The sequence below is a fragment of the Shewanella sp. M16 genome (genome assembly GCF_018224605.1).
Lineage (GTDB): Bacteria > Pseudomonadota > Gammaproteobacteria > Enterobacterales > Shewanellaceae > Shewanella > Shewanella oncorhynchi.
Genome location: NZ_JAGTUL010000005.1, coordinates 1 through 57,671 on the forward strand (window position 1 = coordinate 1; position 57,671 = coordinate 57,671).

Consider the following 57,671-nt stretch of genomic DNA (forward strand, 5'->3'; position numbering starts at 1 on the left):
TGTTGATGCCAAAATAAGTGAACATTTTTATCGTAATACCTAGATGGGTCGTTAGCTCAGTCGGTAGAGCAGTTGGCTTTTAACCAATTGGTCGAAGGTTCGAATCCTTCACGACCCACCACTTATTTCTTCAGCTGTATCTCTCTCGAATTTCCTCCTGAATGTCCCACGTTAAACTCCAATACTGAGTACAGAATTTAATACCTTCGTTTTACTTCTTCCACTGCAAATATTTTTCTAACATAATTATTGGCATTAGCAAGTTCGACTAATGCTGCATCTTTAAAAAGAAATGTATCTTGAGTTTGGCGATTATATTAAAGCTGACATTATGTGCAGTGATGATGACAATGGTGCGTATAATTCTGGGGGGTCTAGGCAGTTTATGTACCGAGCACTATTTATGGAAAGCTCTAATCCCACTTGGTTGTGATAAAGACTAAAAAGGAGACCTTAGGTCTCCTTTTGCATTAAGCGGATCACATATCTATAGCGCTTAATCTAACAGATTGTTTTCACGAACATATTGCTCGAAATCTGTACAGCCACCTATGTGCTTCTCATCGACAAAAATCTGCGGTACGGTTTCAACTGGCTTACCGACAGTTTTTTCTAAATCTGCTTTAGAGATGCCTTCTGCATGGATATCGACATATCTGAACTTAAAGTCATCACGTTTTTCAACGAGTTGCTCAGATAATTGCACAGCACGAACGCAATAAGGACAGCCTGGACGGCCAAAAATAACAACGAACATAATAGCTCCTTAGGATTACTTTAGTCGTTTTATACCATAGGCCTAAGTGAATTGATAATGTCAGCCGCGTTTATTTTCAGTTTGATAGCGACCTTGATAATCAAAATAGCTTTCGAGCAGATCCCAGCCTTTTTTATGTTTCTTCAGCAGCAAGAGATCGGGCATGCGGAATTTATCCGCGTCGCTGATTAACTCTGTCACCTTAGTGTATTTTTTCGGTTTTAATCCCGGTGTACGGCTATGGGGAAAGATGAATAAGGCATATAGGGCTCGCCACTGGGCCGGCGTTTGTAATTTAAAGCGGCGATTGAATTCATTACCGTCGATATCGAGGTACTGCACTTTCAGATTGCCGTCATCGTTGATGAGGCTCATATGCTGGCAGCGGAACAAATGATGGTGCTGCTGGCTGAGCACTTGGCGTAGGCGTTTATCGGGATCGATGAGGGTCGATTGGCAGTGCTGGCAAATGCGCGCGGCGATATCATTCTCTTCGCCACAATCAGGGCAAGATTTAGATCTAAATCGAAAGTCGCACTGCAGCTTTTTACCTTGCTGTTCGACTATGCCCTGACAGCGGCGACCAAAGTGTTCGATAATGTCGCCATCGTCGTCCGTGAGTCCCCAGAATATATTGGCAAAATCGCATACAGGGCAATGCACCTGCACGGGTACCGATTTACTGTTGGGTTTCGCTTGGCCGACCTCGGGGAAATACAAGTCATAACCATTGGCTGCATAGTCGATGATAAGACAATCTTTTTTGCCTTCAGCGATTCGCAATCCACGGCCGATCATTTGTTGAAACAGACTGACTGAGGCTGTCGGGCGCAAAATTGCAATCAAATCCACATGGGGCGCGTCGAAGCCTGTCGTCAACACAGCCACGTTGACTAAAAACTTAAGCTCTTGGGCTTTAAAGCGTTCAATCGTCGCGTCACGTTCATTGTCGTGCGTTTGTGCCGTGATAATGGCGCTCTGCGCTGCGTGAGCTTGGTTGAGTAGGCCAAAAATCTCATTAGCGTGGCGCACCGTTGCCGCAAAAATGATAATGCCTTTTCTATGTTGGCTCAGTTCAATGAGTTGTTTCACAATCGCAGTGGTCGCGCGGCCGTAATGTCCCAGTAAATCGTTAACCTCGGCTTCGGCATATTCGCCATTCTCGTTTGCTTTAAGTTGGCTGAAATCGTACTGGGCACTGAGGCCATCAAACAGGGTTGGCGCTGTGAGGTAACCTTGCTTAATGAGCGGCCTTATGGGCAGCTCGAACACACAATGTTCGAACACGGCATGTTCGGGAGACCCCACTTTGCCGTGATAGTGTTGCTGATAAATCCAGCCAGTGCCAAGGCGATAGGGCGTGGCGGTGAGACCGAGCAATCTTAATTGGGGATTTTTCGTGCGTAAATGGTTGAGTACTTGCTGATATTGGCTGGTTTTTTCTAGGCTGACTCTGTGGCATTCATCAATAATAACTAACGAGAACGGCTGATCGAACTGCGTTAATCCCCGCGCTGCCGATTGAATACTGGCAACAACGGTTTTTCCGTCGGTGGCTTTTTGATTGAGTCCCGCCGCATAAATACTGGCTTCGGTTGTCAGTAAACCGACTTTCTCTGCATTTTGTGCAACTAATTCTTTCACATGGGTGAGCACTAATACTCTGCCTTTGGCGATGCGTGCCAGTTCGGCGATCACTATGCTTTTGCCGGCGCCTGTGGGCAATACAAGTACGGCGGAAGCTTGGCTTTGCCTAAAATGGGCGATGGCGGCATTAACCGCTTGTTGTTGATAGTCTCTGAGTTTGACTGACACGCTGATAAAAAATCTATGCTGAATAAAAGTGAGGTCGCAAGCTTAACATAACAGGCAAAAAAAATGCCCCTGGTTGGAGGGGCAAGCTAGAGAAAGGAGCAATCACACACACTCTCTCAACAGGGTTCACTTTTAACCTGAGGTTTAAAAAGGGAGGTTCAGGTTACGCTTAGCCTATTGGGCATAGACTAAGCGTTGTGGACGTTATTCGTGACTCGGATATTACTCAGTACGATTTAAGCGTGATTCAATCAAGGTCTCGATCACCGCTGGATCGGCCAAGGTTGATGCATCCCCTAAGTTTGTCACTTCGTTAGCGGCAATCTTACGCAGGAAGCGGCGCATAATCTTGCCTGAACGTGTCTTAGGTAAGCCCGTCGCCCATTGGATGAGATCTGGGGTTGCCAGCGCACCAATTTCTTTACGAACCCATTGACGCAGCTCTTGACGTAGATCTTCGGTTTCTTCAGTGCCGCGGGTTAGCGTGACGTACGCATAAATACCTTGGCCTTTAATATCATGTGGGTAGCCAACTACTGCAGCTTCTGCAACCAGTTCATGTGATACCAGCGCACTTTCAACCTCTGCTGTACCTAATCTGTGGCCGGATACGTTGATCACGTCATCGACGCGGCCAGTGATCCAGTAGTAGCCATCTTCATCGCGGCGTGCGCCGTCACCGGTAAAATACATGCCGCGGAAGGTTTTAAAGTAGGTCAGTACAAATCGTTCGTGGTCGCCATACACAGTACGCATTTGGCCCGGCCAAGAATCGAGTAATACTAAGTTACCTTCGTTCTCACCTTCTAAAATATTCCCCATGTTATCCACTAAGGCGGGTTGAACGCCAAAGAACGGACGGGTAGCTGAGCCAGGTTTAGTATCGGTCGCACCAGGCAGTGGCGTAATCAAAATACCGCCGGTTTCAGTTTGCCACCAAGTATCGACGATAGGGCAATGTTCATGACCTATGACTTCATGGTACCAACGCCATGCTTCTGGGTTGATAGGTTCACCTACCGAGCCCATGATCCTCAAGCTGCTACCATCGAACTTATCGAAGTGTTGTTTACCTTCGGCCATCAGCGCGCGAATTAAGGTTGGCGCTGTATATAGAATGTTCACTTTATGGCGGTCAATCATTTCGCCTAAACGGGCAGGGCTTGGATGATTTGGTACACCTTCATGGATAAGCACAGTCGCACCATTGGCGAGCGGGCCGTAAACCATGTAAGAGTGGCCAGTGATCCAACCCACATCCGCGGTACACCAGTACACTTCACCAGCTTTGTAGTCGAACACATATTCATGGGTCATAGACGCATAAACCATGTAGCCGCCAGTGGTGTGCAATACGCCCTTGGGATTACCGGTTGAACCTGAGGTATAAAGCAAGAATAACGGTGCTTCGGCGTCCATTTCTTCTGGCTGGCAGTGCTCTGATGCGGTTTCCATCAGTGAATGCCACCACACATCACGGCTTTCTACCCAATCTACTTTGCCACCTGTGCGTTTAAGTACGATGACTTTTTCAACCGTAGTGACATCAGGGTGCTTTAAGGCATCATCTATGTTGCGCTTCAATGGAATAGCACGGCCACCGCGCATACCTTCATCGGAGGTAATGATGACTTTGGATTTTCCGTCAATGACGCGAGAGGCGATTGAATCCGGTGAGAAACCACCGAAGACCACAGAGTGCACAGCACCGAGACGGGCACAGGCAAGCATAGCGACTGCGGCTTCTGGCACCATAGGCATGTAAATTGTGACTATATCACCGCGGCGCACGCCTTGGCTGCGCAGTGCGTTGGCAAACTTACACACATCTGCATGTAATTCACCGTAGGTGATTTTGCGTTGTTCGCTGGCGTTATCGCCTTCCCAAATAATCGCCACGCGATCACTGTGCTCGGCTAAGTGACGGTCTAAACAGTTGGCTGAAGCATTCAGGGTGCCATCGTAAAACCAATTGATCGATAAGTTATGGTCATCAAAAGAGGTTTTTTTAATTTTGGTATAGGGTTTAATCCAATCAATACGCTTGCCGTGTTCTCTCCAGAAACCTTCAGGATTGACAATCGACTCTTGGTACATTGTTTTATATTTATCGTTGTTTACAAGTGCATTGGCAGCGATATTGCCGGAGACTTTGTAGAGAGACTGCGAGCTCATAGGGCTTCCCTTTTGAAAAATTGCGTGGACTGAGTATGGTATGCAAGGGGGCGGCAACTCCATTAGACCTTGGTCTAGTGTTAAATTTTCCTTTATATTTAGTCTGTTGCATTAAAAATCCGGCTAGATTTTAGACAGTTTTTATCGCACAATAATCAGAAAAAAGAGCAAAGTATGAATTTAACCTTAGTCGTTGCTGTTATTGCCGTCTGTTATGTCTCGCTTTTATTCCTATTGGCTTGGGGGGCGGAGCGTTGGTTTACTCAGATCACTAAAAAGCTTCAGGTCGTTATCTATGGTCTGAGCTTAGCGGTTTATTGCTCCTCGTGGAGTTTTTTAGGCACAGTTGGGCAATCGGCTAAGGATTTTTGGTCTTTCTTACCGATTTTTATCGGCCCTATTCTGATTTTTACTTTAGGTTTTGGCATGTTACGCAAGATGGTATTAGTGTCTAAGGCGCAAAATATCACTTCCGTGGCCGACTTTATTGCCGCCCGTTATGGTAAGTCTCAAACCTTAGCGGCTTTAGTCACCTTAATTGCCTTGTTTGGCATCATGCCCTATATCGCCCTGCAGCTTAAGGCGATGGTGTTCAGTCTTAATTTGTTTCAACCCGCTGACGATCCCCTCGATGGCGTGACAATTCCGTTACTGATCACTTCGCTGTTAGCCATATTTGCCATTTTATTTGGTACTCGTAAACTCGATGCGACTGAGCATAATCCCGGCATGATGCTCGCGATTGCCTTTGAGTCTCTGGTGAAACTTGCCGCATTTTTGTTGGTCGGCATCGTCATCAGTTTCGGAGTGTTCGATGGTTTTGGGGATATTTGGCAGCAGGCCAATGCGCAGTCACTAATTAATTATCCCAATCCACGTATTGAAGCTTTAATGCCTGAGTTACTCGTCGGAATGGCGGCCTTTTTATGTATGCCAAGGCAGTTCCATGTAATGGTGGTGGAATGCGCCGATGAGTCCGTGTTGTCAAAAGGGCGTTGGCTGTTTCCCATTTATTTAGCACTTTTTGGTTTATTCGTTGGACCGCTCGCCTTGGCGGGGAAGATCATCCTCGGCGATTCAGTGTCGGCCGATACCTATGTGATTAATTTACCGCTGGCGTTAGATCAACCTTTGCTGGCGGTGATTGCATTACTTGGCACACTTTCGGCGGCAACTGGCATGGTGATAGTGGCGGTGGTGACTATCAGTGTGATGGTAAGTAACGAATGGCTGGTGCCAGTGATGCTGCGCACAGGCCATATCCGCGAGAAAAACTTCAGTCAGTTCTCGCACCTGTTACTTAATGCCCGCCGCTTGGCGATCGTGATTATTCTTGGCTTAGGCTATGGCAGCTATTTGGCATTATCAGACAGTGATTCCTTGTCCCATTTAGGCATGTTGTCTTTTGGGGCGTTTGCCCAACTCGCGCCAGCTTTAGTCGGTGGACTCTATTGGAAACACGGCAATCGTGCTGGGGTATTTTTAGGACTCGGCGTGGGCTTTTCGCTGTGGTTCTACATCATGTTGCAGGGCATGACAGATGTGCAAAGCTCATCGGCGTTCTTGTCTAGTGTCGCGAGCGAGAAAGGCCTGCTAGATGCGATAACGCCCAATGTGCGTGATGCGCTGACGGCTCTTTTTGCTAATATCGCCTGTTATATATTGGGTTCTATTTGGTTTAGAGCAGGTGTGGCTGAGCGTATTCAGGCCAGTGCTTTTGTGAGCCCTGGCAAATTGAAAAACAGCGCCAATAAGAAAAATGGTCCGATTTCACAGCAAGATTTACTGATACTGGCGAGTCGCTTCGTTAGCCCAACGCGCGCCTATGAGAGTTTTAGCCGTTTCTCGATTGATGCGGTAAAAAGTGATAGTTGGCATAAAGCGGCGCCGCCGGAGTTGATTTCCCACACTGAACGTTTATTGGCGGGGGTGCTTGGCGCCTCAAGCGCAGCGCTGGTGATGGATTCCGTGCTGCAAGGGCGCGATTTAGCGCTGGATGAAGTCTTTAGTCTGGTCGATGAAGCTTCATCGAAGATTATGCTCAGTCAAGACATGTTGCGCGGCGCGATTGAGCACGCCTATGAAGGCATGAGTGTTATCGATAACGATCTCAATCTTGTGGCATGGAATTACAAATATGTGGAGCTGTATCAATATCCCGATGGATTTTTGCAGCAGGGCATGCCCATCAGTGAAGTGATCCGCTTTAATGCGGCGCGGGGTTATTGTGGTGAAGGGGAAATAGAACAGCAGGTTGAGCAGCGGGTGCAGCATATGCGTAATGGCACGCCGCACACTTCTGAGCGCCATCGCAGAGACGGTAAAGTGATTAAAATTCAAGGTAATCCCATGCCAGACGGTGGTTTTGTGATGACCTTTACCGATATTACTCAGTATCGCGAGCAGGAGCGCGCACTGCTCGAGGCCAATGAAACCTTAGAAAGCCGCGTTAATGAGCGAACCTATGAATTAGCCATGTTGAACAGTGAGTTACTCGAGGCTAAAGCGCAGGAAGAAATCGCCAACGCCTCTAAGAGTCGCTTCTTGGCTGCTGTTGGCCATGATTTAATGCAACCGCTTAATGCCGCGCGGCTGTTTACTGCGTCGTTATCTCAGTATCCCAATCTAGATCGTGAGGCCAGAACCACCTTATCCCATGTGAATAGCTCGCTAAAAATTGCCGGCGAGTTGCTCACCGACCTATTGGATATTTCTAAACTCGACTCAGGTATGGTGGATGTCAATCGCCGTGACTTTGCGATTTCAGAACTGATCAATGGCTTATCCGTTGAATTTGAAGCGATGGCGGCGGATAACCAAATTCGTTTTAAGATGATCCCATGCAGCGCAACCGTTAATTCCGATCCTTCGCTGTTAAGGCGTGTCCTGCAAAACTTTTTAACGAATGCCTACCGTTATGCTCGCGGTGGCAGAGTGTTATTTGGTTGTCGTCATCGAGGTCATTACCTTGAAATCCAAGTGTTAGACACGGGTTGTGGTATTGATGAAAAAGAAACCCAAGAAATTTTCAAAGAATTTAAGCGGTTGAATAATCCTAAGAGCAACAATGTTAGCGGCTTGGGCTTAGGTCTGGCGATTGCTGATCGCATTAGTAAAGTGTTAGAACACGGTATTCAGGTTTCGTCCCATTTAGGGCGCGGCTCGGTCTTCTCCATTTGTGTGCCGCTTGGAGAAACTGTGCGTCAGCCACAAGTGAAGGCGTTACCGTCGCTGCTGCAGCCGTTATCGGGTATCAAAGTGTTGTGTATCGACAACGAAGAGGCCATTTTAGCTGGATTAGAAAGCTTATTAAGCCGCTGGCAGTGTGAGGTTATCTGTGCAAAAGATTTATCTGATGCACGCATTAAACTAGGACTGAAAGGCGTCGCGCCTGATATTGTGCTCGCGGATTACCATTTAGATGATGGCCAAAATGGCGTCGATGCGATGGACGGTATTCGTGCCCTGTATGGCAAAGATTTACCCGGTATTTTGATCACCGCTAATACCCGCAAAGAGTTGGTGGAAGATGTGCAACGCCGCGGCTATCACTATATGGCGAAAATGATAAAACCTGCCGCGCTACGTGCCTTGATTTCTAGCTTGGTAAAATAAGCTTGGTATACGTGCTAGGTAACATGAGTTTAGTGACGTCGGTACGTTTATCGAAATGCCAAGATAATCGCGCAATTTTTTATGCGGCTTATCTTGGCTAAACGGTTTGACACAGGTTTGTGGGTGTAACTAAATACATGACTAGAGTTTGAATACGGCCAGTTTATTGTTTAAATTCAGTGATAATTCGGCCAAACTTTCACTTTCTTGAGCCAAATAAGTCGCCGATTCAGAGACTTCGAGCGCTGAGTTATTAATCCCGCACACGTTTCTGTTCATGTCTTCTGCGACCACACTTTGTTCTTCTGCGGCGGTGGCGATATGGGTTGCCATGTCACTCACATGTTTTATATGAGCAACGATAAGCGATAAATCCTTACCCGCTTTTGCTGATTGACTTACACTGTTTTCTGCCAGTGCACGGCTTGCATCCATTGCCTTAGCGGCGCTCACGGCCCGTTGTTGCAATAATGAAATCGTGTTTTGAATTTCTTCGGTCGATTGCCTAGTGCGACTGGCAAGTTGCCTCACTTCATCGGCGACTACAGCGAACCCTCGCCCTTGCTCGCCAGCGCGGGCGGCTTCAATTGCCGCATTCAGTGCCAGCAAGTTGGTTTGGTCTGAAATCGCGCTGATAACAGAGGTGACCTCGCTGATCTGCATGACTTCCTCTTTAAGCATATTTACTTGATCCGTCGCTTGCTCCACTTCTTTGGCAAGTGCATGAATACCATCTACGCTGGCGTGAACATCTTGGTCGCCAAGGCCAGCTTCCCAAGTGGCTTCTTTGGTATCTTTGGCTGTGCTCTCCGCATTATTCGCGACATCGGCGATAGTGGCGCTCATTTCATTCATGGCGGTGGCAAGTTGGGCGAGTTGATCCCGCTGATTATTTACCGCTTGATTGGTTTCCTCTGCAGTTGAGGCGATACGAGCCGAGGCCTGTGCAACATTGTCAGCGCTATGACTCGCTTGAAGTAAAGTGCTACGAATGGAGTCTATGCTTTGGTTTATATTGTGGGCTAAGATGCCAAGTTCATCTTTACCATAGATTTTTAGCTGAGTCGTTAAATCACCTTTTGTGATGGCGAGCATAGCCAGATTCACATCATCCAATGGCTGCGTAATAGAGCGGCTAATGGCATATCCTAGCCAAGCCATAAGCACAATAATGACAAATGTAATGCCTCCCATGGTGAGGTATTCATTCCAAATGGTGGCTTCGATATCTTGGAGTAACATACCTGAGCCTAAGATCCAGCCCCAAGGTTTAAATCCCATGACAAGTGAGATTTTTTGCGCTGATTTGCCATTCGCCGTCGTCCAGCGGTATTCGACTAATCCTTGTTTGCCATCACGGCCGAGTTCGACCATTTCGAACCAATAATTCTCTTCGCCTCGATTACCCATTTGTTGGCCAACCAGTTCTTTTTTGATGGGATGAACGATAACGTGCCTCGATTCATCAATCACAAACAAGTAGTTATCACCATCAAAACGCATGTCGTTCAACATGTCTTTAGCGGCTTGCTGTGCTTGCTCTAGGGGGAGCGATTGCGACAACGCTTGGATACGGCTGCTGGCGAGGGACAATACGGCATTAAGTCGTGCTTCACGCTCTGCCATCAGGTTGTGCTTGAGGGCTGTGACGGAAATAGTGAGTAAAATTAAGGCTCCTGCGAGGGCGATAATGAGCTGTAGTGCGAGTTTTCGATTAACGGGGATGTTAGCGAGTTTGAACATATGATCTCCTTTTCTTTGTGTAGCGATTTAAGCCATTCCCTCTGCTCAAGTTGTTGTCAGCTTTTGGCGAAAGATATGTTGTGTAAAGTGAGTGATATAAGCATCGTTGGCTTTGATAAAATTTCCAGTTGGTGGATTAAATAAATGCACTAAATTACAGAGTTTTAATGGAAATTGTGAGCAATATTGCAATTGCAACCTTAGCGCGTTTATCTATCGAGAGGATGCGAGATTCGAACAAGGGAAGGGCTGCTGAGTCTGAGATAAGCCAAGCAGTTCGAACCCCTAGCGCACAGTGCGCAGGGGTTCGTTTATTCGACGTTAAAGGCTTATTGAGTTGAAAGAGCGTTAAACTAAAAGATGGTCAAGTGTTAAAGCATTAACCGTGGCTGATAAGCTGCGGCTCAAGATTTTTTGATACCGCGCTAATACCTGCTGCGACTTGCTTCATCGCACTGGTGAGTTTGCTTAATTGTGCTGAGCTAATGATATAGGGCGGCATGATATAGATAAGGTTGGCGAAGGGACGCACCCAGACGCCTAAATCAACAAATTGTTGCTGTAGCTCTGCGGTATTGACGGGTTCGTGCATCTCTAACACGCCGACAGCGCCGAGCACTCGCACGTCTTTTACGCTCGGTAAGTCAATCGCATCGTTAAGTTCTAAACGCATTTGCTGTTCGATAGCAGCCACTTGCGCTTGCCATTCATTACGGTTAATTATGTCTAAGCTTGCACACGCCGCGGCGCAGGCTAGCGGGTTACCCATAAAAGTAGGGCCATGCATAAACACGCCTGCGGGAGATTGGCTTATGCCTTGGGCAACTTTATCGGTACATAGCGTTGCCGCTAGGCTGATATAACCGCCCGTCAGCGCTTTGCCTAAACATAAGATATCAGGGGTAATATGGGCGTGTTCATAGGCAAAAAGCTTACCTGTTCGACCAAAGCCAGTGGCTATTTCATCTAAGATCAGCAGGACATCAAATTCATCACATAGGGCACGAAGACCCGTTAAATAATCTGCGCTGTAGAAACGCATACCGCCAGCGCCTTGCATTATCGGCTCTATAATCACTGCGGCAATATCATGGTGATTAATGCTTAATATGTCGCGCATTGCGGTTAAATCATCGGCTTGTAAGGCTTCGCCAAAGGCGGTTTGTGGCGCGGGCACAAATGATTGCTTGGTTACTGCATCGCCAAACATAGTGTGCATGCCGCCTTCGGGATCGCATACGCTCATCGCGGCAAAGGTATCGCCGTGGTAGCCCCTCTTAACGGTAAGAATGCGTTGTTTTAGCGGTCGCTCTTCTCCATGTATACTTTGCCCTTGCCAACTCTGACCTTGCCAATATTGCAGCGCCATTTTAATTGCCACTTCGACTGAGATAGATCCAGAGTCGCACAAAAAGACCTTTGTTAGCGGTTTGCAGGTCATAGCGATAAGTTTTTTACACAGTTCAATGGCGGGTTCATGGGTGATACCGCCAAACATCACATGGCTCAGTTGATGCAACTGTTTTTCCATCGCGGTTAATATCTTGGGATGTGCATAGCCGTGCACACAGGCCCACCACGAGCTAGTACCATCGACCAACTTGCGGCCATCGACGAGTTCAAGCTCGCAGCCCTTTGCACTATGTACACCAAAAACAGGAAGAGATCGGGTCATTGAGGTGTAAGGATGCCAAATATGGGCGCTATCAAAGTCAAAATCGAGTAAATTGCGCATAAAAGCTCACTTTTTTGGTGATAAAGTAGCCATTAGTAAACTGGGTTCACTGGTTGGCGTTGACAGTTTAAGGGCTGAGGTTATCCTAGCCAAGATAAAAAACAGAATAAAAAGGGTGTTCAATGTCGCAGTTGCAAGTTCGTCATGATTGGAAGCGGGAAGAAATCGAAGCCTTATTTGCGCTGCCGATGAATGACTTATTATTTAAAGCACACAGTATTCACCGTGAGGTATACGATCCTAATGAAGTGCAAATTAGCCGTTTATTATCGATTAAAACCGGTGCTTGCCCTGAGGATTGTAAATATTGCCCGCAGAGTGCTCGCTATGACACAGGTCTAGAGAAAGAGCGTTTGCTGGCAATGGAAACTGTGCTGACCGAGGCACGCAGTGCTAAGGCCGCGGGGGCTTCTCGTTTCTGCATGGGCGCTGCTTGGCGTAATCCAAAAGAAAAAGACATGCCGTACCTTAAACAAATGGTGCAAGAAGTTAAAGCCTTAGGTATGGAAACCTGTATGACGCTTGGTATGCTGTCTGAAGATCAAGCGAACGATTTAGCCAGTGCTGGCTTAGATTATTACAACCATAATTTAGATACTTCGCCTGAATATTACGGCGATGTGATCACGACACGTACCTATCAAAATCGTTTAGATACACTGACACATGTGCGTGCTTCAGGTATGAAAGTGTGCTCGGGCGGGATTGTCGGCATGGGTGAAAAGGCGACGGATCGCGCAGGCTTACTACAACAGCTGGCTAATTTACCGCAGCATCCTGATTCAGTACCAATCAATATGTTAGTCAAAGTGGCCGGCACGCCGTTTGAGAAGCTTGACGACCTCGACCCACTCGAATTTGTGCGTACTATCGCCGTGGCGCGTATCTTAATGCCGCTTTCCCGCGTGCGGTTATCGGCAGGCCGCGAAAATATGAGTGATGAGCTGCAGGCCATGTGTTTCTTTGCTGGCGCTAACTCGATTTTCTATGGTTGTAAATTGCTGACCACACCAAACCCAGAAGAAAGCGATGATATGGGGCTATTTCGACGTTTAGGCTTACGTCCCGAGCAGGGCGCAGCGGCAAAACTGGAAGAAGAAAGTGCTGTATTAGCAAAAGCGGCGGCCTATCAAGATAAGTCATCGGCACAATTCTATGACGCGGCTGCTTTGTAATACTACTGAGCGCATGTTGTCCGACAAACAGGTCGAATAGCCTGTAAACCTTGTTGCCGCAGCCTATTTTGATTGCGGCCGATAGCTTTATTGGCCGCACTCCATTTTTTAAGCAAGCATTTTTAAAACAATCATTCTTGAGGCTAAATCGATGAGTTCTCTGCTCGAGATGAAAATTGCCGCCCGTCAGCAAACCTTACGTGAGCAAGGTTTATTACGGCAACGTAAAATGCTGAGTGTTGATCACAGCTTTGATGTTAACGCACCCACTTCGAGCCCGCGCTTTGTGTTCGAAGGTCGATCCTATGTTAATTTTAGCAGTAATGATTATTTAGGCTTATCCCGCGTTCCTGAGTTGGTTGAAGCGCTGCACCTTGGGGCGCAGACCTACGGTGTGGGTAGCGGCGCATCGCCCTTAGTGACAGGGTACAGTGATGCACATGTCACACTTGAACGTGAACTCTGCGCCTTAACGGGGCATGAAGCGGGATTATTATTCTGCTCGGGCTTTAGTGCCAATACGGCGTTAATGAAAACCTTGTTTGATCAGCAAGATACTGTGATTGCCGATAAACTTGTGCATGCCTCAATTATCGATGGTTTGCAGGACAGCGGTGCGCAGTTAAAACGTTTTTTACATAATTCGCTTGAGAGCGCTGAGCGGCTTCTGACTCGAAATCACGCATCGGCGTTAATCACAGAAAGCGTGTTTAGCATGGACGGGGATTGTGCGCCGATCGTGCAGTTATCGGCGCTTTGTCGTCAACAAAATACTTGGTTGATTGTTGATGATGCCCATGGTTTTGCGGTGCTCGATGGTTATCAAAATAGTGATGCAAGAGATAAAGCAGCCAAGCTTATCGATGTGCAAGTGGTGACCTTTGGTAAGGCATTAGGTTGCCAAGGCGCAGCGGTTTTGGGGAGTCAGGCGCTGATCGACTTTTTGGTCAGTAATGCCCGCGAATATATTTATTCGACCGCCTTATCGCCCGCCAATGCCGCATTAGCGTTAGCCGCGACTCGGTACTGCACTGCACATCCTGAGTTACAGCAAAAGCTGCTTGAGAATATTTCGCTATTCAAACAGTTATGCTTCGATGCTGCCGTGCCCCTTTTAGGTTCGGATACCGCAATTCAGCCGTTGATCATTGGCGATGCGCAGCAAACCCTGCAAGTCGCCGAAGCGTTAAGAGTCGCGGGCATTTGGGTTGGGGCGATTCGACCGCCGACGGTGCCTGTAGGGTCGGCGCGGTTACGCATTACCTTAACGGCGACCCATACCGCTGAAGATATCGCAGCTTGTGTTGAGCAATTAGCCCAAGTGCTCAGTCGTGTTGGTATTCCGCTTGTCAGTGAACGAGAATCTGCCGATGAGTACAGATAAATGTACCCTATAGATCGCGTTATTTTATTGAATGTTAAGTTTTTATGGTTGAGTGTTAGTTAAAATGCCAAGCCTGATAAAGTCTAGTGATCCAAGCTGTAGCGAGCCTGCTCATGAGTCAAACAAGTTTATAGCTTGCGATCTTAAGCTGAGTGAGCTTAATGCGGGCGTTTCTTATGGGGGCGTTCTCGCGGGGACTGTGTCTAATGTGCACGGGACTCAAATTGCTGAACGTTTTTCTGCAGCGGCCCATAGTTACCAAGATCATAATCAATTACAACGCCTGAGCGCTGCCAGTTTACTTAGTGAGTTTTCGGCAGCAGGTTATCTGTTAGACATAGGGGCTGGCCCTGGCACGGATTTTTCTGCGTATCACAGTGTCTCTCAACCAGCGGATCTCTCTACGCAAAATTCATCCACAACTGTATTTGCCGTGGATATTGCCCTTGGCATGCTACAAAAGCTAAAACAGTCTTATCCCGATTATCTCGGCGTATGTGCCGATGCGCAGTGTTTACCTTTTACCAATGGCTGCATGGATGTTATTTACTCTAATCTAGCCCTGCAATGGTGTGCTGATTTTCCCGCTGCGGTAGCCGAAATAGCGCGGGTACTTAAGCCTAACGGCGAGTGTCATTTGAGCCTAGTAGCGCAGGGGAGTTTGAATCAATTAGCTGAATTAGGGTTAAGAGTGAATGACTTTTTGACGATGCAAGCACTCAAGGCTGCATTTAAACTCGATACATGGGAATTACTTGAAGTGCAACTCGTCCCTATGACAGTGTATTTTGACACTCTTAAGGCACTACTCTATTCAATTAAAGGTGTGGGGGCTTCTGTACATGTCGCCAGTTCAACAACTCGGGTTTCAGGTTCAACAGTGAGTGCTTCAGAATTCACTCCACGGCTGCGTGGTCGTCAAGATTGGCAGGCCATGCAGGCCAAAGCCGAATCGCTACGTTTACCCCAAGGTTTGCCTTTAACTTACCAGATAGTTCAAATACGTGCTCGGCGTAGGTTTTAAAGTTCACATATTATGCCTTTAGTCATGGCATTATCAATTAGCACTAATATCTAGAAAACGTTGGATTTTTAACATTACGTATAGAGATCGTTAGCTATATGGACATTTAGCTTATGGAGAGTGTGCTTAACAAAGCACAACTCATAGCAACAGATAAGGATCTAATATGTATTTTGTAACAGGTACAGATACCGATAGCGGTAAGACTTTGGTTTCGGCGGCATTATTAACCGCTGTGAATCGTTTAGGGCTCATAGCCAATGCTGACTCTGCTGTGAGTATTCTTGCAGCCAACACTATGTTGACTTTAGGTGTTAAACCCATCGCCTCGGGCTGCGCGCAAACCTCTGAAGGATTGCGCAATGCCGATGCGTTACAGCTGATGACGTCATCATCATTAAAACTGGCTTATCCACTCATCAATCCTTTTTCCTTCGAACCTGCGATTGCACCGCACATTGCCGCCGCCCAAGTGGGCGTGAGTTTAGCGCCTGAAGCTATTATTGAAAGTTTAGATTTAGTGGCATTTGCTCAAGCGGATTTTTGCTTGATTGAGGGCGCGGGAGGCTGGCGTTTACCCTTAGGTGATGGCAGGTATCTTTCGGAAGTCGTACAGAGATTAGAACTGCCAGTGATCCTCGTGGTTGGCATGAAACTTGGCTGCTTAAATCATGCATTGCTGACTCAAGAGGCGATATTGGCCGATGGGCTTAAGATTGCAGGCTGGGTTGCTAATCGTGTCGACCCGAATATGAGTATGTTTGAGGAGAATCTGACGAGCCTTAAAGAGATGATGACGGCACCTTTCCTCGGTTGTGTGCCATTTCTCGAGGATCCAAGTGCTGAAAACGCTGCTGACTATGTCGATATTGCGCCACTTTATCAAGGTGAGGAGAGCAATACTTAGCGACTGCATAATTGTTTAAGACTTTCCCCTAAGCGGAACAGTTATTTTTCTTTTGATAAAAAATGAGCCTCAAATTATGTTGAGGCTCATTTCTATCAAGGCTGCTGACTAATGTTCGCAAAATCTCGCAAAATAGTGCCTGCACATTAAAGCTAAGCGCCGCTATTGATTTGCTGCTTCAATGCGGTTGAGGCTTTAAAGCTGGGCTGATTGTAACCGTCGATTTCTATGGCTTCGCCCGTTTGTGGATTACGCCCTGTTTTAGCGACATGGTATCTGAGTTCAAAGGTGCCAAATTGTGGCAGGAAAATTTTCTCGCCTTCGCTCAAGGCGGCGTGGATCTGTTGCAGTATCTGCTCAACCACAGGTTTAGTACTCGCTTGCGATGCATTGAGCTCGGCGGCAATACGTTGGATAAGTTGTGCTTTGTTCATAGAAACCTCTGAAGTCAGCTTAGGTTCAATCGAAGGGGAGTTATAACAAGCTCGTCTTAAGATTGAAAGCCATAGCAAGCTCAGCGCGGTTGATTGGTGTTTTATTGACAGGCTTGTGAGGCTTTTGGTTATTTTGTGTTGCTAAAGTAAGTACAAGTTTGTCGGATTGAGTGGTGGGCTGATTTTACTGGGCGAAGTGACTGACTTAATTTAAAGGCTTATTGAAAGGTTTAGTTAAAAACCTTAGTTAAAAGGCTTAAGCGCAAGGCGTATTGCGCTTAGGCTATGGATTGAACACTATTCAACCGTTGGGTGATGAGAAATCCCTTTTAATGCTTGCCTATGAAAAGAGTGTTTCTTCCAGAGTGCGACCTTTCAGCAGCATCTTGTATTGCCATTGATGCTGATTGAAGAGGGCGAATAGGCGAATCTCAATATCACTGTTGTACGCTTTTTCTGTATTTGTGTCTAGCTGGATAATAAACACATTGCTTTGTTTTGAGCTAATGTTCACCACTCCCGCCAGTTTTGCCACTTCCGCTTGCAGTGCATCGCTCTCACAATTTTGCATGGTTAACGTCAGGTAATCGCTGTCGGTCGACGCATGCATTGACACAGCTTGGCTCAGTTGGCCTTTATCTAAATACAACACTTGATCGCACAGCTTTTCGAGCTCATCGAGATTATGCGAGCTGATCATAAAAGTTGTGGTGGGTGATAAGGCTTTGACCAGTTCACGGACTTTTTTCGCATTGGCAGGGTCGAGTCCCGCCGTCGGTTCATCTAATAATACTAATTCTGGCGAGCCAATCAGCGCCTGCGCAATCGATACACGTTTACTCATACCGTGGCTAAGGCTAGGCGGTTTTTGCTCGGCAACATCAATTAGATCGACCAAGGCTAACACACGCAGTGCCTCTTGCTTTGCTTGCTCCATGTTCATGCCCTGCAGGCGAGCGAAAAATATTAACTGGCTGACAATCGTCAAGTTGGGATCGAGTACTGCATCCTGGGGTAAAGCGGCAATCTTGCCTAAGAGTTTAGGGCTATTGGGGGCTTCACCGAGTAGGGTTATGGTTCCAGAGCTGGGTGATAAATAGCCGCATAACAGGCTAAAAAGCGTGGTTTTACCCGCGCCATTGGGACCGACAAGGGCAATGGGGGCACCTGCTTCAAGACTGAAGCTCACATTATTCAGTGCCTTTTTGCTGCCATAAAGCTTTGACAGCCCTTGGCATTGGATCAGACTCATAGCGAGCTCCTTTGCATATAAATTCTGCCGAGCAAGAGGGCCACAGCGGTTTGTAACAGTGGAATTGGGGCATAGACTAAGCTATTGAGTCCATTGGTATTGAGCATGTCCGACAGTTGAGCACCGGGTAATACCCACTGGAGTTGTGCGAGTAGGCTAGATTGATTCGCTAACACCACGATAGTGATGGAAATCACTGTCCATAAAATGGTGGCAAACACCATAGCTTGGCGTGCCGTGCGCGCATACAGGGACAATAAAGTCATCACAGCCGTGTAGGGCAAGATCACTATGATGAGGTTAAGACCCACCAAGGCGCCAGATGTTAACGCAGATAAAAACAGTTGGCTGTCGCGGCTGAGCGCGAGGGCGATAGTGGCGATAATCGTCAATAGGATCAGCAAGCCTTGGATCAGGATTTGGCCGAGAAAACGCCCGAACAATAAGCTGTCACGGCTAGTGCGTATGGTTAAAAAACGCAGCGTGCCACGGGTTTTATCGGAGGAGAACTGATCGGCGGCGATCAAAATACTGAACATTGGGAACAAATACAGCGCAAAGCACCAAAACACCGCCATTTCTGCCACGGGCCACTCAAAGAGCACATTGAGGGTATTGGCCCCAAATAAGCTGTCGATGACATCTTTCACATTTGGCTGTAATAACATCGCCGATGCGCTTTGAATGGGATAAAGCAGGAGTACGCCCCAAACTAAACCAAAGGCGACCAAGGCGATGATCCCGCGGGTATTAAATAAAAATTTGCGCAGTTCAAACATGGCGATAATAAACATGTTGTTGAAACTGCTGGGTGGATTATTGGTCATGTGCTGTCTCTATTCTTTTTTGCGCTAGGTTCAGGGGCTATGGTGCTTGGCGCGACTATGTTGGTGCGGTTCAGTTTCTCACCCTTGGGTAGACTGTGGATTGGTCCATAAGTGCCATGTTGCTCACATAGCACTTATTATCCATCGGTATTTATCAGTCATTATCTATCGCTAATTAGCTCAATGAGGCGATTAATTCATCGAGCTTTTGTGTCAGTTCGGCGACTTGTTGTTCAAGCTCTGTCACTCTGTTCACTAATTCAAGCGGTTCTGCGTCTACAGACACAGCGACATGGGCTAAGGTATGACTTGTACTTCGGGATTGACTAGCACTTTCGTGCGATGATGCCGCAGAGAATAATTCCACATAACGGGATTCGCGGCGGCCGGCTTCTCTGGGCAATTGTTTTAAGAAAGGCTTTTCACGGCTCATTAATTGGCGGATGCAATCTTCCACGTCGATCACGTCTTTAAATTCGTGTAGGCGATTGCTGCGGGTCCGTAGCTCTCCCGGTGTTTGTGGGCCACGTAATAGCAACAAACAGACGATGGCGAGTGCGGCGGGGGACAGTTGAAGTTCGCTGAATTCGGTATTGCAGAATCTGTGCTTGTATTTAACGACGCGGCTGCCAAATCCCGACTGTTCGCTGATCAAACGTTTCCGATTTAGGGAATCGACGGCGATTTGCACTTGGGTTTCACTGAGTTCGAGTACGGGCTCGCGGCTGGTTTTTTGATTGCAGGCTAAGGTCAAAGAGTTTAGCGAGAGTGGATATTGCTCAGGGGTGGTGATTTCTTTCTCAAGCAGACATCCGATGACTCTGGCTTCGTGTAACGTGAGTTCCATATAAGCTCCAAAGAAAAAAGCATGGCTTTGTTTATAACAGAGCCATGCTTAATATCCTAGGAGTTGTCAGTCAAACTCTGCCTTAGTGGCGGTAAACTGTACAATTTTAAGGCTAAGTCCTGAATAGAGTTGATTATTCTGCGGTTTCAGTTAAACGCAAACCATCATTATCTATGCTCAGTTGACCATTCTTAAACAAGCCACCAATGGCTTTTTTGAAGGCTTTTTTACTCATACCAAGCTGATCGTAAATGATTTCAGCATCGGTTTTATCGGTCAGGGCTAAGAAGCCGCCAGCCTGTTTGAGTTTAATCAGAATGATGTGGGCGTGCTTATCTAACTCTTGTTTACTGCCTTGTTGCAGCACAAGATCAATTTTGCCGTCGCGGCGCACTTGTTTGATGAAACCTTTGAGTCTTTGGCCGAAACGCAGTTTTTGGAACACTTCATTTTCATAAATCACGCCCCAATGGGCATGATTAATAATGGCTTTGTAGCCTAAATCTGTGGTGCCGCCGATATATAAATCGACCTGCTCACCAACTGTGTACTCAGGCTCTGTCTTATCGAGGAACTTATCGATTTTTGATGAGGCCATGATGCGTTCATCGGCGCGGTTGGCGTGTACATAGACCAGATATGAGCGGCCTTCTTCGATAGGCTTATGTTGCTCACCGAAGGGCAGTAATAAATCTTTATCTAAGCCCCAGTCTAAAAAAGCGCCATAAGGGCCGGTTGCGACGGCTTTTAAGTAGGCGAATTCGCCTACCTGTGCCAATGGACGGCGCGTGGTAGCAATCACGATATCTTCAGAATCTAGATACAGAAACACGTCAAGCAGATCACCGACTTGGCAGTCTTTTGGGGTGACTTTGTTTGGTAGAAGTACTTGCCCTAATTCGTGGGCGTTTAAATACACGCCAAAGCTGACTTGTTTTACAACCTCAAGTTTGCAGGTTTTACCTATCTGTACCATGGATCTCTCTGTGCATAATGGAATGTGATTCGGTTGCGATTATACACTTCGGTGCTGAAACTGCAGCATTATTGTCTTTGAGCTTTATCTTAGCGTGTGTGAGTCGTCACTCTGCGCAGGCTTGACCACGCATAGTGTCTCAGAGGAACCACTGATTTGTGGCGGGTTTGGCGCTGTGATATTGGTTGTTTGGCTTCGCTTAATGTTGGCAAATGTGCATCACTTGAGTGACACACAAAAATCAGGGATATTTACAGGGGTAAATGTCAATAAAAGTGACAAAGGTGATATAAAAAATATTGAACAGACTTGTACGACGTTTATGGGTTAACTAACTAATATTACTATATTTAAAACCAATTGGTGGCGGGTGGTTGTTAAGCAAGTGTTTATTATATTTTAATGCAAAAGATTAAATGAGATTCTTGCTTGCATTCTGTGACATTGCGCGGTTTAATTGCGCCGTTCAACGATTCCGCTCGTTGCAGACATTACAAATATTACGTGAGTAATAAAGGTTTTATGGTTCACCAGTCATTAACCGTGTAATTGACAACATATCGATTTACATGGGGTTAAGAGGGTTTTTATTAGCTAATGCACAAGCATCCATTTTTTGCACTTTGCCTAAAAGTGTCACAATGCCAACGCTCGATTGTCGTACCATACGATGATACTGGCCTTAAGCATCTCACGTTGATCCGCATCAATTCTGGCCGCGAAGAAGCCAATAGTCCCCTGTTAAAATAATCTTGCCTAGCGATAAGCTGGTTTGGCGTTTTCGCTAGTTCAGTGTTATCGGTTTTCGTTTTCTACTTGTGTTATCGGTTTCTGAAGGTCTTAACCTCTTTCGAACGTCTTTAAGCTACTTATTAGCTTGATGTTTTAAGGATGCGACTCCGGATCTTATTTGGCTTTTTGGCGGTATTTGCGCCCTATAGCCTGAGGATAAATGCAAGCGAGGCAAGTAAAGATAGCTTTACTGAGGTAAGGGAATAAGCTTTCCCTTCAATATGATACGATGTATTGCGCTAAGATGAGTTGTCTCTTGTGCTATTAATGAAAATCGCAGCAATGTCACTTACACTAGCGTGACGTTGCGGCATTAAGGAGAAGGTAAAATTTACCTTCGTGTATGTCAGGTAAGGTGTCCCTTTGCCTGGGTTTGTCGAACGGGCGGTTGTGCTATTAAGCCATAACCGTTTAACCCATTTTTTAATAGACGGGCTAAATAATAATGAATGATTGGTCTATTGATGATGCTCGTGCTGGGTACAATGTTACTCACTGGAGCCAAGGTTTTTATGGGATTAGCGATCAAGGTGAGGTGACAGTGTCACCGGACCCCAAAAATCCTGATTACAAGATTGGCTTAAATGAGCTAGCCAAAGACATGGTTAAGGCGGGAGTCGCTTTACCTGTACTAGTTCGTTTTCCGCAGATCCTGCACCACAGAGTGAACAGTTTGTGCCAAGCATTCGACCAAGCGATACAGAAGTACGAGTATCAGGCGGATTATTTGCTGGTTTACCCGATTAAAGTAAACCAACAGCAAACTGTGGTGGAAGAGATCCTGGCGAGTCAGGCATCAAAAGAAGTACCACAACTGGGTTTAGAAGCGGGCAGTAAGCCTGAGCTGATGGCTGTGTTAGCCATGGCGCAAAAAGCCAGTTCAGTCATTGTATGTAATGGTTATAAAGATAATGAATATATCCGTTTAGCACTGATTGGTGAAAAGTTAGGCCACAAGGTTTACATCGTTTTAGAAAAACTGTCTGAACTGAAAATGGTGTTAGCTGAATCTAAACGTCTGGGTGTGACACCGCGTTTAGGTCTACGTGCACGTTTAGCGTTCCAAGGCAAAGGCAAGTGGCAGGCGAGCGGAGGTGAGAAATCTAAGTTCGGTTTATCTGCTGCGCAAATTTTGCTGGTTGTAGAGCAACTTAAGCAACACGATATGCTGGATTCGCTGCAATTGCTGCATTTCCACTTAGGTTCGCAAATCGCTAATATCCGTGATATTCGCCAAGGTGTGAGTGAAGCGGGTCGTTTCTACTGTGAATTACGTGAATTAGGCGCAAGCGTTAACTGCTTCGACGTCGGTGGTGGTTTAGCGGTGGATTACGATGGCACTCGTAGCCAAAGTAATAACTCGATGAACTATGGCCTGACTGAATACGCTAACAACATAGTTAACGTATTGACTGACATCTGTAATGAATACGAGCAACCTATGCCACGTATTATTTCAGAATCGGGTCGTTACTTAACGGCGCACCATGCTGTGCTTATCACCGATGTTATCGGTACTGAAGCTTATCAGCCTGAAGATATTCAACCGCCAGCGGAAGATTCACCACAGTTATTGCATAACATGTGGCATTCATGGTCTGAGATCAGCGGCCGCGCCGATCAACGTGCTTTGATTGAGATTTACCACGATAGCCAAAGTGACTTACAAGAAGCGCATTCGCTATTTGCTTTAGGTCAATTGACCTTAGCGGAGCGTGCGTGGGCTGAGCAAGCTAACCTGCGCGTGTGTCATGAAGTGCAAGGGCTATTGAGTGCGAAAAACCGTTATCACAGACCTATCATTGATGAACTCAATGAAAAGTTAGCCGATAAGTTCTTTGTTAACTTCTCATTATTCCAGTCATTACCGGATGCTTGGGGTATTGACCAAGTGTTTCCAGTATTGCCGTTATCGGGCTTAGATAAAGCCCCTGAGCGCCGTGCTGTCATGCTCGATATCACCTGTGACTCTGACGGTATTGTCGATCAATACGTTGATGGTCAAGGGATTGAAACCACGCTGCCAGTGCCAGCATGGAGTGCGGATAGCCCGTACCTGATTGGTTTCTTCCTTGTGGGTGCATACCAAGAAATCTTGGGTGATATGCATAACCTGTTTGGTGATACAAACTCAGCAGTGGTTCGCATCGAAGATAACGGTGTGACTAACATTGAATCTGTATTGGCGGGTGACACGGTTGCTGACGTATTGCGTTACGTTAACTTAGATGCGGTGGCCTTTATGCGCACTTATGAAGAGTTAGTGAATCTGCATATCGCCGAAGGTGAACGCGCACAAATTTTAGAAGAATTGCAACTAGGGCTGAAAGGCTATACCTATTTAGAAGATTTTTCTTAATTTATAGCGTGTTAAAATAAATCAGCCTCGGGTAACCTCGGCTGATTTTTGTTTTTATAAGGGCAGATGTTTTACTTTTATTGCCATTTTAGTCGTGTAAAATCGCGTTGTTCTAGGATCAAGTAAAGGATGAGTGACGATCATGAGGTCAAAGGGTTGATGTTTTTTGAAGGTTCAGAAAAAAAACTCGAGATTATCGTGACGGCGTCTGCGCCGAATTTACGAGAACTCGATGTGAGTTTTTGGTCTGCCTTAGTCAACTGTGCCCACGCCGAGATACTGTCGCAGTTAAGTAATGCGGACTGTGATGCTTATCTGTTGAGTGAATCCAGCTTGTTTGTATGGCACGATAGATTTGTCATGCTCACCTGTGGTAACAGTACCTTAGTGGACGCCGCCTGTTACTTTATCGGCGCGCTTGGCGTGCCTGCCATGGCATTGGTGAGTTATCAGCGTAAAAACGAATACCAAGCTCATCTGCAAACCACGAGTTTTGCCGAAGATATTGGCAAACTGCGCCAACGTATCGCCGGTAAAGCCTTTCGAGTAGGCCATCTCGACAGCCATCATCACTATTTTTTCTGCTCTGACAGTGATTATCGAGCACCAAATGATGATCAAACCAGTGAGCTGTTAATGTACCACATTCGTGGCGAATTTGCCGACTATCTTAATGGCGGCTCGCAGAGTAAAGATGAGATTTGCGCCGCACTCGAGCTTAACGATTTACTCCCTGAATTTGAGATTGACGCCCATTTATTTGATCCGTCAGGCTTTTCGATGAACGGTATTTGGGGCAAATATTATGTTACTTTGCATATTACGCCTCAAAGCGAGAATGCGTGCGCTAGCTCCTATGTGAGCTTTGAAACGAATCTGGATTTAGCGCAGTATCCGCAAGATCTATTAGCGCGTCTATTAACCTTGTTTGCTCCTGTCAGTTGGGACACAATCCGCTTTAATACCGACGACTCAACGCAGGGATTTCCTGCCCATTTATGCTTAGGGCGGTGTTCATTAACGACCGAGCAAGGTTATAACATTGGTTTTAGCCACTATCAGCAGCTTCAGGCTGAAGTGCTGATCCCTGAACTCATGTGAATTTTTGGCGTTTGCTTAAGGAAACCCTATGACAGATCTCAGTGATATCCGCCGCGAGTATGCCAAAGGCGGCTTAAGACGTGCCGACTTACCGCAAAACCCGATGGACTTGTTTGAATTGTGGATGACGCAGGCGAGGGATGCAGAGCTTAGCGATCCCACCGCCATGTGTGTGGCGACTGTGGATGAGCACGGCCAACCTTTTCAACGAATAGTATTACTTAAGCGTTTTGATGACACAGGTTTCGTATTTTTTACTAACCTTGGCAGCCGCAAAGCACAGCAAATTGCTGCTAATAATAAAGTCAGTTTGCATTTCCCTTGGCATCCTCTAGAGCGTCAAGTATCTGTGCTTGGTGAAGCGCAGGCACTGTCCACCGCTGAAGTGCTTAAATACTTTATGACCCGTCCTAAGGACAGCCAAATTGCGGCTTGGGTATCGCAGCAGTCGAGTAAACTCAGCGCTAGACAAGTACTTGAAGGCAAATTCTTCGAAATGAAAGCTAAGTTCGCCAAGGGCGATGTGCCTTTACCCAGTTTTTGGGGCGGTTACTTAGTGAGACCTTCGAGTATTGAATTTTGGCAGGGTGGCGAACACAGGCTACATGATCGTTTTATTTATTCTCGCCATGATGCAGAGTGGGAAATCGATCGTTTAGCGCCTTAGTACGGTGCATAGTTCGATAGCTCGGCATAAAACTGAGCTCGTGAACCTAACAACAGAGTTAAAAGACATTGAGTGATTATAAAATTTGGGTTGATGCGGATGCATGCCCTAATCCTATCAAAGAAATCCTGTTCCGGGCGGCGGAGCGCAAAGCCCTGCCGCTGGTGCTGGTGGCTAATCAAATGATCCGCGTACCGCCATCTCCCTATATCAGCCAAATTCGAGTCGGTGCGGGATTTGATGTGGCAGATCAATATATTGTCGATCATGTTGAATCGACGCATTTAGTGATCACTGCGGATATCCCCTTAGCGGCTTTAATCATTGAAAAGGGCGCCTTGGCGCTCAATCCCCGTGGCGAGCTTTATACCGTCGATAACATAAAACAAAAGCTGACGATGCGCGATTTTATGGAGGATTTGCGCGGTTCTGGCGTGCACACCGGCGGGCCTGATTCGTTTTCTCAAGCTGATAAACAGGCTTTTGCCAATAGCTTAGATAAATGGTTAGTGCGCGTATGAATCATAGTTTACTGGTCGCTAATGGATAAACAGAGTATCTTTAGCTTAAGTTAGGTGATGTTGATCACGTTTAACTGGGCAGGATTTTAGCCTGTTGCGGATGTCGATTTTCTTTACGGCATGGCTTTTAAACTCACTCTTTAAGGACGGATACGATGAAAAAATGGATGGGAATTGTCGCCTTATCTGCTATGGCCAGTTTTAGCTGTGCCGCGCAATGGCAAGTGATGGAACAAGATTCGCGAGTCAGTTTTATTTCGGTAAAGAAAGGTGATATAGGTGAAGTCCATCACTTTAAACAACTCAAAGGTACGCTAAAAGATAACGGTCAATTTGAATTAACAATTCCACTAATCGGTGTGGCAACGGGTATTGATGTCCGCGATGAGCGGATGCAAAATTTGTTGTTTGAAGTGTCTTTGTATCCAGAGCTTAAACTGTCATCACAAGTAGACCCTAAGATACTAAAAAATCTTGGCGTCGGTGAGAGTAAAGTTTTTGATATTGATGGAAAAATTGCGTTACACGGCAAATCGCAAACTAAGGCTTTTTCGGTGATTATCACTAAAGTTTCTGATAACAAACTTTTAGTGAACAGTTTTCAACCGGTAATTGTTAATGCCAATGAGTTTGATCTTGTGGCTGGGATTGATAAATTACGTGAAATTGCGGGTTTATCGAGCATTAGTCAAGCTGTTCCTGTGTCATTTGTACTAACCTTAACTCAGTAACTTCAATAAGATTGGTATAGATCAATACGTCTGTTATCGAAGATAGGCTAGAGTTAAATAAGTGGCGTATGCTAGATCTTGATAAGAAGCCGAGCTTTTGGCTTCTTTGATATTTTCTGATGTGCTATTAATAGCATCACAATAGATATTAAGTTAATGAGTTTAAAGGGTAAAAAATGGTCACAGATAAAGATGGTTACATGCATTTGGTCCAGTATTTAACTGAACATCTTGGCTTATTTGAAACACCAGGTTCAGAGGTAGTTTCAGACGATACTGTGATGGAATTATTTGAAGAGCAATTGTCGGCACAGATCATTATGGTGTGTGGCCAAAATCCATCGTTGTCTTTTACGCAACGTAATGTGATTATCCGTGAAGTGGATGCAATTGTGTATGATTTAGAAGAGATTTTAGCTTCAGTTGCCAACCATAAAGCGACTCCCGCACAGACTTTATTTATTACTGAGTTTTCTAGTTTGATTAAGAATTTGTTCGATCAAGAAATCGCTAAACTTCAAGTGAGTGCTTAGTCAGAATAGCAATTAGATTATCTATTAATGCGTGATTTCAGGTAAGTCAGGACTAATACTAATTTTTAGCAGCGTAAATCATCATCGTTTGAGTACCATGTGTTTCCTCACTCTTATTGTTAAGCTCGAGCTGCAGCAGCTTTGAGTGTGAGGTAAATATCTGCTCTTTGCTTCACCTCATGTTATTTCGTATGGCCACCATTTTTCATCGAGTTCTGCGACTAAGTTTTGTTGCTGTGTTATGCGAGTCATCGCTGTGGATTAGCTCCTTTTAGTGTTATTTGCATTGCTGATGTGTATGTATTAAATGGTGTTAGCTTAAAATAAAAAGCCCATCTTTCCCGCATTTATGTCATTGTCTGTGTATCTTTAGTGTATGAGCTTTAACTATTTTTCCCTTCATGTATTGATAAGGAGTGTTCAATGCTAACGATTTCTTCGGGTCATGCTGATGATATATTGGCTGTGGTCGCATCTGGCCGTGTTAACCATGGGGATGTTGAAGGCTATTTGGTTCCCGCCATAGAAGCCAAGCTGCAAGACCACGCCAGTATTCGCCTTTGGTACGAGTTTTCCCCTGAATTTGAAGGTATATCCGTTGGGGCCCTGTGGGATGATGCGGTATTAGGTTTATTTCATTTAAGTGATTTTTCAAGGGTCGTGATGATTGCCAATGCCACTCAAACAAATGCTATGGTTAATGCGCTAGCCTGCATGCTGCCATGTCCGGTAAAGGTATTTACCGCCGATGAACATAGCCAAGCCAAGGCATGGTTAGATCAATAACGCACCTTCATTTATTGCGGTTCTAAACCTGTACTCAGTGGCCAACGACATTGAATGTGTGTGCCTTGGTTCAAGTGGCTACTGATGCTAAGGCTGCCATTGAGATCATTTTTAAGCCACAGATTTATACAGGTCAGCGTTCCAATGCAGAGTTCTTGTGTTAGTTCTTGTCGTAACTGTGCGAGTTGCGGTTCTGTCATACCTATCCCATTATCGATAATACTGATGTGTAACTCTTCGCTCGACTTGTCGATATTAATGGTTATTTCACGCTGTTCATTGTGAGCTTTAAATGCATGATTCAACGTGTTGGTGATTAGACGATAAAACAGCTGCAAATATTGCCAAGAAGGGCCATCAATGATGACATTTTCTTCGCAATTTAACGCTATTTCCACATTTGTTTTAGCTAGTTGTACCTTTAGTAACCCTAAGAGATGGCGCATAAATTGTGCGAGATGCAGTGGCCGAATGTCATTTTGATGATTCGTTAATAACTGGGCAATATGTCGCAGTTTATTTGCCTGAGTCACCATGATTTCGGTGATCTGATTTTGGTCGTTAGCATTATCTATTGGCTGAAGTTGGCACACTTTGGCGAGTAGCTGATCTTGCTCATGCATAATTTGCGTCATCATTTCAGCTAGAAAATTTTGCATTAGCTGTTGGCTTTGTTCACGACTGAGATTGAGTTGGTGATGCTTCTCAAGTAATTGGGTTGATTTGTCTTGGAGCAGATGGAGTTCATGGTTATGTTGATTACTGAGGCGAACTTGTTCTTGTAGGTGATTAAGCGCCTCGACTTGCCCTAAAAGTAACTTTTCTTGTTCTTGCTCTTTAATTTTTTGTAAGGTGATATCAAAGGCAATAGCACCGACTGCAATAACGGTATCGTCATCATCTTTGATCTTAAATTTAGTCACGATATAAATAAGATTGCCTAGGGGCGATGGAATAGCTTCTTCGAAGTTTATGGCTTCATGATTATGCAGAACGCGTCGATCATTTTGTTGATACTCGTGGGCAAATTGGCTGGGAAATATCTCAAAATCAGAAGTGCCAATAATGCGTCTGCGTTCTATACCTAAGATTTCACAATATTTGTCATTGACGAGAATATATTTACCGTGAAGATCTTTGATATAGATGAGATTTTGAGAAAATTTAAGTAAAGCCCTCAATTGTTCTTTATGGCGCTTTAACTCCAGTTGAAACAGGTTTTGGCTCTGCAATTGCTGTTCTAGTGCCAGGTTACTCGCATCTAAGCTCGCCATTGCCACTTCAAGTTGTCGAGTACGCGACAGGAATGTTTTTGCCAATAAACCAATTTCGTCATGGCTGTTATTGGCTTTGAGTTCGATAGAGGCGGAATCATTACGTTTTAAGGCTTGGACGATTTCAATAATGGGGGTAATAAATAGTCGGTGCTGGAGTAAGAATAATAGAATTAAGCCTAATAGTTGAATACAGACTAAATAAACGCCGACCTTTTCGATTAAATGTTTAGCGGTATCCTGCAGCGGTGAAATTGGGGTGACGACAAGTACCTTCCAATAGGTATTTGGCATGAGAAATACCGAAACGAGAGATGCCGTTTTAAGGATTGGATCATGGGTCAAAGTTACCGACGTCAGTAATTTCGGGGCAGTAAAATGATTTAAGGCATTGTTATTTACGATGGCCGCTAACATGTCACGCTCATTTTGATGACTTAGTCTCGTTAGATGCTGCATCTGTTCTTGGGTAAAAACGCGCTCGGCAATCGCCGCTTCTATAAAGGCTTTATCTGCACTCTGCAATGCGACTTCGACGGGGCTGAAATCTGGCTGTTGGCTGGCGAGATGATTGAAGGTGACGAAAGAATGATTGGTATTGGTTTGATGCTTAAGATCGTTATTGGCATCTGGATAGGCGAGTACTTGGTTTTGATGATCTAAGGCTATGACATAGCCTCTGACATTAATCATAGTATTGCGTAATAGCACATTGAGCTTTTCTAAACTGATATCCACAGTGGCGGCACCAATAAACTGATGGTCCATCCACATAGCGCCTGAGGCTGTGATCATTGACTCATGGGTTGTCGGATCGAAATAAGATTTTGACCAGAAAATTTTACCAGCAGGAAAATAGCGCGTCGGGCGATACCATTCTTCGGTGTGGTAGCTTGGGAATGTGTCTTTGTTATAGGAATCAATGGCGACTAATTCATCGTTTACATTGTGTGCCCAAAACAGGCTATCTCGAAATTTTTGCTGATTAAACGCGCCGGGTTCCGGCCAGACGCCACCGCCAGAGATGATGCGTTGTTGACTATCAAGTTTCAGCAACGTGGGAATGGTTTTCACCAGTTGCTCATGATCATAGCGGTAAAGTTTGGCAATACTGGAAATAGAGTCGACTACGGTTTCAACCTGTGAAGTCATTTCTTGCAGTTTGGCGATAATCAACTGGCCATAGTTTTGGTTTAACACGGCTTGCTGATCAAGAACTTGTTGGCGTTGAATGCTTAGCATCACCCAAGCTGTACTACAAATCAAAATAGCGGCAATGACGAGCTGAATAAGGCTAAATTTGAATGGCAAACTGTTTTGCCATTGGGTTAATGGCGTGTGTGGCTCAGATGTCGAACTTTTTCCCATAATCCCCAGTTTCCAAATCACCACTTTTCATTGAGCCAGTGTAGCGCTTTCTCACTGTTTTGCTATTGGCATATGTTTAAGTTGCGAGGATTGAATGGGATAAGTGGAATATAATCGTCAATAAAAAGGCAGGTTCTATGCCTGCCTTATCTCAAACTTGTTATTTATAAAGAGATGGTTTATTTGAACCACTTAGGACAGGCACAATAAAGAGTAACCAAGCGACTAAGAAGCCACTGAAAGCCACTACCATCCATTCGGGCATCGTTACACCCATAAAGACCCAAGGTACATCAGTACACATGCCAGTAGGCATCATAACGGCAGGGAACCATTCGTGTAATGGCATCCAAGCTGGAAATTCAGGTAAGAATGAACAGGTTGAAAAAGGGGATGGGTTGGCTTGCATATCTACGAGCGATAAGGCCAGTTTTAATCCCCAAGTTGCACTGATGGCCCAGAGCACGGCAGCTAAGATCCTGACTATTCGATATTTTGGGGCTGTCATGCCAATGAGGCCTGCTGCCAATAAACCAAAAATAGCGAGTCTTTGGTAAATACACATGACACAGGGTTCCAGTTTCATAACATATTGAAAATACAGGGCGGCTGCTTCTAACCCAAGGGCTGTGCCTGCGAGAATAAACCAAGATGAACGGGAATGGGCAAAGCGAGTCATTACAGTCAAAGTGAGCTCCATATCAACAAAAAACGCCCTCAGACATGGGGCGTTTTTTGGACTCTACTTATTAAATAAAGTTCAGTCAATAAAGAAGATTAATGTCCAGTCATCGGCTCTAAAACTTCACTAGCGCTGTGATGGATGATTATCTGGGAATCATAGAAATATTGGGTGGCTTGTTCTAAGAAACCCGTTTGAATCGCCATGACACCTACGATAGACAGCACGATAGTGTAAGGCAATGCCATCCATACCATTCTGCCATAGGATAAGCGGATAAGTGGTGCTAGGGCTGAGGTTAGTAGGAACAAGAACGCCGCTTGACCATTGGGCGTGGCAACCGAAGGTAAGTTAGTTCCAGTATTAATCGCAACGGCCAGCAAGTCGAATTGATCACGGCTGATTTGACCGTTAATCAATGCCGCTTTCACTTCGTTAATGTACACAGTGCCGACGAACACGTTATCACTCACCATAGACAGCAATCCGTTGGCGATATAGAAAATCACCAACTGAGTATTGCCTTGATAACTCAGTGCCCATTGGATCACTGGTGCGAATAAGTGCTGGTCGATAATCACGCCAACAACCGCAAAGAAGACAGCTAATAACGCGGTAAAAGGCAGTGCTTCTTCGAAAGCTTTACCGAGGGCATGCTCATCGGTAACGCCGTTAAAGGCTGTGGTTAAAATAATCACAGAAAGACCAATTAGGCCCACAGAAGCCAAGTGTAATGCAAGTCCTGCGATCAACCAGACACCCACTAAGGCTTGGACGATTAACTTCATGTTGTCTTTATTGGTACGGCGCGCATCTTCATGGGCGGCATATTCACATAAGATCCGATGAACAGCTGTTGGCAACTTAGCGCCATAACCAAAAATGCCAAATTTTTCAACTAAGTAACAAGTTAAGATACCCGAGATTAATACAGGAACAGTAACGGGTGACATACGCACGGCGAATTCACCAAATTGCCAATTTGCTTGCGCGGCGATAATAAGGTTTTGTGGTTCACCCACCATAGTACACACGCCGCCCAGCGCAGTACCCACACCCGCATGCATTAACAGATTACGTAGGAAACCACGGAATGCACTGAGTTCTTCTTCGTTTAACTGATCTTCACCATCATCATTTTTACCTTCAGAGGTATGATCGTGATCGGCGCCGAAATCTTTTCCAGAAGCGACCTTGTGGTAAATAGAATAGAAACCCACAGCGACCGCGATAATGACGGCAATAACCGTTAACGCATCTAAGAAGGCTGATAAAAAGGCTGAAGCCAAACAAAACATTAATGACACTAAAATTTTAGAGCGCACTTTAGTAATGATTTTCGTGAAGCCAAATAGCAGCAATTGCTTCATGAAATATATACCAGCGACCATAAATACCAAGAGTAATAATACTTCGAGGTTGGCTTCTATTTCATGTAAGACTTGGCTTGCCGATGTCATTCCGATCGCGACGGCTTCAATTGCCAATAATCCGCCAGGCTGTAATGGATAGCATTTTAATGCCATTGCTAAGGTAAAAATAAATTCAAGCACCAATACCCAACCAGCCACAAAGGGGTCGACATAGAAAAAGAGTATTGGATTGATAATTAAAAATGACAGTATTGCGGTTTTGTACCACTTAGGAGAATTTCCTAAGAAGTTCCCAATAAACGCCTGACTCATTGTCGCCGGCATGGCAGCCTCTCTTCTAATTATGTTAAAAATTGCACGTGATTATTATCAATACCTGCGTTAGTTAAATGAGTCTAGCCTAAAGAGAAAGCTAATGTAATGAGTTACTGATACCGACATTTCAAAAAGCGGAGCTAAGCGGCAAAATTGGCCCATCCTGTATTGACCTTGGTCGTTTTTTTGAACGATTCTGTGACATTTACACGGCGATAACACAGTGATTTTAAGTGAATGGTTTCCATTTTTTACCGCTCTGGTATGATCAGTGACCATTACGACGCACAACAACTGGATAAGTGGGCTGATGATTATCAATGCCAAAGGACCTGCAAGTTTTGCAGAGAAGTATATTGTGAGATCAATTTGGGAAAACAAATTTCCTCCAGGGTCCATTTTACCGGCTGAACGTGAGCTTTCAGAATTGATTGGTGTGACTCGCACCACTCTGCGTGAGGTGTTACAGCGCTTGGCGCGTGACGGTTGGCTGAAAATTCAGCATGGCAAACCAACACGGGTTAACAACTTTTGGGAAACCTCAGGCTTAAACATCCTTGAGACTATTGCTGATTTGAATCCCGAGGGTTTTCCGGTATTGGTTGACCAACTCTTGTCAGCTAGAACGAACGTCAGTGCTATCTATTTTCGCGGTGCTTTGCGTTATAACCCGGATACCGCTGTGGAGGTACTTGCAAAGATTCACCAGCTTGAAGATACGGCTGAATCCTATGCTGAATTTGACTACTTACTGCATCACACCTTAGCGTTTTCGTCTGGAAATCCACTTTACGTTTTGATATTAAACGGATTTAAAGGTTTGTATAGTCGAGTTGGTCGTTATTACTTTACCAGCTCAGATGCGCGTTTATTAGCATTGAACTTTTACAAAGAATTAGAACTGTTGGCTCAGGCGAAAAATTACCTCGATGTCTCTGCGCTAATGCGTACCTATGGCATGAATAGCGGTAAGATGTGGTTACAATTACGCGAAGATATGCCGGCTTCTATTGCTCAAGATCATTAAACTCTGTGAGTGATATCGCGTTAAGATAGCGCTAAATAAACAAAAAGGCCGTTTCAATTGGAAACGGCCTTTTTATTGTGCTTATTATTCTGGTTTATTGGCTTCAGGGCAGGATGCTAAGACGCTAATACTCGCATCTGCATTTTTTTGCTCTAAGGTGACAGTGAAACCCCATAATCGATGTAAATGCTTTAATACTTCTTTATGGCTGTTGGCTAAGGGAATATCGTTATTTGGCACATAATGTAAGGTTAAGGATCGATCACCGTTGATTTCTACATTATGTACTTGGATATTCGGCTCAATATTAGACAGGTTATATTGTTGTGATAGTAACTGGCGAATATCTTGATAGCCCCGTTCATCGTGGATTGCAGATACCGAAAGATAATTGCGTTTCTCATCATCATGGATACCGAACAATTTAAATTGGCGGATAACTTTAGGTGAGAGATATTGGCTTATAAAACTTTCATCTTTAAAGTTTTGCATCGCAAAATGCAATGTTTCTATCCAATTACTGCCGGCAATGTCGGGAAACCAAGCTTTATCTTCATCGGTTGGATTTTCACAAATACGCCGAATATCGGTGAACATGGCAAAACCTAAGGCGTATGGGTTGATGCCGCTGTAATAACGACTGTTGTAATCGGGTTGGGCCACAACGCCTGTATGGCTTTGCAAAAACTCGATCATGAAGCGGTCAGTAACCACGCCATCGTCGTACAAGTGATTCAAGATAGTGTAATGCCAGAAGGTTGCCCAGCCTTCATTCATGACTTGAGTTTGTTTTTGCGGATAAAAATATTGCGCCATTTTACGCACAATACGGATTATTTCCCTTTGCCATGGTTCAAGCAAAGGAGCGTTTTTTTCGATAAAATATAAAATATTTTCCTGCGGTTCGGCGGGGAAACGACGTTTTTTAGATTGAGACTGCTCATGTTGATGGGTCGGAATGGTGCGCCATAAATCATTTACTTGGCTTTGAAGGTAAGCCTCGCGATCCTTTTGTCTTGCTTGTTCTTCCCTGAATGAGATTTCAGAGGGACGTTTATAACGATCGACACCATAGTTCATTAGCGCATGACAGGAGTCTATGACGCTTTCGACTTGTTCTACACCGTATTTTTGCTCGCAGTCACTGATGTAGTTTTTAGCAAAGACAAGGTAGTCAATAATCGAGCTCGCATCTGTCCATGTCTTAAATAAGTAATTGTTTTTAAAAAAGCTGTTATGTCCGAAACAGGCGTGAGCTATCACCAGCGCCTGCATTGTGATGGTGTTTTCTTCCATTAAGTAAGCGATACAGGGGTTAGAGTTAATTACAATTTCATAGGCGAGCCCCATTTGGCCACGTTTGTAACCTTGCTCGGTTTCGATAAAACGTTTGCCGAAAGACCAATGGGTGTAACCTATGGGCATGCCTATGCCAGCATAAGCATCCATCATCTGTTCAGCAGTGATGACTTCAATTTGATTTGGGTAAGTGCTGAGTTTATAGAGCGCTGCCACCCGCTCAATTTCCTTGAGGTAGTCTTGCAGTAGCTCGAAGCTCCAGTCGGGACCATCGCTCAGTGGTGTCCAAGATGTTGATTTAGTTATCCCCATAGTGCCCCCTTAAACCGCTTGTTTCTTGAATAGCTCCCTAAAGACAGGGTAAATATCTTCGGCTTGACGTATATGCTGCACGGCGATGTTGTCGTAATGCTGTTGCAGGGATTCATATTCGCGCCACAGGGTTTGATGGGCGCGATTGGTGATTTCGATATAGCTGTAGTAGCGCACGAGTGGCAATATTTTTTGTTCTAACAATTGCCTACAGGTAGGTGAATCGTCAGCCCAGTTATCACCGTCGGATGCTTGGGCTGCGTAAATATTCCACTCATCGGCGGGGTAGCGGGCTTGTTGAATTTCATGCATTAATTTCAATGCACTGGACACTATGGTGCCGCCCGTTTCTTGGGAGTAAAAGAACTCGTGTTCATCGACTTCTTTGGCTTGGGTATGGTGACGAATGTAAACCACTTCTAAATTTTTATAGGTACGAGTGAGGAACAAATACAGCAAGATATAGAAGCGTTTTGCCATATCTTTAGTTGCCTGATCCATAGAACCAGACACATCCATTAAACAGAACATCACAGCTTGGCTAGAGGGGATTTCTCGTTTCGCATAATTATTAAAGCGCAGATCGAAGGTATCGATAAACGGCACTCTAGCAATCTTTTGTTTTAATTCCTCAATTTGAGCTTTTAAATCCAAAATCAACTCAGCCTTAGTACCTGGAATATTTTCCAGTTCAGCAAGTTCTTGTTCTAACTCTTTTAATAGTTTCTTTTTACTGGCCGACATAGCAATGCGACGTGCAAGGGATGAACGTAATGAACGGACAATATTGATGTTAGCGGGGACGCCATCATTGGTGAACCCAGCACGGTAGATTTGGTATTCCACCAGTTTATTGAGGCGATTTTTTTGTAGATTGGGGAGTTCTAAGTCCTCAAACAATAACTCTAGATACTCATCTTTAGAGATTTCGAACACAAAGTCATCGTCGCCTTCACCCGAGTTTGAGGCCTCACCTTTGCCCGAACCGCCGCCTGAACCACCAGGTGGTCGGTCAATTTTATCGCCACGGGTAAATTGGTCATTACCGGGATGCACTCTATCCCTGACACCGCCTTTGCCTTGGTGAAACATAGGTTCACTGATATCCCGTGTTGGGATACTGATTTTTTCGCCTTTATCTACATCCGTTACGCTGCGACGAGTCACTGCATCGCTGACGGCTTTTTTAATTTGTTGCTTATATCTATTGATAAAGCGTTGGCGGTTGACTGTGCTTTTTCCTTTCGCATTCAACCGTCTATCGATAAAGTTCGCCATACGCACCTCCCAAAACCCAGCGAAGGCTTTGGCAACACCAAAGCCCTGTACTTAGTTAGCGCAAGTTTAAGAAGATTTACGAACTCGTAAATACCACTCAGACAAGAGTCGGACTTGTTTTTTGGTATAGCCTTTCTCCATCATGCGATTGACGAAATCATCGTGTTTGCGTTGATCGTCGTTCGACGTTTTGGCGTTAAAGGAAATAACAGGTAGTAAATCTTCTGTGTTGGAGAACATTTTCTTCTCGATCACAGTGCGAAGTTTCTCGTAGCTGGTCCAGAGCGGATTGTTACCCTCATGGTTCGCTCGGGCGCGCAGCACAAAGTTGACGATTTCATTACGGAAATCTTTAGGATTGCTGATCCCCGCGGGCTTCTCAATCTTTTCAAGTTCAGCATTGAGGGCGGCGCGGTCGAATAGCTGACCTGTTTCTGGGTCGCGGTATTCTTGATCTTGGATCCAAAAATCGGCGTAAGTGACATAGCGGTCGAAGATATTTTGGCCGTATTCAGAGTAAGACTCTAAGTAAGCGGTTTGAATTTCTTTACCGATAAACTCCACATATTTAGGGATCAAATAACCTTTTAGGAATTCAAGATAACGTTCGGCGGTATCACCGGGGAACTGTTCTTGTTCAATTTGTCGTTCGAGGACATAGAATAAATGTACTGGGTTGGCGGCGATCTCTGAATGGTCGAAGTTAAATACCCGCGACAAAATCTTAAAGGCGAAACGGGTGGATAGTCCATTCATGCCTTCATCGACACCTGCGTAATCACGGTATTCTTGGTAAGACTTAGCCTTAGGATCGGTATCTTTCAGGCTTTCACCGTCATATACCCGCATCTTAGAGTAGATGGAGGAGTTTTCAGGCGGCTTGATGCGTGACAACACACTAAATTGCGCTAAGGTTTCTAAGGTGCCGGGAGCGCAGGGCGCTTTCGATAACTCAGAGTTGATTAGCAGTTTTTGATAGATTTGCAGTTCTTCTGAGACCCGTAAACAGTAGGGCACTTTGACTATGTAAACACGGTCGAGGAAGGCTTCGTTGTTTTTGTTGTTTTTGAAGGTTGACCACTCGGATTCGTTTGAGTGAGCCAGAATAATCCCGCTATAGGGCAGGGCCGATAAACCTTCTGTGCCGTTATAGTTACCTTCTTGCGTTGCAGTCAGTAGTGGATGCAGCACTTTAATGGGTGCCTTAAACATCTCGACGAATTCCATCACTCCTTGGTTTGCACGGCACAATGCGCCTGAATAGGCGTAAGCATCGGGATCATCTTGGGAGAAATGTTCGAGTTGCCGAATATCGACTTTACCGACAAGGGACGAAATATCTTGGTTGTTTTCATCACCGGGTTCAGTTTTCGCTATTGCCACTTGGTCCAGAATGGATGGAAAGACTTTTACCACGCGAAATTTGGAGATATCGCCACCAAACTCATGCAGACGTTTTACCGCCCAAGGCGACATGATAGTTTTCAGATAACGGTTGGGAATGTTGAATTCATCTTTTAACAGCTGTCCATCTTCTTCCACATCAAACAGGCAGAAGGGGTGATCGTTGACTGGGCTGCGGACTCCATTCGCGCTCAGAATGTAAATGGGCACTTTTTGCATTAGGGCTTTGAGTTTTTCGGCGAGTGATGACTTACCGCCGCCCACTGGGCCCAGTAGGTATAGAATTTGTTTGGATTCTTCTAATCCTTGAGCCGAGTGCTTTAGGTAAGCCACAATTTGCTCTATGGCGTCTTCCATGCCGAAGAAATCTTTAAATGCGGGATAGCGTGAAATAAGTCGATTCGAAAAAATACGGCTAAGTGTTGGATTTTTTGCGGTATCAATGACTTCTGCTTCACCAATTGCAAGCAGTAGTCGCTCTGATGCTGACATGTAAGCGCTGCGATCTCCCTTGCAGATGTCCAGAAACTCCTGCAAAGAATATTCTTCATCGAGTTTTTGTTCGTAGCGCTTTTGGTAATGCTCGAAAATGCCCATATAAACCCCCTGAAACGCCAGTGATGTCATGGAACGGATAACTGGCTAGCCAGCCTCCTACTCTAATCTTAGACACAAACTCACTATCTGTGTCAAAAAAATATCAAATAAAAACAATAACAAATAGTTGCAAACGCAATTATTGCACTTGTAGTTAGCGGAGGATAAATCGGTAGGATAAGGGATGGGCGGCAAACGAGGGGCATAAAAAAAGAGCCACTAGGGCTCTTTTTACTGGGATTAACCCACTGCTCATTCGGCAGTAAACAACGTTAGGTTAAATGAATTAACCTGCGAAGTTTTGGTTAACGAAGTCCCAGTTAACTAATTGCCAGAAGTGGGCAAGATAGTCAGGACGCACGTTACGGTAATCGATGTAGTAAGCGTGTTCCCACACGTCAACTGTCATGATTGGTGTTACTGTGCTGTCAGTCAGTGGCGTCGCTGCATTGCTAGTGTTAACGATAGCAAGAGTGCCATCGGCTTTTTTCACTAACCATGTCCAAGCGCTACCGAAGTTGTTTACTGCTGAATCAGTAAATTGCGCTTTGAATGCGTCGAATGAACCGAAAGCGGCATTGATTGCATCAGCAACTGGGCCTGTTGGTTCGCCGCCAGCATTAGGGGCTAAGCAGTTCCAGTAGAAAGTGTGGTTCCACACTTGAGCTGCGTTGTTAAACACGCCACCCGTAGAAGTTTTGATGATATCTTCTAAAGATTTGCCAGCGAAATCAGTTCCTTCGATTAAGCCGTTTAGCTTCACAACATAAGTGTTGTGGTGCTTGCCGTAGTGGTATTCTATGGTTTCTTGAGAAATGTGTGGTTCTAGTGCGTTCTTTGCATATGGTAATGCGGGTAATTCGAAAGCCATTAGTATCTCTCCATGGTCTTAGGTTATCGTTTCTTAAACGTGCTCACTTGGGACTATTGTACCGATAAAATTTGTGATGTGAATCATTGTTTAGCTAATTGACTAGATAGACGCCATCGAAAAATCAAATGTCGACATAACCTTACAAACTGTGGGATTTTGTTCTGCGTCTAGCTGACGTACAATAGTCGCATTGAGTCAACGTCATCCTACTTAGGAATCAAAATGGAAACAGTAGAGAAAATTAAGCAGCAGATCACGGAAAACCCTATCATTGTTTATATGAAAGGCTCTCCTAAGTTACCAAGCTGTGGCTTCTCGTCACAGGTAGCTCAGATCATGATTAACTGCGGCGAGCAGTTTGCATTCGTGGATATTCTTCAGCATCCAGACATTCGCGCAGAATTACCTAAGTTTGCTAACTGGCCGACTTTCCCACAATTGTGGATTGAAGGCGAGTTGATCGGTGGGTGTGATATCGTAGTGGACATGTTCCAAAAAGGCGAATTACAACCTTTGATCAAAGCGGCTGCCGCTAAGATCAAGACTGAAGAGTAAGAGTTAATTCTTACTTCATAAAAAAGCCGCCGTGATTGATATCACGGCGGCTTTTTTATGGTGGTTTCTTAAGAAACGATCAATTTTATAAAGTTGTTATTTTTCAACGACCTACTTCGAAATTGATCGTGTCTTCAAGCCGTGATTAATGAGGTGTCACATCAGACTCGTGGTGTTTATTGTGTGGCTTAGTCGCGGGTAATAGTAAGTTCATGGTAATAGCGACAATACCGCACAAGCTAATACCAGTCAGACTGAATGAACCTATGCCAAATGCCATGCCGCCGATACCAAAGACTAAGGTAACACCGACAATACTTAAATTACGTGGCTCTGATAAATCCACATGATTACGAATAAGGGTGTTGAGGCCAACTGCGGCAATGGAACCAAATAGCAAACACATGATACCGCCCATCACTGGGACGGGGATAGTTTGCATCAGCGCACCGAGTTTGCCAACGAAGGCTAAAGTGATGGCGGTAATGGCAGTCCAAGTCATGATCTTAGGATCAAAATTTCGGGTTAAGGTTACTGCACCTGTCACTTCTGAGTAAGTCGTGTTCGGTGGACCACCAAAGGCTGCGGCTGCAATTGTGGCAATCCCGTCACCCGTTAGCGTGCGATGCAGGCCGGGTTTTTTCATAAAATCTTTACCCGTGACGTTGGATATCGCCAGAATATCACCTATATGTTCTACCGCTGGGGCGATTGCCACTGGGATCATAAATGCGATGGCATACCAGTTTAATTCTGGCGCGACAAATTTAGGAATAGCAATCCAGCTTGCAGCGGTCACGACGGCAAAATCAACAATACCAAAGGCTAGGCTTAAACTGTAACCTACTATAATACCTGCTAAAATCGGCATCACTTTGAGTAGGCCCTTTGCGAAAATCGCCACCGCGATAGTGGTGCCAAGTGATGCGAGCGAAATAAATAACGCCGTATTTGTAGCGACTAAAGTCAAGCTACCATCACCACTCTTGCCTAATGCCATATTCACCGCAACGGGGGCTAAGCCAAGGCCGATAATAATGATCACAGGTCCCACTACGACTGGGGGCAATAATCTGTGAATAAAGTCAGTACCGCGCACTTTAACCAAGGCGCCGAGCATGACGTAGACCACGCCCGCGGCCATAATGCCGCCCATTGTGGATGGAATTCCCCAAGTCTGCACGCCATAAAGTATGGGGGCAATAAAGGCGAAGGAAGATGCGAGGAAGATAGGCACTTGGCGTTTAGTAATCAATTGGAAGAGTAGGGTACCGATACCTGCGGTAAACAATGCCACACTGGTGTCGAGCCCTGTGAGTAGCGGCATTAGCACTAGGGCACCGAAGGCCACAAATAGCATTTGCGCGCCCTGTAGGGGGATAGCGAGTCGTCTCATTTATTATTCTCGTTAATTTAGGGTAAACCGCCAAATGATAACAGTTTGTTGGATTTTGAGCAGAAGAAAATCGCCTGTTTTGCCGACGTTGATCACTGTTTGGGTTTTCTGTGCTATGGCAGGCACGGAAATGGGGCTAAATTTTGGCAAGACTCGCTTAAGGCGCTAACTATGGTACAATTTGCCTCATCTGACGCTACTTCAACTACTCAAAGATGCTGAAATTCCTATTGAAGCCGAGCTTAATTGCATTTCTATATTGTCTGTTCACGATTAATAGCGTCAATGCTGTTGAGGTGAGTAAATTAGATGAGGCCAATGTGCCTGTGTCTTCGCGCGCAGTTGCTGAACGCGACAAAGCCTTAAAAAGTGCACTTGAGCAAGTCATTATCAAGAACACTGGGACGGCGCGATCCCTCGATAACAGCCTAATCCAATCTCAGCTCAGTAATCCTGATACCTTGCTGAGCCAGTATGGTTATATCGAGCAAAATGGCCAATTGCTGTTGACCGCGAGTTTTGAGCACCGCCGCATAGTGGCGTTACTGCGTCAGGCACAATTGCCCGTTTGGGGAACTCAACGCCCGCTGACGTTATTTTGGGTCGCTATGCCTGGTGATGGCGACACTATGATATTGGGTGACTCATCTGCGTTAGCCGAACGTAAGATTTTTAGCGATTTTTCCTATGCCCGCGGTATACCTGTACTCTTGCCTATCTTAGATCTTGATGAGTTGATGGGTATTAATCCTAACGATATTAAAGGGATGTTTGCCGACATCGTGGCGAGTGTATCTGGCCGTTATCAAGCTGACTTTTTGGCGCTAGTGGCAATTGATGCCGCTGGGAATCAGGTTCGTTATCGTTTAAATCTTTATACTAAGGCTACCATTGACTCTTTGACGCCACCGTTATTCAGTTATAACGGTACTGCTGAAAATTCGGCCCAAGCGATTACCGCTATGATGGCGGCGTTAGGTGAATATTATTTTACTAAGTATGCGATTGCCGATACTGGTACTCAGCTTGGTGCGAGTGTTACCTTCGTTAATATCCAAAAAATGGCGCAATTAGTTGAAGTTGAAAAATATTTGAAGCAACTCAGCGCGATTAAAAATGCCACGTTAACGCATATTCAAGGTAATACTGTGACTTTCTCGTTAGATTTATTTGGCTCAGAGACGGATTTACAACGCTTATTAAGCTTAGAGCCGCGTATTTCTGTGGTCGCACCTGTGAGTGCAGGTGAATTTAGCCCTGTCTCTAATCAAACTGGCAAACCTGTGTATGAATGGCGTTTACATTAAGATGTTATCGGCCGTGCTTAGTTAAGCACGGCATTGTTTTTATTTAATATTGAGAAGACCGAGTGCCCTTAAACTCACCTTTGCAACTCTCGCTACCTGTGCATTTGCCAGATGACGAAACCTTTAATAGTTATTACCCCGCCGCGGGTAATGATGAACTTATTCAAAAATTGAGAGCGAATGCCGAAGGGCAGGGTGAAGCCGCCATCTATTTGTGGGGCCCTGTTAAATCGGGTCGAACCCATTTAATGCACGCTGCTTGCGCCCACGCTAATGAAGTGGAACGTCGCAGCTTTTATATTCCTTTAGGCATACATGCGAGTATTTCGACCGCATTGCTTGAAGGCCTAGAACAGTTGGATTTGGTTTGTATCGATGATGTCGATGCTATCGCCGGCCACCCCGTTTGGGAAGAGGCGATTTTTGATCTCTACAATCGCGTTGCAGAACATAAGAATTGTGCCTTAGTGGTCAGCGGCAGTTCGTCTCCTGCGGATGCTGGGTTCCTCTTGCCAGATCTTGTTTCACGTATGCAATGGGGGTTGAATTACCAACTGCAACCCATGGCAGATGATGAAAAACTTGCTGCACTGCAACGCCGCGCCGCTATGCGTGGCCTGCAATTACCGGAAGATGTCGGGCGTTTTTTACTGAACCGTATGGCGCGGGATTTGCGTACCTTGTTTGATGTATTGGATAAGTTAGATAAAGCCTCATTAGTGCATCAGCGTAAGCTCACGATTCCGTTTGCCAAAGAGATGCTACACCTTTAGATACAGCATGGTTTGTGTTCGTTCTGAAGATACAAAACCTACTGGCATTAAAGCCAAAAAGAGTAAAGCCCGTCATGTTGAATAGATACGGGCTTTTGTTTATCTAAAATTTAAAACGCTATTGTTGTGGATGTTGGTGACGGTCACCACTTAAGCGAAGTTCGGCTTCAAAACGAGACTCGGCATTAATTGCAGCTGCATTGCTTTGGCCTTTTATCTGCGTATTCGCAGGCGATATTGCCAATGTTTGACGCCAGCTTTGACCTTGCACCATATTAATTGGTTCGGGTAGGCTTTCGACCAGACTGATCCCATTAAGCTCCGGCAGCATTTCATCAATCACCAACGCAGCGCGATTTTCTAGACTGTCTTTTGCAATTCGTCCCCTTTGTCCCCAGTCAATAATCAGCGAATCCGCAGTTAAAATCGCAGGTTTATTGGTGACGGCGACATCACGCAATATTTGATAGCGATAACTCATCATGGCTTCCTCAAATAACATGGCCGTGTCTTCACGGGTACTGGAATAGGCATAGAAGTCGCTGGCGATATCGGTAGAAAAGAAAGTACTGACATCCGATGCTTGATAGGTCTTTTGCACATTACTCGCCGCTGCGCCGAGGAAACTAACATTGGCAAGTCCCATCATTTCAGTACTCGTTAATGGGTAGGTTTTGCTGACTTGATCTGAAATTAGACTCTTGTTGGCATTGCGGCGGCTGTAGTCATCTAACAGTCTTGGCCCTGTGAGTGTGGCATGCACGCTGCGTGGAAAAAAGTCATTGGCATGGGCGAGCTCGTGATACAACAAGGAGGCCAGATCGGGATTGATTTGCGCTAATGTGCGGTTTGCTCTGACCGTGATAGGCACGCCAAGGGAGGCATATTGGTTATCTTTTACATAACGCCAAGGCATCACAAAGTTAAGATCATTTCCAAAATTACTGCGGTAATCCGGCGCTTCATTAATAGTGTCGCGTTGGCTTGGCGTAAGCCATAAATCATTGGGATCGAGATAAATCGCCCCTGTGACTACCCAATAGAAAGAAGGGCGTACATCATAGCTAATCACCACGGCTGTAACGGATTGTAACAGGCGGGCAAAATCGCTATTAGGGTCCATCTGGGCTAAGAAAGCGGCAAAGTTATCACCCATCCAATCGTGGGAAACCAGTACTCGATTTAGAATCGTCTCGTGATTGAGATCGCTTGAGGTTTGACCTATCAAAGGTAAGGTATTGATAGTGCAGCTATCATTAAGCTGATTGGAGTAAACACAGTTTGCTAGCACATTGGCGTAAGGTGAAGCCGGACGATAGGCATGGGTGCGCGCAACAGGGGTACCGAAGTATGGTGAGCTGATCGCTGGCGCCGAGGTTGTTAGCACAAAGACATCATCGCTAAGCTGATTGCCATTGACGTTGGCATTCACTTTGAGGCGAGTGATTGTATCCTGGGTGACCGTTGGCGCGGTAAACAAGGGTCTAAACGGATCGCTCACATCGACCATTAAATCTGGGCCAGATGCTACACACCAAGAGATATTTGCTGCGCTTAATTCCGATTGTTGTCCGAGTCTTAAGCTCACATTATTGCCTTCAACCACTTGGTGATCTTGACGGACGTTTAGCATACCCGTCGATGCGGGATCGACATTAATACCAATTTCTCCGGTGACGTCTAGATTACTGCCCGTCACATGCAAGCTAAAACGGTAGCCGCCTGCGGTGGGAGTATCAAGGGCTAATACAGGGCTGTTTTGACTGACGAGTGCTATGTTAGGGCCATCGATTTGCTGCCAACGGAAGGTTAAGTCTTGGCTGTCACGATTTAGGATATTGGCAATAATTGTACTGGATTGACCCGCAACATAATTTGGCTCGGTTTGAAAGCGAATTGAGGATGACGTGGTGGTAATGAGTGGCGAAATACTATCTGTGCAGCGTGCTAGTGAAGTGGAGGGGGGTGTGACTACACTATCATCTGGTTGACTATCACCACCGCCCCCGCATGCAATGAGTAGGCCCGAGCAGGCCATAAATCCGAAAAATTTCAGTGGTTTCGACATTCCCATTACACCATTCTCCCTTGTTAACTCTGCTGTGCTATTTAGACTTTTGTGGCGCCATGGGACGCTTATACTGTGAGAAACTGACTATAACACGGGCACTTAGTTGCAAAAAGTCAGTGTAAGTATAATAAGTGTTAATTTTGTCGTGATGGGAATTGACGTCGGAACAGAGGTTGAAATGGGTATTCAGACTGAGATCATAAGGGATATTTGAGCCAAGGTTTGGCCTTGCAATATAAAAAGTGCCGCTATACCTAGCAAGGTGAGACGGCACTGAAAATACATTGAACGGACTATTCTTTAGATTTTTTCTTCAGGCCTAATCCCAGTTCACGACCACGTATGCGGGCATAAAATGGGAAAGCGATTAGCAGTACGCCAATCAATAATACTTCGATTAAGGCAAAAGCGAAGGCGTCATTGGTGACATAAAGCAGGGTGAGCCCATGTAACATATATAAGCACAGAATAAAACTTGCCCAAGCGTAAGTGTATGGATTACCTTGGAAAACACCCTTTGCGGGTAGTAATAACGGCACTATCCATAAGAGACTAAATAGCAGGGTGTATTCACCGCTAATCCCTTGGCCAACAAACCAACCGCCTAATAGCAGCACTAGCGCAAAGTAGCCTAAACGGCTAAGGATAAATAAGGTGTTGGACGTCATAAGTCTACCTAAGGGTTGAATATAAAAGCCATTTTGGTTTAAAAAATCATGGGTTAAAGAATAGTGAGCACATTCTCAGGAGGACGGCCGATGGCTGCGCTTTGATTGGCGAGCACAATTGGCCGTTCGATGAGTTTAGGCGTGTTGACCATAGCCTCAATCAACTGCAATTCTGTTAATGATGAGTCTGCAAGTCCCAAGGCTTGATATTCTGCTTCCTTGGTGCGCATTAATTCGCGAGCACTGATGCCTAATTTAGCCAGAATGTCGCCGATGTCTTTAGCCGTAGGGGGATTTTTTAAGTATTCCACTAGGGTAATGTCGCAGCCTTGTTGCTCGAGTAAAGCTAAGGTTTCACGGCTTTTTGAACAACGTGGGTTATGGTAAATCGTCGCTTGGGTCATAGTACTAGAGGCTCAATACGGGCTGAAATAACAATGGCGCGGATAATAACAGAAAAAACCGCGCCCCGTCAGTGTGTTCGGGGCGCATAAATGGGTTATTGTCTTTAATCTATTTGTAAACCAACTTATTACTTAAGCGCATCCATTTCTTTATCAGCCATTTTAAACTGGCGAATACGTGCTTCAATACGTGCAAGCTGTAATGGATTATTTTCGGATGCACGGTAGGCGAAGTTAAGTTGATCGATTGCGCCCTTATAATTAGCACCTAAGGCCATCAGCTCAGCGGTGGAGAAATATTCCAATGCTTGATTGCCGGTTTTTTTATACACCATAGTCAACAATTGATAGGGCAGTTCATTTTGTTTATCGAGGAAAATCATATCTTCCAGCAAAGGAATTGCTTTGGGGGCTTGATCGGCTTCGATATATATATTGGCTAAGTTGGCATTGATCACTTGAGACGTTGGTTTCATTTTACGCTGGGCTTCGAGCATAGTAATCGCTTTTGCATAGTCCTTACGTTCGATCAGTAAATCAGATTTAGTGTCTATATAAAACAGGTTGTTATCATCGATTTTTAACAGCTCATCGACGATTTTTTCTGATTCATTAAACTTCTTCAATCTATATAAAGCCAGCGCTTTGCCATAAAGTGCCGCCTCTTTGAAGCTATAGGTCTGTTTGTTGAGTTGCCGATCAAACATGCTTAATACTGCTTCGTCGCTATAGCTGGAAAAACGGACTTGAATACGGGCTTTTGCTAGCTGAAAATTAAGATTATCAGGGATATAACGTTTAGGGTATTGCTCGGCACGGTTACGGGCTTCAGTGATCCGCGATTCAGGTAATGGGTGAGTTAATAACATTTGTGGTGGTGTTGTGGTAAAGCGATAACGACTGGCTAATTTACCAAAGAAATCCGCCGCAGCATTAGGATTAAAGCCTGCATCCACTAGAATTTGCATTCCGATGCGATCGGCTTCCTTTTCATGCAAACGGGTGTAGTTGATTTTCGATTGTGTTGCCATAGCTTGGGTTGTCGCAAGTGCCGCCATACCAGCTTGTGGTACTGCAATAGTTAACAAAATGGCGCCGAGTAAACCGGCAATTGTTGCAGGATTACTTTTTTGCTGTGCTTCAAGCGAACGCGCAAGGTGACGTTGAGTAACGTGAGTCACTTCGTGGCCTAATACTGAAGCGAGTTCGCTTTCATTGTCGGCATTGAGAAATAAGCCTGTGTGCACGGCAACATGGCCGCCAAAGAAGGCGAAGGCGTTGATTTCATCATTTTGTAATAGAAAAAAATAAAACGGCGTTTTTACACCTGTGGCATGGGCGACCAGTTTATTGCCAAGCTCCGTAAGATATTGACTCAACACGGGGTCATTTAGCATAGGTGCCGATGAGCGAATGATGCGCATATAAGCATCACCGTAAACCATTTCTTTTTCAAGGCTGAAGGTGTTAACTGCGGCCGTACCTAAATCCGGTAAGTCATTGTTGGCAAAGCTTTTGGCGGCGAAGGTTAGCAGCATCAAGGAGAGTGCGCCTGCAACAAAAGGTTTGAATCGAGTCAAAAAAGTCAAGTTACGCAAGCGGATCCTTTTATTTCTAATTATCTCAACTAAAGGCAGATACTGCACTTAGCTTGTAGTTTGAGGTGCAACTTAGGATAATGGCCCAAGTTCGTCTATAGCAAGTTCATTATGATTTTTATTGATTTAACGCTCTTTCGTTGTCCAGTACCCTTAGTGAAAGTGAAGCTTGCATTGAAGCCAATGCGAGAGGGTGAGCAGTTGCATATATTACTCTCAGACTCTGGTTCGCGGCGAGATGTTCCCCAATATTTAAAAAAACAAGGGCATGTCGTGCAAGAGTTGCGTAATGATGCAGGTCTGTTAGCCTTGATGGTCACCAAAGTTGATCTATCTCAGGGATAAATTGAGGATTTTTATGTTTAAATCCTCTTAGACTAGCATCAAGCGCCTCATTCTGAGCCAGAGTGCCGCTCAGGCTAGGTTGTTTACTCTTGTCAGTTTATTTTTTGATTTAGCTGGCGCGTAGAAGCGAAAGTCTAACTGAGTAAAGTCTCGAATAACATCATGATAAATAAACTTTCCTGAGCGTTTGGGAAGCCTTGCCAACCATCACTATTGGAATGATCCATGTTTACTGTTTTTTCTCGTTGGTATCAAGAGCGCTTTAGTGATCCACAAGCTGTGACCTTAATGGCTATTCTTGTCGGGCTTGCGCTAGTGATTTATTTTGCGGCAGGTTTACTTGCTCCGCTGTTGGTCGCTCTTGTGTTGGCATTTCTATTGGAATGGCCTGTGGCGCAAATGCTTAAATTGGGTATTAATCGCACCGCTGGTGCGTCCTTGGTTATTGTGTTGTTTTTGGGAATCGTGGTTTTACTGACATTTGGCTTAATTCCGAGTGTGTGGCGTCAAGGTGTTAGCTTAATTGCCGACTTGCCTAGCATGATAGATAAAGGCCTGCTGACAATACAAACGCTGATCAATCAATATCCACGATTTATCAATCCAGAGCAGTTAGATCTGATGGTTGGTGAGCTTAAAAAACTGCTCGATACTCAACATGTGTTGGATATTGCTAAGCAATTAATCGGTTATTCAGCTTCTTTACTCGTCTTGATGGTGTACGCGATTTTAGTGCCCTTACTGGTGTTTTTCTTTTTAAAAGATAAAGACCAACTGATTAGCGGCAGTAAGCGATTTTTTCCCGTAAATCGCCAGTTAGCCCGTAAAGTTTGGTTTGAAATGCACCAACAGATTTTTAATTACATTCGTGGCAAAGTGATCGAAATCGTGGTTGTTGGTGTCGCAACTTATATTTTGTTTGCCTTGATGGGACTGCGATATTCGGCGTTGCTTGGTGTGTTAACGGGGTTATCGGTATTGATCCCTTATGTCGGTGCAACCCTAGTTACATTACCTATCGCCCTAGTGGCATTTTTTCAGTGGGGTTTTAGTTCTGAATTTGGCTATTTAATGTTGGGTTACGGTATTATTCAGGCGCTCGACGGTAATTTACTCGTGCCTATTTTGTTCTCCGATGCGGTGGATTTACATCCGGTGATCATCATAGCGGCCGTTTTAGTCTTTGGCGGTTTATGGGGTGTATGGGGAGTATTCTTTGCCATTCCATTGGCTTCGTTGGTCAAAGCCGTGATTAACGCTTGGCCTAAAACAGAGCTTGAGGCTGACAATAAACTTGATGCGAGTTGATGCCTACCTGTCTAACCGCCATTTGTATCATTGGTTATAGTGGGCGAGTTAACCGTTATCGCCAATTCCTCTTGGCATTTGAATTAAGTGCCAGAGGCATTTGGGTTGAATGTTGTGTCTTCACAATTTAAAGAATCCTAGTCTAGTACTCTGTACCCATTCACTTATTGTCATTCCTTTTTATTATCACTTTGTCTTAAGTATCATCATGAATCGAGCTTTTAGTTTTAGATGAAGGGTATTTATTCTGTCGCTTGCCAGTTTAGGGATTTACATTATGTAGCCTCTAGGTTAGGTAGATGTAAAACTCTTATATAAGCATGTGGTTACATGATGCAGCGCACATTTTACCCTTGAGTATGTTGATAAAGTTGTGTCGCTTAGTTTGGGTTTGCTTATTCGTTCATCCTTAGCTAAGTTATATCGAGTCGTGCTATTTATTTTGGTTGAGAGATGGAAGTCACCCTGACAAGAATTTCCACTGACAATCGCCATTGGAGGATACTATTGTGAGCAAAAAACTATTAAGTGCGCTTTTCGGGGCAAGTCTTGCAGCGTTAGCGCTGTCGCCAACCGCATTTGCTGCAGATCAAAAATTGTCTGATTTCCATGCTGAGTCAGGTGGATGCGAAAGCTGTCATAAAGATGGTACACCTTCTGCGGATGGTGCCTTTGAATTTGCACAGTGCCAAAGTTGTCATGGTACCTATGCTGAAATGGACGCTGTGCATAAGCCACATGACGGTAATTTAGTCTGTGCAGATTGTCATGCGGTACATGATATGAATGTCGGTCAAAAACCTACCTGTGAAAGCTGCCATGATGATGGCCGTACCCCTGCAACTGTTCTGAAAAAATAATCTCAAAAATACGTTTAGAAAAGTTGGTATATACCTTCATGTCTAAATAAATAACGCCAGCGAATAGCTGGCGTTATTTTTATCCGTTTACTAACCGATTACTCGTCTTTTGGCTGACCTTGGATGATCTTCTTGCCGGAGAACATGGCTGAAATAATCCCTGGTTGACGTTTTACTTCAGTATAAATCACCGCGAATACATGTAATAACATCAGCAGTAACAACACATAAACCGCATAGACGTGCACTTGACCTGCCAATCCTTTCATTGGTTTAAGTGCATCCGCTTTTTCTGCATTCACACCCGTTGCATCATAGGGTTTTAAGCTTGTTGGTTCGACATTGGTATCAGCAAGATAACTTTGTACAGCACTACCTAGCGGCGGATAATAAATATCTGTACCTGCACGCAAAAGTCCAGTGATCATTATGGTCACTAATAGCAACATGATGGCCAGCACGGCAAATTTACCTTTAGGGTTATGACCTAAATACTGCGGATTTTTCCCCGCGGCTAATTCAGTCTTATAAGCTATTAATTCGCTTTTGCTATTAGCATTGGGAAACATGTGGCTGAAACGCGCATATTTGTTACCGATAAAACCCCACACAAGGCGGACGATGAGGTTTATTGCGAACGCATATCCTATGCACACGTGTAAAGTTTTCAAGCCAATTTTACCTGTTAACTCAGATATGCCTAGCTCAGTGCGATACATCATGATGCCACCGACTAAGATGAGTGCGAGCACAAGAATGACATTAATCCAATGAAATAATCGCGTCGGTTTGTCCCACACAGGATAGGATTTTATTTCAAAAGCGGTGGGGTTACTGCTGGACATGGAATTTCCTTATTTTTTGTGTTGGTATGATCTTACGCTTTTATCCTAAAATTTCAGTAACTTTTTTCAGTTTCAATTAAGACTTCTGATTGATAGTGTAGTCAACGAAAGTGTTAGAAGTTTTTGATTTGCGTACGGTAAATATTTTTTACGTAAGTCTTTTTAATCTGTTTTATCTAATGCTAATATCGTGACCACGGTAGACTTGGAAGTCTATTGAACGGATGTTGAAGTCGTATTTGGAGGATCTTAGATCCTTAAAGTGAATAATCGTTAACCAGACAGGGAGTGAGCAGGATGTTCAAAATATTACATTGGATTGTAGTGTCACGATCGCAAGTATTGATGGAATTGCTCGCAGGACGTTGGCCGCAGGAGTTTCTCGTTAAGTTGACCCAAGTCAGCCCTGATGAGATGTGTGAGAAAATCAAAGATAATAATGCCTCCATGGTCGTGATCGATTTAGCGACTGTTGATCTTCAAAAAGCCCACCAATTTCAGCGTTTACTTGCCCGTGAGCAACCGAGTGTGCGAGTTGTCTATTTGCAGTTCCCTAAACAAGTGGATGCACGTTTCTTAATGCAAGCTGCCACAACTGCAGGGGTGTTTTATCTCGATGCAGGTTTAACTGAGATAAGCCTAGGACTCTCGAATATTTTACGAGGTCATAGGGTCATCCCAATTCAGCTCATTAATGGGGTAAATGATGATTTTGGATTGTTCGAAGACACTGAACCGTTAACTATCCGTGAGCGTGAAGTATTACAAGCATTGTTGACGGGAAGTACTAATTTAGATATCGCCAATCAGTTGTTTGTCAGTGAAAGCACGATAAAAACCCATTTGTACCGAGTATTCCGTAAAATTGGAGTGTCTAGCCGTGGTCAAGCGATTGCGTGGGCACAAACCTATTTGCACGATGTGGTGGTTTAAGTCGATATCAGTATTGATATACAAACGTATATACGTTTAAGTTAAGTCTTATCTCAGATAAAAGGGGCTAAAGCCCCTTTTATTATTTCTCAAAAGTGTTCTTAAGCAGAAAGTCTATTAACGTCCAAGCCAAGCCGCTATTTTGCTTTTGTCACGAATGGATAGGGCGACAGTATCCTTAGGCGCGGCAGTTATCATCAATTCACCCGTCATCAATTCATCCCGTCTAAACCAATGTAAATCCAACGATTCACCCAGCGGATACTGCTGTAGCTGCGCCTCAAATTGTCCTGTGACTTGTAGGTTATCCGCGGCAATTAACACATCACCTGCACTTAACCCTGCAAGGTGTGCAGGGCTGCCTTGGGTGACTGTCACGATTTTTAATCCTATAGGTGCTGCTTGGGTTTTCGCGCCGAATGCAATCTCATAACCTTTCACTTGTCCACCGCCCACATCTTGCGGGCCTTGGCTGGCTCGAAGACTCAAGTTGACCCCAAATTCGGCGAGTAAAGCCGCTAACGGAATATCGTCAGTGCTATCTAAGTAGGCAAACAGATCTTGGCAATCACGACCAAGGAGTCGTTCAACGATGGCTTGATGGCAAGTATCTGTGGTGCCTTTATCTTGCAGAGCATATTCCTGCCATAAAATCTGCATAACATGGTCGAGATTGTATTTGCCCTGGGTTTCGCTGCGCAGGGTTAAATCTAAATACAGCGCAAACAGAGCCCCTTTAGTGTAATAACTGATGATGGCATTTTGTGCGTTTTCATCCTGCTTGTAGAACTTAGTCCAAGCATTAAAGCTTGAGTCCTTAACACTTTGTTTAAAGCGTCCCTGGCTGCGATAGACACGGGTGAAGGTCTCACTCAGCATATCTAAATAGCTTTGTTCATCTACCAGACCTGCACGATAGGTAAGAAAGTCATCGTAATAGGAGGTGATGCCTTCATAGGCCCATAATTGTGGCGTATAGGTTTCTGCCTCAAGTTTATAGGGTAAAAAGCATTCAGGCTTAATGCGCTTAACGTTCCAGCTGTGGAAATACTCGTGGCTGCACAGGGATAAATAAGTGCGATAGTCGTTATTGACTGGCGCATCGAGCGACAGTGGTAAGTCTTTGCGTGAACACATTAAAGCAGTAGAAGCTCTGTGCTCTAAACCGCCAAAGCCATTGTCTAATACTGTGGTCATAAACAAATAACGTTTAAACGGTGCAGGCGTACCAAAGAAGTTAATCTGATACTCACAAATGGTCTTTAAATCTTGGCAGAGCCTTGGCATGCAAGCACGGTGGCGACCATTGAGTACGATATCATGCCGCACGCCACAGGCATCAAAACTCCCTAAGGTGAATAAACCCATTTCCACCGGATGATCGATGAGCTCGTCATAGCTTTTAGCTGAAAATTGGCCGAAGGCAAAATCGTCACCACTGGTGCGAGTCATGCTGGTCGCAAGGCGCCAGTCACTTAATGTTGGCTCTGTTGGTGGCTCTATAGAGACGGTGTGTAAAGAGTCTTCGAAACCATGGGCGGATAAAAACACGCTACTGCCATTAAAGAAGCCGTGGGTCGTGTCCAAATGCGCGGTGCGCACCGACAGATCCCAAGCATACACTTGATAAGTCAGAATAATTTCGCTGCTATTATTGTCAACCGACCAAGTTTGCTTATCTAGTTGGGTGAGCTTAAGCGTTTGGCCTTGTGCATCTTGTGCCTTGAGTTCAATGATATTTTTGGCAAAGTCGCGCACCATATAACTGCCTGGCAGCCAAGCGGGTAGGCTAAAGACCTGCACTGGCTTGGGTTGTGATAATGTCATAGTGACAGCGAATAAATGGGCTTTCGGATCGACGGGGATTATCTGGTAATGGATCATATTTATCCTGCAAAACCTGAGTATTTTAATGGTGGCCATGCTGCCAAAAATGCCTGCAACTGGCAAATGAAAAGCAAAATATCTGCAGACACAAAGTATTGAATTGCTAGTATACTATGCCAACTAACCCAAGGAGGACGCCCCATGGCCGAAGAAACGATTTTCAGCAAAATTATTCGTCGCGAAATTCCCGCGGATATTCTGTATCAAGATGAACTTGTGACTGCCTTTAGAGACATTTCCCCTAAGGCGCCAACCCATATTTTGATTGTGCCGAATCATTTGATCCCAACGGCGAACGACATGAAAGCCTCTGATGAGCCGGTACTTGGCCGTATGATGACGGTTGCGGCTAAATTGGCGGCTGAAGCGGGTATCGCTAAAGATGGCTACCGACTGATCATGAACTGCAATCAACACGGTGGACAAGAAGTCTATCACATTCATTTCCACCTTGTGGGCGGGGAGCCTCTGGGGCCCATGTTGAGCCAAGGAAAATGAAGGTCAATTCGGATTTTTTCCCGTTGACCCAAATGGCGCAGCGGTTTGTGGATCAATTAGCTCAGTGTCGTCGCCTCGGTTTAACGGTACTGGAGGCGAGTGAGCACCATGTGTTGATTGAGTTGCCCTACAGCACTGAATTAATTGGGTATCCCGATACCGGTGTTATCCATGGTGGGGTGATCACTACCTTAATGGATACCGCGTGTGGCAGTGCAGTCGTGAGCGCTATTTTCCATAAATTCAAACTATTAGAAATCTCACCTACGCTCGATTTGCGGGTGGACTACATGAAGCCCGCTCAGCCCCATAAGCCTGTATTTGGATTTGCGGAATGCTATAAGTTGTCTTCTAATATTGCTTTTACCCGTGCAATTGCTTACCAAGACAGTATTGACGATCCCATCGCCCATGCCGTCGGCTCTTTTATGCGGATAAGCCCTGAAATGGTCGGTGATGCCTTTAGGCAAGCGTTAATGGGTGACGCCGTGCCTGCGATAGGAGAGTGTGATGAGCGCAAATAATTCGATACTAGATGCCGCCAGTAAAACTCAAAACGCACAGGTTAAAGCGCCTATTGATGTGCAAGGCATAGTTAAACGCGCCACTGAACTTAATGATTTTGGCCATTTACTTGAGCACGTTCCCTATGCCAAATTTATTGGCATGAAGGTGGAGCGTTTTGGTGATGAACTGATTTTTAAATTGCCCGCTAAAGACGACAATATCGGTAATCCTGTGTTGCCCGCCATTCATGGTGGCGTGATTGCGGGCTTTATGGAAATGTCAGCGATAGTGCAGTTAATGGTATTTATGCAAACAGCAAAGGTGCCTAAAGTCGTTGATTTTTCAATCGACTATTTACGTGCAGGTCTGCACAAGGATAGTTTTGCTGAGTGTCGTATTACCCGTCAGGGTCGACGAGTCGCCAACGTGAATATTGATTGTTGGCAAACCAATCGTAAGCAGCTTATTGCTACGGCACGGGCACATTTTTTGATTGATTAATCTGATTAAGTTTAGATTGATGAAGCATGACTGATTCACTATTTTAGATTGAGAATGCTTTATTTAACCTATGTTATTAAGCATGAGTTCAGCACTGTTCGATTAGTTTGTCGTTTAATGGGAAATGATGCGCTAGCTGCGTATTTTGTGGCGTGACTAGGAGAAATATATGAAACAAGTTTATACAGGGTTATTACTGGCCGCAGCGCTTACCTTAGGTGCTTGTGCCTCACATACCGCAGGGATTTCAGTGAGCTCACTGGGTGAAACCCGCATCGATAACTCCAGCTTTGCCAGAGATATTGCGGTACAGAGTGTGGATGCACGCCGAGTCGGTGATTTAGTGCAGGGCTCAGCGTTGATTGTTAGCAAATCCTCGTCCGATATGCGTGTGCAATATAAATTCACTTGGTACGATGCCAGCGGTTTTACTATCGAAGATGAAGCGACCAGCTGGAAATCGGTGAAATTACACGGTAAACAGCAATTGCAAGTCGGCGCTGTTGCACCTAATGCCCAAGTGGTTAAATTTGATGTATATGTGCGTGAAACCTTTTCAAACTAAGCTTGAGTTTGCTTCTGTTTAGTTTATTCCGGGTTTAATTGATTTTTTTGATATTAAACCCGTTCTAAAAAGGCTTACTTCTTTTAAGGAGTAAGCCTTTTTATTCGTTTTACATCAACGTTCAATGACCTTAAGGTCACTCAAATGTTATTAGCTTTCGTCTTTTTGACATTGAAAGTTGCGATAAATTACCCATTTTTAAGCAAAAAGGTTTACGGCAAGATGAAATCCGGACTTTAGTCCTAAATACATTCAGTGATTGAGCACTACTATCAGCATATTACCACATGAGGATAGAAAGATGACTGCTCATATTAATGCTCAACCTACTGATTTTGCTGAAACTGTTATTATGCCGGGTGATCCACTCCGTGCTAAATATATCGCTGAAACCTATCTCACCGATGCCGTAGAAGTCACGAATGTTCGCAATATGCTTGGTTACACGGGCTTTTACCAAGGACAACGCATTTCCGTTATGGGGCATGGTATGGGTATTTCATCTATGGTGCTTTATGGCCATGAGCTGATTAATTATTTTGGCGTGAAACGCATTATTCGTATTGGCAGTTTAGGTGCAACACAAAAATATGTACAAATGCGAGATGTCATTTTAGCCCAAGCCGCAGGCACGGATTCACCTACTAACGCTAAGCGTAGTAGCGGCTACCAAATGGCGACTTCTGCGACC

Annotated in this window: 50 protein-coding genes and 1 tRNA gene (1 of these 51 running past the window's edge); 27 read left to right on the forward strand and 24 right to left on the reverse strand. The window is 44.9% G+C overall.

What is annotated here, in order from left to right; all coding sequences use genetic code 11:
- The first annotated feature begins 45 nt into the window (after positions 1-45).
- A tRNA-Lys gene (locus tag KFE26_RS04535) sits at positions 46-121 on the forward strand.
- Positions 122-496: 375 nt separating this feature from the next.
- Here the strand turns inward: KFE26_RS04535 and KFE26_RS04540 are convergent.
- The 3 genes from KFE26_RS04540 to acs form a co-directional block, all read right to left on the reverse strand.
- On the reverse strand, positions 497-757 hold the full coding sequence (locus KFE26_RS04540) for a GrxA family glutaredoxin (RefSeq protein ID WP_028760344.1): 261 nt from the start codon (positions 755-757) through the stop codon (positions 497-499).
- A 60-nt stretch (positions 758-817) separates the two neighbouring features.
- Entirely contained in the window at positions 818-2,572 is a 1,755-nt protein-coding gene (locus KFE26_RS04545) for a DEAD/DEAH box helicase (protein WP_212599780.1), read from the reverse strand.
- Positions 2,573-2,794: 222 nt separating this feature from the next.
- Entirely contained in the window at positions 2,795-4,747 is a 1,953-nt protein-coding gene (gene acs / locus KFE26_RS04550; RefSeq protein ID WP_212599781.1) for an acetate--CoA ligase, read from the reverse strand.
- A 174-nt stretch (positions 4,748-4,921) separates the two neighbouring features.
- Here acs and KFE26_RS04555 point away from each other — a divergent pair, with 174 nt between their 5' ends.
- The gene (locus KFE26_RS04555; RefSeq protein ID WP_212599782.1) at positions 4,922-8,362 is read left to right on the forward strand and encodes a PAS domain-containing hybrid sensor histidine kinase/response regulator; all 3,441 of its coding nucleotides are present in this window, start codon (positions 4,922-4,924) and stop codon (positions 8,360-8,362) included.
- Between the two features lie 141 nt (positions 8,363-8,503).
- Here the strand turns inward: KFE26_RS04555 and KFE26_RS04560 are convergent, their stop codons facing one another.
- The gene (locus KFE26_RS04560) at positions 8,504-10,105 is read right to left on the reverse strand and encodes a methyl-accepting chemotaxis protein (RefSeq protein ID WP_212599783.1); all 1,602 of its coding nucleotides are present in this window, start codon (positions 10,103-10,105) and stop codon (positions 8,504-8,506) included.
- Positions 10,106-10,484: 379 nt separating this feature from the next.
- A complete protein-coding gene (gene bioA, locus KFE26_RS04565) occupies positions 10,485-11,840 on the reverse strand; it encodes an adenosylmethionine--8-amino-7-oxononanoate transaminase (protein WP_212599784.1) in 1,356 nt (451 codons plus the stop codon).
- Between the two features lie 122 nt (positions 11,841-11,962).
- Between bioA and bioB the strand changes: the two genes are divergently transcribed.
- The 4 genes from bioB (at position 11,963) to bioD (ending at position 16,330) form a co-directional block, all read left to right on the forward strand.
- Complete coding sequence (bioB, locus tag KFE26_RS04570) at positions 11,963-13,015, forward strand: biotin synthase BioB (protein ID WP_212599785.1); 1,053 nt, start codon at positions 11,963-11,965, stop codon at positions 13,013-13,015.
- A gap of 151 nt (positions 13,016-13,166) precedes the next feature.
- Positions 13,167-14,399 carry an 8-amino-7-oxononanoate synthase gene (locus KFE26_RS04575; protein ID WP_212599786.1) on the forward strand — a complete coding sequence of 411 codons (1,233 nt, stop codon included), beginning with the start codon at positions 13,167-13,169 and terminating at the stop codon, positions 14,397-14,399.
- A 64-nt stretch (positions 14,400-14,463) separates the two neighbouring features.
- Positions 14,464-15,423 (forward strand): methyltransferase domain-containing protein, encoded by a 960-nt coding sequence (locus KFE26_RS04580; RefSeq protein WP_212599787.1) that lies wholly within the window; start codon positions 14,464-14,466, stop codon positions 15,421-15,423.
- A 166-nt stretch (positions 15,424-15,589) separates the two neighbouring features.
- The gene (gene bioD / locus KFE26_RS04585) at positions 15,590-16,330 is read left to right on the forward strand and encodes a dethiobiotin synthase (RefSeq protein ID WP_105252838.1); all 741 of its coding nucleotides are present in this window, start codon (positions 15,590-15,592) and stop codon (positions 16,328-16,330) included.
- A gap of 152 nt (positions 16,331-16,482) precedes the next feature.
- Here the strand turns inward: bioD and KFE26_RS04590 are convergent, their stop codons facing one another.
- The 5 genes from KFE26_RS04590 to KFE26_RS04610 form a co-directional block, all read right to left on the reverse strand.
- The gene (locus KFE26_RS04590) at positions 16,483-16,782 is read right to left on the reverse strand and encodes an HU family DNA-binding protein (protein ID WP_258547583.1); all 300 of its coding nucleotides are present in this window, start codon (positions 16,780-16,782) and stop codon (positions 16,483-16,485) included.
- 322 nt (positions 16,783-17,104) lie between these two features.
- Entirely contained in the window at positions 17,105-18,016 is a 912-nt protein-coding gene (locus KFE26_RS04595) for an ABC transporter ATP-binding protein (RefSeq protein ID WP_212599788.1), read from the reverse strand.
- On the reverse strand, positions 18,013-18,843 hold the full coding sequence (locus KFE26_RS04600; protein ID WP_212599789.1) for an ABC transporter permease subunit: 831 nt from the start codon (positions 18,841-18,843) through the stop codon (positions 18,013-18,015). Before KFE26_RS04600 ends, KFE26_RS04595 begins: the two co-directional genes overlap by 4 nt.
- A gap of 175 nt (positions 18,844-19,018) precedes the next feature.
- Positions 19,019-19,690, reverse strand: coding sequence for a YceH family protein (locus KFE26_RS04605; RefSeq protein ID WP_212599790.1), 672 nt, complete (start codon positions 19,688-19,690; stop codon positions 19,019-19,021).
- 133 nt (positions 19,691-19,823) lie between these two features.
- Positions 19,824-20,666 (reverse strand): S1 RNA-binding domain-containing protein, encoded by an 843-nt coding sequence (locus KFE26_RS04610; RefSeq protein ID WP_006086322.1) that lies wholly within the window; start codon positions 20,664-20,666, stop codon positions 19,824-19,826.
- Between the two features lie 597 nt (positions 20,667-21,263).
- Here KFE26_RS04610 and KFE26_RS04615 point away from each other — a divergent pair.
- From KFE26_RS04615 to KFE26_RS04650, 8 genes are all read left to right on the forward strand, one after another.
- Positions 21,264-21,416, forward strand: a complete 153-nt coding sequence (locus KFE26_RS04615) for a hypothetical protein (RefSeq protein WP_011846564.1) — start codon at positions 21,264-21,266, stop codon at positions 21,414-21,416.
- 487 nt (positions 21,417-21,903) lie between these two features.
- Positions 21,904-23,817, forward strand: coding sequence for a biosynthetic arginine decarboxylase (gene speA / locus KFE26_RS04620; RefSeq protein WP_028760330.1), 1,914 nt, complete (start codon positions 21,904-21,906; stop codon positions 23,815-23,817).
- Between the two features lie 159 nt (positions 23,818-23,976).
- Positions 23,977-24,918, forward strand: coding sequence for an adenosylmethionine decarboxylase (locus KFE26_RS04625; RefSeq protein ID WP_212599856.1), 942 nt, complete (start codon positions 23,977-23,979; stop codon positions 24,916-24,918).
- 28 nt (positions 24,919-24,946) lie between these two features.
- Positions 24,947-25,585 (forward strand): pyridoxamine 5'-phosphate oxidase, encoded by a 639-nt coding sequence (gene pdxH / locus KFE26_RS04630; RefSeq protein WP_131523902.1) that lies wholly within the window; start codon positions 24,947-24,949, stop codon positions 25,583-25,585.
- Positions 25,586-25,653: 68 nt separating this feature from the next.
- Positions 25,654-26,106, forward strand: coding sequence for a YaiI/YqxD family protein (locus KFE26_RS04635; protein ID WP_212599791.1), 453 nt, complete (start codon positions 25,654-25,656; stop codon positions 26,104-26,106).
- 155 nt (positions 26,107-26,261) lie between these two features.
- Positions 26,262-26,837, forward strand: coding sequence for a YceI family protein (locus tag KFE26_RS04640; RefSeq protein WP_028760327.1), 576 nt, complete (start codon positions 26,262-26,264; stop codon positions 26,835-26,837).
- A gap of 176 nt (positions 26,838-27,013) precedes the next feature.
- On the forward strand, positions 27,014-27,370 hold the full coding sequence (locus KFE26_RS04645; protein ID WP_028760326.1) for a DUF3802 family protein: 357 nt from the start codon (positions 27,014-27,016) through the stop codon (positions 27,368-27,370).
- 423 nt (positions 27,371-27,793) lie between these two features.
- On the forward strand, positions 27,794-28,156 hold the full coding sequence (locus KFE26_RS04650; protein WP_028760325.1) for an STAS/SEC14 domain-containing protein: 363 nt from the start codon (positions 27,794-27,796) through the stop codon (positions 28,154-28,156).
- 11 nt (positions 28,157-28,167) lie between these two features.
- Here KFE26_RS04650 and KFE26_RS04655 read toward each other — a convergent pair whose 3' ends face one another.
- From KFE26_RS04655 to nhaB, 3 genes are all read right to left on the reverse strand, one after another.
- A complete protein-coding gene (locus KFE26_RS04655; RefSeq protein WP_212599792.1) occupies positions 28,168-30,798 on the reverse strand; it encodes a PAS domain-containing protein in 2,631 nt (876 codons plus the stop codon).
- Between the two features lie 160 nt (positions 30,799-30,958).
- Positions 30,959-31,486, reverse strand: a complete 528-nt coding sequence (gene dsbB, locus KFE26_RS04660; RefSeq protein ID WP_028760323.1) for a disulfide bond formation protein DsbB — start codon at positions 31,484-31,486, stop codon at positions 30,959-30,961.
- An 89-nt stretch (positions 31,487-31,575) separates the two neighbouring features.
- Positions 31,576-33,177 carry a sodium/proton antiporter NhaB gene (nhaB, locus tag KFE26_RS04665; RefSeq protein WP_028760322.1) on the reverse strand — a complete coding sequence of 534 codons (1,602 nt, stop codon included), beginning with the start codon at positions 33,175-33,177 and terminating at the stop codon, positions 31,576-31,578.
- 301 nt (positions 33,178-33,478) lie between these two features.
- On the opposite strand from nhaB, the gene fadR reads away from it, so the two are divergent.
- Positions 33,479-34,195 (forward strand): fatty acid metabolism transcriptional regulator FadR, encoded by a 717-nt coding sequence (gene fadR, locus KFE26_RS04670; protein WP_028760321.1) that lies wholly within the window; start codon positions 33,479-33,481, stop codon positions 34,193-34,195.
- A gap of 84 nt (positions 34,196-34,279) precedes the next feature.
- Here the strand turns inward: fadR and KFE26_RS04675 are convergent, their stop codons facing one another.
- The 4 genes from KFE26_RS04675 to sodB all read right to left on the reverse strand — a co-directional run bounded on the left by KFE26_RS04675 (position 34,280) and on the right by sodB (position 39,956).
- On the reverse strand, positions 34,280-35,806 hold the full coding sequence (locus KFE26_RS04675; RefSeq protein ID WP_173496550.1) for a SpoVR family protein: 1,527 nt from the start codon (positions 35,804-35,806) through the stop codon (positions 34,280-34,282).
- 9 nt (positions 35,807-35,815) lie between these two features.
- The gene (locus KFE26_RS04680) at positions 35,816-37,084 is read right to left on the reverse strand and encodes a YeaH/YhbH family protein (RefSeq protein ID WP_063883574.1); all 1,269 of its coding nucleotides are present in this window, start codon (positions 37,082-37,084) and stop codon (positions 35,816-35,818) included.
- Positions 37,085-37,150: 66 nt separating this feature from the next.
- On the reverse strand, positions 37,151-39,085 hold the full coding sequence (locus KFE26_RS04685) for a PrkA family serine protein kinase (protein WP_131523897.1): 1,935 nt from the start codon (positions 39,083-39,085) through the stop codon (positions 37,151-37,153).
- 286 nt (positions 39,086-39,371) lie between these two features.
- Positions 39,372-39,956 (reverse strand): superoxide dismutase [Fe], encoded by a 585-nt coding sequence (sodB, locus tag KFE26_RS04690; RefSeq protein ID WP_028760317.1) that lies wholly within the window; start codon positions 39,954-39,956, stop codon positions 39,372-39,374.
- Between the two features lie 225 nt (positions 39,957-40,181).
- Between sodB and grxD the strand changes: the two genes are divergently transcribed.
- Positions 40,182-40,514: a Grx4 family monothiol glutaredoxin gene (grxD, locus tag KFE26_RS04695; protein WP_011846572.1), complete on the forward strand. Its 333-nt coding sequence runs from the start codon at positions 40,182-40,184 to the stop codon at positions 40,512-40,514.
- A 145-nt stretch (positions 40,515-40,659) separates the two neighbouring features.
- Here grxD and KFE26_RS04700 read toward each other — a convergent pair whose 3' ends face one another.
- Entirely contained in the window at positions 40,660-41,910 is a 1,251-nt protein-coding gene (locus KFE26_RS04700; protein WP_028760316.1) for a uracil-xanthine permease family protein, read from the reverse strand.
- 215 nt (positions 41,911-42,125) lie between these two features.
- Here KFE26_RS04700 and KFE26_RS04705 point away from each other — a divergent pair, with 215 nt between their 5' ends.
- Together KFE26_RS04705 and hda are read left to right on the forward strand one after the other, a co-directional pair.
- Positions 42,126-43,217, forward strand: a complete 1,092-nt coding sequence (locus KFE26_RS04705) for a DUF2066 domain-containing protein (protein WP_105252829.1) — start codon at positions 42,126-42,128, stop codon at positions 43,215-43,217.
- A gap of 62 nt (positions 43,218-43,279) precedes the next feature.
- Positions 43,280-43,990, forward strand: coding sequence for a DnaA inactivator Hda (gene hda, locus KFE26_RS04710; protein WP_006081292.1), 711 nt, complete (start codon positions 43,280-43,282; stop codon positions 43,988-43,990).
- 118 nt (positions 43,991-44,108) lie between these two features.
- Here the strand turns inward: hda and KFE26_RS04715 are convergent, their stop codons facing one another.
- The 4 genes from KFE26_RS04715 to KFE26_RS04730 form a co-directional block, all read right to left on the reverse strand.
- Positions 44,109-46,064 carry a hypothetical protein gene (locus KFE26_RS04715; RefSeq protein ID WP_212599793.1) on the reverse strand — a complete coding sequence of 652 codons (1,956 nt, stop codon included), beginning with the start codon at positions 46,062-46,064 and terminating at the stop codon, positions 44,109-44,111.
- A gap of 290 nt (positions 46,065-46,354) precedes the next feature.
- Positions 46,355-46,729 (reverse strand): DUF2069 domain-containing protein, encoded by a 375-nt coding sequence (locus tag KFE26_RS04720; RefSeq protein WP_028760312.1) that lies wholly within the window; start codon positions 46,727-46,729, stop codon positions 46,355-46,357.
- Positions 46,730-46,782: 53 nt separating this feature from the next.
- On the reverse strand, positions 46,783-47,133 hold the full coding sequence (gene arsC, locus KFE26_RS04725; RefSeq protein WP_105252827.1) for an arsenate reductase (glutaredoxin): 351 nt from the start codon (positions 47,131-47,133) through the stop codon (positions 46,783-46,785).
- Between the two features lie 128 nt (positions 47,134-47,261).
- A complete protein-coding gene (locus tag KFE26_RS04730; protein ID WP_168823942.1) occupies positions 47,262-48,731 on the reverse strand; it encodes a M48 family metalloprotease in 1,470 nt (489 codons plus the stop codon).
- A gap of 111 nt (positions 48,732-48,842) precedes the next feature.
- Here KFE26_RS04730 and KFE26_RS04735 point away from each other — a divergent pair, with 111 nt between their 5' ends.
- The 3 genes from KFE26_RS04735 to cctA all read left to right on the forward strand — a co-directional run bounded on the left by KFE26_RS04735 (position 48,843) and on the right by cctA (position 51,244).
- Positions 48,843-49,076 carry a sulfurtransferase TusA family protein gene (locus KFE26_RS04735; protein WP_131523892.1) on the forward strand — a complete coding sequence of 78 codons (234 nt, stop codon included), beginning with the start codon at positions 48,843-48,845 and terminating at the stop codon, positions 49,074-49,076.
- 225 nt (positions 49,077-49,301) lie between these two features.
- Positions 49,302-50,384 carry an AI-2E family transporter gene (locus KFE26_RS04740; RefSeq protein WP_028760308.1) on the forward strand — a complete coding sequence of 361 codons (1,083 nt, stop codon included), beginning with the start codon at positions 49,302-49,304 and terminating at the stop codon, positions 50,382-50,384.
- A 509-nt stretch (positions 50,385-50,893) separates the two neighbouring features.
- The gene (gene cctA / locus KFE26_RS04745; RefSeq protein WP_105252823.1) at positions 50,894-51,244 is read left to right on the forward strand and encodes a tetraheme c-type cytochrome CctA; all 351 of its coding nucleotides are present in this window, start codon (positions 50,894-50,896) and stop codon (positions 51,242-51,244) included.
- Positions 51,245-51,342: 98 nt separating this feature from the next.
- On the opposite strand, the gene KFE26_RS04750 is transcribed toward cctA, so the two are convergent.
- A complete protein-coding gene (locus KFE26_RS04750; protein ID WP_105252822.1) occupies positions 51,343-52,089 on the reverse strand; it encodes a cytochrome b/b6 domain-containing protein in 747 nt (248 codons plus the stop codon).
- 297 nt (positions 52,090-52,386) lie between these two features.
- Between KFE26_RS04750 and KFE26_RS04755 the strand changes: the two genes are divergently transcribed.
- On the forward strand, positions 52,387-53,022 hold the full coding sequence (locus tag KFE26_RS04755; RefSeq protein ID WP_028760305.1) for a LuxR C-terminal-related transcriptional regulator: 636 nt from the start codon (positions 52,387-52,389) through the stop codon (positions 53,020-53,022).
- A 117-nt stretch (positions 53,023-53,139) separates the two neighbouring features.
- Here the strand turns inward: KFE26_RS04755 and KFE26_RS04760 are convergent, their stop codons facing one another.
- Positions 53,140-54,906, reverse strand: a complete 1,767-nt coding sequence (locus tag KFE26_RS04760) for a M61 family metallopeptidase (protein WP_212599794.1) — start codon at positions 54,904-54,906, stop codon at positions 53,140-53,142.
- Positions 54,907-55,050: 144 nt separating this feature from the next.
- Here KFE26_RS04760 and hinT point away from each other — a divergent pair, with 144 nt between their 5' ends.
- The 5 genes from hinT to deoD all read left to right on the forward strand — a co-directional run.
- The gene (gene hinT, locus KFE26_RS04765) at positions 55,051-55,407 is read left to right on the forward strand and encodes a purine nucleoside phosphoramidase (protein ID WP_006081303.1); all 357 of its coding nucleotides are present in this window, start codon (positions 55,051-55,053) and stop codon (positions 55,405-55,407) included.
- Positions 55,404-55,931 carry a PaaI family thioesterase gene (locus KFE26_RS04770; RefSeq protein WP_115334875.1) on the forward strand — a complete coding sequence of 176 codons (528 nt, stop codon included), beginning with the start codon at positions 55,404-55,406 and terminating at the stop codon, positions 55,929-55,931. The genes hinT and KFE26_RS04770 overlap by 4 nt, the downstream gene beginning before the upstream one ends.
- Positions 55,918-56,415 (forward strand): PaaI family thioesterase, encoded by a 498-nt coding sequence (locus KFE26_RS04775; RefSeq protein WP_172481184.1) that lies wholly within the window; start codon positions 55,918-55,920, stop codon positions 56,413-56,415. The genes KFE26_RS04770 and KFE26_RS04775 overlap by 14 nt, the downstream gene beginning before the upstream one ends.
- 169 nt (positions 56,416-56,584) lie before the next feature.
- Entirely contained in the window at positions 56,585-56,980 is a 396-nt protein-coding gene (locus tag KFE26_RS04780) for a YcfL family protein (protein ID WP_212599795.1), read from the forward strand.
- Between the two features lie 301 nt (positions 56,981-57,281).
- A protein-coding gene (gene deoD / locus KFE26_RS04785; RefSeq protein WP_212599796.1) for a purine-nucleoside phosphorylase crosses the window boundary here: on the forward strand, positions 57,282-57,671 show its 5' portion. Its footprint extends 315 nt past the window's final position; only the first 390 of its 705 coding nucleotides appear in the window; its start codon is at positions 57,282-57,284; its stop codon lies beyond the right edge, outside the window.

Coding starts and splice junctions, on each gene's coding strand:
- KFE26_RS04540 (WP_028760344.1), bottom strand. CDS start 757: ATGTTCGTTGTTATTTTTGGCCGTCCAGGCTGTCCTTATTGCGTTCGT.
- acs (WP_212599781.1), bottom strand. CDS start 4,747: ATGAGCTCGCAGTCTCTCTACAAAGTCTCCGGCAATATCGCTGCCAAT.
- KFE26_RS04555 (WP_212599782.1), top strand. CDS start 4,922: ATGAATTTAACCTTAGTCGTTGCTGTTATTGCCGTCTGTTATGTCTCG.
- KFE26_RS04560 (WP_212599783.1), bottom strand. CDS start 10,105: ATGTTCAAACTCGCTAACATCCCCGTTAATCGAAAACTCGCACTACAG.
- bioA (WP_212599784.1), bottom strand. CDS start 11,840: ATGCGCAATTTACTCGATTTTGACTTTGATAGCGCCCATATTTGGCAT.
- bioB (WP_212599785.1), top strand. CDS start 11,963: ATGTCGCAGTTGCAAGTTCGTCATGATTGGAAGCGGGAAGAAATCGAA.
- KFE26_RS04575 (WP_212599786.1), top strand. CDS start 13,167: ATGAGTTCTCTGCTCGAGATGAAAATTGCCGCCCGTCAGCAAACCTTA.
- KFE26_RS04580 (WP_212599787.1), top strand. CDS start 14,464: ATGCCAAGCCTGATAAAGTCTAGTGATCCAAGCTGTAGCGAGCCTGCT.
- bioD (WP_105252838.1), top strand. CDS start 15,590: ATGTATTTTGTAACAGGTACAGATACCGATAGCGGTAAGACTTTGGTT.
- KFE26_RS04595 (WP_212599788.1), bottom strand. CDS start 18,016: ATGAGTCTGATCCAATGCCAAGGGCTGTCAAAGCTTTATGGCAGCAAA.
- KFE26_RS04600 (WP_212599789.1), bottom strand. CDS start 18,843: ATGACCAATAATCCACCCAGCAGTTTCAACAACATGTTTATTATCGCC.
- KFE26_RS04605 (WP_212599790.1), bottom strand. CDS start 19,690: ATGGAACTCACGTTACACGAAGCCAGAGTCATCGGATGTCTGCTTGAG.
- KFE26_RS04610 (WP_006086322.1), bottom strand. CDS start 20,666: ATGGTACAGATAGGTAAAACCTGCAAACTTGAGGTTGTAAAACAAGTC.
- KFE26_RS04615 (WP_011846564.1), top strand. CDS start 21,264: ATGCACAAGCATCCATTTTTTGCACTTTGCCTAAAAGTGTCACAATGC.
- speA (WP_028760330.1), top strand. CDS start 21,904: ATGAATGATTGGTCTATTGATGATGCTCGTGCTGGGTACAATGTTACT.
- KFE26_RS04625 (WP_212599856.1), top strand. CDS start 23,977: ATGTTTTTTGAAGGTTCAGAAAAAAAACTCGAGATTATCGTGACGGCG.
- pdxH (WP_131523902.1), top strand. CDS start 24,947: ATGACAGATCTCAGTGATATCCGCCGCGAGTATGCCAAAGGCGGCTTA.
- KFE26_RS04640 (WP_028760327.1), top strand. CDS start 26,262: ATGAAAAAATGGATGGGAATTGTCGCCTTATCTGCTATGGCCAGTTTT.
- KFE26_RS04645 (WP_028760326.1), top strand. CDS start 27,014: ATGGTCACAGATAAAGATGGTTACATGCATTTGGTCCAGTATTTAACT.
- KFE26_RS04650 (WP_028760325.1), top strand. CDS start 27,794: ATGCTAACGATTTCTTCGGGTCATGCTGATGATATATTGGCTGTGGTC.
- KFE26_RS04655 (WP_212599792.1), bottom strand. CDS start 30,798: ATGGGAAAAAGTTCGACATCTGAGCCACACACGCCATTAACCCAATGG.
- nhaB (WP_028760322.1), bottom strand. CDS start 33,177: ATGCCGGCGACAATGAGTCAGGCGTTTATTGGGAACTTCTTAGGAAAT.
- fadR (WP_028760321.1), top strand. CDS start 33,479: ATGATTATCAATGCCAAAGGACCTGCAAGTTTTGCAGAGAAGTATATT.
- KFE26_RS04675 (WP_173496550.1), bottom strand. CDS start 35,806: ATGGGGATAACTAAATCAACATCTTGGACACCACTGAGCGATGGTCCC.
- KFE26_RS04680 (WP_063883574.1), bottom strand. CDS start 37,084: ATGGCGAACTTTATCGATAGACGGTTGAATGCGAAAGGAAAAAGCACA.
- KFE26_RS04685 (WP_131523897.1), bottom strand. CDS start 39,085: ATGGGCATTTTCGAGCATTACCAAAAGCGCTACGAACAAAAACTCGAT.
- sodB (WP_028760317.1), bottom strand. CDS start 39,956: ATGGCTTTCGAATTACCCGCATTACCATATGCAAAGAACGCACTAGAA.
- grxD (WP_011846572.1), top strand. CDS start 40,182: ATGGAAACAGTAGAGAAAATTAAGCAGCAGATCACGGAAAACCCTATC.
- KFE26_RS04700 (WP_028760316.1), bottom strand. CDS start 41,910: ATGAGACGACTCGCTATCCCCCTACAGGGCGCGCAAATGCTATTTGTG.
- KFE26_RS04705 (WP_105252829.1), top strand. CDS start 42,126: ATGCTGAAATTCCTATTGAAGCCGAGCTTAATTGCATTTCTATATTGT.
- KFE26_RS04715 (WP_212599793.1), bottom strand. CDS start 46,064: ATGGGAATGTCGAAACCACTGAAATTTTTCGGATTTATGGCCTGCTCG.
- KFE26_RS04720 (WP_028760312.1), bottom strand. CDS start 46,729: ATGACGTCCAACACCTTATTTATCCTTAGCCGTTTAGGCTACTTTGCG.
- arsC (WP_105252827.1), bottom strand. CDS start 47,133: ATGACCCAAGCGACGATTTACCATAACCCACGTTGTTCAAAAAGCCGT.
- KFE26_RS04735 (WP_131523892.1), top strand. CDS start 48,843: ATGATTTTTATTGATTTAACGCTCTTTCGTTGTCCAGTACCCTTAGTG.
- KFE26_RS04740 (WP_028760308.1), top strand. CDS start 49,302: ATGTTTACTGTTTTTTCTCGTTGGTATCAAGAGCGCTTTAGTGATCCA.
- KFE26_RS04750 (WP_105252822.1), bottom strand. CDS start 52,089: ATGTCCAGCAGTAACCCCACCGCTTTTGAAATAAAATCCTATCCTGTG.
- KFE26_RS04755 (WP_028760305.1), top strand. CDS start 52,387: ATGTTCAAAATATTACATTGGATTGTAGTGTCACGATCGCAAGTATTG.
- KFE26_RS04760 (WP_212599794.1), bottom strand. CDS start 54,906: ATGATCCATTACCAGATAATCCCCGTCGATCCGAAAGCCCATTTATTC.
- hinT (WP_006081303.1), top strand. CDS start 55,051: ATGGCCGAAGAAACGATTTTCAGCAAAATTATTCGTCGCGAAATTCCC.
- KFE26_RS04770 (WP_115334875.1), top strand. CDS start 55,404: ATGAAGGTCAATTCGGATTTTTTCCCGTTGACCCAAATGGCGCAGCGG.
- KFE26_RS04775 (WP_172481184.1), top strand. CDS start 55,918: ATGAGCGCAAATAATTCGATACTAGATGCCGCCAGTAAAACTCAAAAC.
- KFE26_RS04780 (WP_212599795.1), top strand. CDS start 56,585: ATGAAACAAGTTTATACAGGGTTATTACTGGCCGCAGCGCTTACCTTA.